Here is a 56,909-nt window from a genome sequence, read left to right on the forward strand (position 1 = left end):
CGGGACGACTCCGCCCAGGAGGCGGCGAGGTCGAATCCGGCGGGCCGCTCGAAGACCTCCGCCAGCACCTCGGCGTCGAGGATCCGCGACACCCGGTAGCTGCGCACGGAGTCCTCGACCCGCGCCACCAGGTACCAGATGCCGCCCTTGAGCACGAGGCCCAGCGGGCACAGCTCGCGTCGCACCTCGCCGCGCCAGCGGCGGTAGTGCACCCGCAGGATCCGCCGCTCCCATACCGCCGCGGCCGCCGCCGCCAGGTGAGGCACCGGCTCGGCGTCCCGGAACCAGCCCGGCGCGTCGAGGTGGAAGCGCTCCTGGATGCGGCGGGAGCGCTCGCCCAGCTCGGCCGGGAGCGCCGCCCGCAGCTTGAGCTGGGCCGTGGTGAGGTCGGCGCCCAGGCCCAGCTCGGCGGCCGGGCCCGGCATCCCGGCGAGGAAGAGCGAGTCGGCCTCGTCGCCGGTGAGCCCGGTCAGCCGGGTGCGATAGCCGTCGAGCAGCCGAAAGCCCCCGGTCGGGCCCCGGTCGGCGTAGACCGGCACCCCGGACGCGCTCAGCGCCTCCACGTCGCGGTAGACGGTGCGCACCGAGACCTCCAGCTCGGCGGCGAGTTCGGGCGCGGTCATCCGGCCCCGGTTCTGTAGCAGCAGGAGCAGTGAGAGAAGGCGGTCGGCGCGCATGCGGTCCATTGTGGCCGCCGTACCTGACAGAAGATGTCAGGTACGGCGGCCAGAGTGAGGTCCACAGCCGATCCCGGCCCCGGAAAGGACCCACCATGACCACGCACACCACCGGCCACTTCACCTACGCCGACTGGCAGGAGACGGCCCTCGAGGAGACCGAGGGCGGCGCCAAGCTGGCCCGGGCCGTGGTCACGAACGCCTTCTCGGGCGGTATCGAGGCACCGCGGACCAGCTGCCAGTACGCCATCACCTATCTGCCCGACAAGACCGGCGTCTGCTGCGGCTACGAGCTGCTGACCGGCACCCTCGACGGGCGCGCGGGCAGCTTCGTCGTGGTGCAGCACGCCCACTGGGGCGAGGACGCCACTGTCCACTGCGCCTTCGAGGTGGTGCCCGGATCCGGCACCGGTGAGCTGACCGGGCTCACCGGGTCGGGCACCTTCTCCGCCGTCCAGGGGGAGTCCGAGATCCCCTACAGCTTCGACTACACGCTCTAGCCCCGGTCAGGCGCCGAGATCCGGGATCCGCCAGTCGATCGGGGTGTGACCCTGGGCCTTGACCGCCTCGTCGATCTGGCTGAAGGGGCGCGACCCGAAGAACTTCTTCGCCGACAGCGGGGACGGGTGCGCCCCCTTCACCACCGCGTGCCGCGACGCGTCGATGAGCGGCAGCTTCTTCTGGGCGTAGTTCCCCCAGAGGACGAAGACGGCCGGATCGGGGCGCGAGGCCACCGCGCGGATCACCGCGTCGGTGAACTTCTCCCACCCCTTGCTCTTGTGGGAGTTGGCCTCGCCGCCCCGGACCGTCAGCACCGCGTTGAGCAGCAGCACGCCCTGCTCGGCCCAGGGCATCAGATAGCCGTTGTCGGGCACCGGGTGGCCGAGCTCCTCCTTCATCTCCTTGAAGATGTTCCGCAGCGAGGGCGGGGTCTTGACGCCCGGCCGCACCGAGAAGCACAGACCGTGGCCCTGGCCCTCGCCGTGGTACGGGTCCTGCCCGAGGACGAGCACCTTCACCTGGTCGAACGGCGTGGCCTCCAGGGCGGCGAACACCTCCTCGCGCGGCGGGTACACCGGCCCCTTGGCCCGCTCCTCCTCGACGAACTCGGTGAGCTCCTTGAAATAGGGCTTCTCCAGCTCCTCGCCGAGGACCCCGCGCCAGGACTCGGGCAGCACATCGGGCACGTCTTCAACCTCCGGTCGGTGTTTCCGTCCTACGGACACAGAACCTACCGGCGGCCACTGACAACGCCTCACACGCGCCCGGGCCACTTCGGCGGCGCGGGCCCGGACCAAGGTGGCACGGGCCCGGACCGGGGCGGGCACGGGCCCGGACCGGGGCGGGCGCGGGCCCGGACCGGGCGCCGGTCGGCCGAGCCCTGCGGTCAGCCGAGCCCGGCGCCCAGGAGGATGCCACCGTCCACCACGAGCGTCTGGCCGGTGATCCACGCCGACTGGTCGGAGGTGAGGAACGCGGCCGCGCCCCCGATGTCCTCCGGCACGCCGAGCCGCTTCAGCGGATAGGCCGCGGCGGCCTCGTCCTCCCGTCCCTCGTACAGGGCGGTGGCGAACTTGGTCTTCACCACCGCCGGGGAGATGGCGTTGACCCGGACCCGCGGGGCGAACTCCTGGGCGAGCTGCACCGTGAGGTTGATCATGGCGGCCTTGCTGACGCCGTACGCCGCGATGAACGGTGAGGACGACATCCCGGCGAGCGAGGCGATGTTGACGATCGTGCCGCCGTTCTCCCGCTGCCAGGCCTTCCAGGTCCGCTGCGCGAAGCCCAGCGCCGAGACGACATTGGTCTCGAAGACCTTACGGATGACATCGAGGTCGAGATCGGCGATGGGCGAGTAGACCGGGTTGGTGCCGGCGTTGTTCACCAGGTGGTCGACCCGGCCGAACGCCTCCATCGTCCGCTCGACGGCGGCCGCCTGGTGCGCCTGGTCATGGGCCTTTCCGGCGACGTAGATCGCCCGGTCGGCCCCGAGCCGCTCCACGGCCTCCTTCAGCGCGTCCTCGTTGCGCCCGGTGATGCACACCTTGTCACCGCGGGCCACCATGGCCTCGGCGATGGCGTAGCCGATCCCCCGGCTCGCCCCGGTGATGAGCGCGGCCCTGCCGCTGTCCTGTATCTGCTCGGTCATGTGGTGCGTGACTCCTGATCAGTTGAGCGGGCCGCCGGCCACGTACAGGACCTGGCCGGAGACGAAACCGGCCGCCTCACCGGTGAAGAAGGCGATCGCGTTGGCGATGTCGGCGGGCTCCCCGACGCGCTGCACCGGGATCTGGCTCGCGGCCGCCTTCTGGAAGTCCTCGAAGCCCATGCCGACGCGCTCGGCGGTCGCGGCGGTCATGTCGGTGGCGATGAAGCCGGGCGCCACGGCGTTGGCGGTGACGCCGAACTTGCCGAGCTCGATGGCGAGGGTCTTGGTGAAGCCCTGCATGCCTGCCTTGGCCGCCGAGTAGTTGACCTGGCCGCGGTTGCCCAGCGCCGAGCTGCTCGAGAGGTTGACGATCCGGCCGAAGCCCGCGTCCACCATGTGCTTCTGGCAGGCGCGCGACATCAGGAACGCGCCCCGCAGATGCACGTTCAGCACGGTGTCCCAGTCGGACTCGCTCATCTTGAACAGCAGATTGTCGCGGAGCACACCCGCGTTGTTGACCAGGATCGTCGGCGCGCCGAGCTCCTCGGCGACACGCGCGACGGCGGCTTCGACCTGCTCGGCGTCCGACACATCGCAGCCCACGGCGATGGCCTTGCCGCCCGCCTCGGTGATCTTCTCCACGGTGGCCGCACAGGCCCCCTCGTCGAGGTCGAGCACGGCGACGACGCGGCCCTCCTCGGCCAGGCGCACGGCGGTCTCCGCGCCGATACCGCGGGCCGCGCCCGTCACGATGGCAACGCGCTGCTCGGTGGTGGACATATGCGGGCTCTCCCTCGCATCGATGGCGGCTCACCGTCCCGGCCCCGGGAGTGAGCAACCGCTTAGTCTCTCCTGCGCACGAGACGCTATGAGGCCCGCCACCGCCTGTCAACGACCACCCGTATGTGGTCGCTCACCTCCACGCCCTTTGAGCCGATGCGTCACCGCACCAGCAGGTCGAGCAACCGCTCGACCTCCGCCTCCGCGTCCGCCGTCAGACCCGTGTGCACCGGCCCCGGCTGGACGACCGTGGAGCGCGGCGCCACAAGCCAGCGGAAGCGCCGTCCCGCGTCGTCCCCGGCCGCCTGACCGGCACGTTCTCCGCCGCCGCAGACACACTCCACCGCACGCAGCGCGGCCCGTACCGCGGGCACGTCCGCCGTGGGGTCCAGTGCGCGCAGCCGGTCCTCGTCCAGATGGACCCGGGCCGCCACGAAGGACGTGGCGCGGCAGTAGACGACCACACCCGCGTTGATCTGCTCACCCCGCTCGACCCGGGGGACGACCCGCAGCACGGCGTACTCGAAGACATCCCGGCCGTTGTGGAACCCGCTCACCGCGACGCCTTTCCGTCGACCCACACCCGCAGCCACTCGGGAGCCTTGGACGGCGCCTCACCGGCCCGCGCCCCGAGCGTGATCCGCTGTTCCACCGTGGCCGCCCGCTCCAGCAGCACCTCGACATAGGCGCGGCGCACCGCGTCCGGGCCGTCGAAGCCCGGCTCGTCGGTCAGCCATTCGTCGGGGACGTCCGCCACCACCTCGGTGAGCAGTTCCTCGGTGATCCGCGGCGCGAGCGCCCGGCCGGCCGCGGCGATGTCCGGCGCGAACGGCGCGAGGACGTGGTCGGAGGCGTCGTACGGCTTGGTGGCGGCCTTGTCCAGCCCGCGCCAGCCGTGGTGCCAGATCATCGTGGCGCCGTGGTCGATGAGCCACAGCCGCCCGTGCCAGACCAGCATGTTGGGGTTGCGCCAGGAGCGGTCCACATTGCCGATGAGCGCGTCGAACCACACGACCCGCCCGGCCTCCTCCGCGCCCACCTCGAAGGCGAGCGGATCGAAGCCGAGCGACCCCGGGAGGTAGTCCATGCCGAGGTTGAGCCCGCCACTGGCCTTGAGCAGCTCCTGCACCTCCTGGTCCGGTTCGCTCAGACCGATCACCGGATCCAGCTGGATCCGCACCAGATCCGGCACCCGCAGCCCCAGCCGGCTGCCCAGCTGACCGCAGACGACCTCGGCGACAAGGGTCTTGCGGCCCTGCCCGGCGCCGGTGAACTTCATGACATAGGTGCCCAGATCGTCGGCCTCGACGATGCCCGGCAGCGATCCGCCCTCACGCAAGGGCGTGACATACCGGATCGCGGTGACTTCGGTCAACATTTTCCCAGGCTATCCGACTTACTGACCTTGCAATCCACGATTGTCTCCGGACAGGCACAAGCGGGCTGCCCATCAGGGGCCGGCGCCGGGTGCCGGGGCTGCGAAGCGAAGAGGTCGCCGTTCTCGCCGGAGTCAGCACGGACTAGCCCCACCACCGCCGACCACGGCCGCGTCAACTTCGCCCGCTACCACTTCCTCGACCCCGGCGCCCAGCGCTTCTTCGTCGGCGAGCTGTCCACGCTCAGCCCCGAGCTCCGCACCCTGTGGGCCGCCCGCAACGTGCGCAGCCGCCACGACGGCGTCAAACGACCGCGCCACCCGAAGTCGGCCCCGCCTCGGAAGAGCACCTGCGGCTCCTCGCCAGCTGGGCAGCCCCTTCCCCGCCCGCGGAAGGGCCGGGAGCCAGCCGCGCTGACGTGCATCCCTGGACTCCGCACCGGTTCAACTGCTGGGGAATCCGCCTGGCACGGACAGACCAACGAGGCGCTGGCCGCAGCGAGCAGCGGAGCGTTGTCAGTGGCCGGTGGCAGTCTCGGGTGCATGACGGACACCATGGCATTCGACTGGCGGTCCTTCCTGCTCAGGTGGAGCGGGGAGTGGGCGGATTCCCTGCCGGACGGCGAGGCGCGGAGCGAGGACGACGAGGCGGCCCGGCAGTCGCGGTGGCTGGGGTTCCCGCCCGCGTCCGAGGAGCGGATCGCGGCCATGGAAGAGCGCCTGGGCCGGCGGATGCCCCCGTCGTACCGGGAGTTCCTCGAGGTCAGCGACGGGTGGCGGCATGCGGGCGAGTTCGTGTGGCTGCTGGCGGGGACCGAGGACGCGCACTGGCACGACAACGAGTCGGGCCTGGCTGACATGTTCGAGGAGTACCTGGACGAGGATGCCGGGGCCGAGGAGCGGAGGGAGTCGGACATCTGGCGGCGCGGGCTACAGCTCGATGTGGAGTCCGACGTCACCCACGTCCTCCTGGATCCCGAGGACGTGGACGAGGACGGTGAGTGGGCCGTGTACACATGGGCGAGTTGGCGGGCCGCGCCGCCCGAGCGGCACGCCGGCTTCCTCGCGTTCATGCGGGACATGTACCGGGAGTTCCACAGCCTGCGGGCCCAACCGGGCGACGAGGAGTCGGTGTTCGCCAACGATACGACGCGAGAGCTGGACGCCCAGGTGGACCAGGCCCGGCTGGAGGCGCTGCGCGGCGGATGGGAACGGGCCGGGGCGGCGCTGGAGGAGGCCAAGGAGTACGGCAGACCCCGGGCCGCCGGGCTGGGCGACCAGATACGCCGCCTGCTCGGCCAGACCTCCACGGTGTACTTCGAGGGACTGGTGACGGACCGGCGGTACGCTCCCGAGCTGCTGCCACCGCTGGTCGCCGAGCACGCGGCGCACTCCTACCGGGACGACTCCACGCTGACGTTCCATCTGCGAAGCGCCGATGACGACTTGGTGTCACTGGCTTACGCGACGCTGGATCAGGTGCGGAAGGGCACGTACCGGTACACGGCGGCCGGACCGTTCGGGAAGGCGGTCGAGCGGGCGCGGGAGCTGGCGCGGTGGGGAGACACCGACGGGGCGTGGCGGACACTGATACATGCTCTGCCCTTGTGGGAGCCGCTGGGACCGGACCACCTGGCGCCGCTGGGGTGGGTGGCGGACCCCGTGCTCGGGCCGCTGCTGACTCCGGAGCGGGGCCGCGAGCTGCTGTCCACTCCCAGGGGCGGGCAGGTCGGCGAGGCACCGGCCCCGGCGGCCGGGCTCGACACGAACGGCCTGGAGTGGCTCGCGGAGCCAGACCCGGGCAACAACCGCACCTCCTACCGGTTCGTCCTGGTGGAAGGCGTGGAGCCGAAGGAGTTGCCCGGCCGTCTCGCGGACGCGGACGGCACCGTGCTGACCGAACCCATGACGTTCTGGGAGGCGCGCGACAGGTCTCTGGACAACCAGAGGGAGTTCTCGTCCTACGGCGACAGGGCTCTCATGGCGGTCGGCCGGGCCGGCACCGGCTGGAGCTTCGCCTTCGACGGCGATCCCGCTCCGTTCGACCGGCGGCGGTTCGTCTCGCCGGCCGCGGCCGCCAGCGCGGGTACGCGCGCGGTGGTGGTGTGGAGCGGTCTGAGGTCTTGGCACGGGGAGCCGTTCTTCCACCTTTCGGTGGCGCGGGACGGCGTCGAGGAGTACGCGTTCACGTACGCCGACGGAGAGGTCCGCTCAAGCGGGGAGCTACCGCGAGCGCTGGACCCGAGCAGGTTCTTCGGTGACACGGAGGACAGCGCCGAGGCGGAACGGTCGCTGCTGGAGGCGCTGACCGGGGAGTTCGGCGCCCGTCTGCCGCGTCACGCCATCGTGAACGGCCGGCTGCACACGTTCGCCACCCGCTCCTGGACGCGGCCGCCGAGAGACGGCGAGACCTACGTGGTGATCCGCATGCACTAGGAAGCCGCACCGCGGTGGAATACGACCCCGAACGTCCTCGTAACCTACGCCCGGTCGCGTCCACTGTCACCCATGTCACCCATGACGACCGTGGTGACGTCCCCGCGGGCCACCGACCCGATGGCCTGGTCCGCTTGGGACTCCTGGAACTCCACCACGGCCCCGCCGTGCACATGGGCCCACTCGGTCAACACGGCGATCGGCTCCACCAGCGTCCGGCCCAAGTCGGTCAGCACGTACTCGACCCTTCCGCCCTCGGCGTGGCGGTCGACCAGGCCGTACCCCTGCAACCGCCGCAGCGTCTGGGTAAGGACCTTCCGCGAGATCCCGCCGATCAGATCCACCAGTTCGCCGTGCCGGCACGGTTCCCGGCTCAACGCGAACAGCACGACCACGGCCCACTTGTCGGCGATGATCTCGATCGCCAACCTGGCCGGACAGTCGGAGAGGAAGACGCTGCCGGAATACGCACGCACCCCCCGACGGTAACCCGCCGCCAGGAACCTGGAGGTACCCGGCGCCTCACTAGCGTCCCCGGAGGGAGCTACCGAGGGAGGGGACCGCATGGCGTCAGCGATCAAGCGGCCGGGCACGTCCTCGCCCACCAGGGAAGGAAGCCATGACCCACATCCTCGTCGTCGGCGGCACCGGGGCGATGGGCCGCCACGTCATCCAACGCCTGCTCACCACCACCGACGCCGCCATCACCGTCCCCACCCGCGCCCCGGAGTCCGCCCACGCCACCGAACTCGCCGCCACCGCGCCCGGCCGCATCGAACTGGTCGGCTCCGCCACGGTGGCCGTCGACGCCCTGGTCGAGGGGGTGGACCGGGTGTTCGCCAACACCGACTTCTTCGCCACGGGCAGCGCCGTGGGGGAATACCGCCAGGGACTGGACCTGCTGGCCGCCGCGGAGGCCGCCGGCGTGGAGCGTTTCATCTGGTCCTCGTTGGACAGCGCGGTGTCCCTGACCGGCCACCCCGTACCGCACTTCGACAGCAAGGCCGCCGTCGCCGCCCACATCGACCTGATGCGGTCGGAGGAAATGCTCCGCGAGGAGACCGACGGCTGGTACACCAACCACGTGTCGGTGCTGACCACGGCGCCGTACTTCGAGAACCTGCGGTACCGCCTCACCCCCCAACCGGATGGCCGGGGAGGCTTGACCTTCAGGCTTCCGCTCGGCGCTGCCCACTATCCGCTCATCGCCCTCGACGACATCGCCTGGTTCACCGGCCACATGTTCGACAACTGGCAGTCCTGGGGCGCCCGCGACCTCGCGGTGATCGGCGACAGCCTCACCGGCGACGAGATCGCCGCCGCCTTCGCGCGGGTCACGGGCATCCCCAGCGCCTACGCCCCGATGCCGCACGACGAACTGCGCGCCGCCCTCCCCGACTTCGGCCACGACTACGTGGCGATGTTCCAGTTCTTCGCCGACCGGGACCTCCGCACCCGCGACCGGGACATCACGCTCCTGCGCCGCCTGCACCCCGACTTGATGACCTTCGAGGACTGGCTGCGCCGCACGGGGTGGACGGGTGCCTGATCGCCGAGCTCAGCCCTGGAGGCCGTGCCCATGAACGCCGGTCCGGCCGGCCCAAGGTGACCGGATACAGTGCGCGAGAGGGAAGTCCTCAGGGAGGGGAAGCGTGACCGACACCAGCGACATCCGGCCCGCCGAGGGTGAAGCGCAGGCGCCGCGGCAGAGCCGACTGCGCCGCCTGATGGGCTACATCCCCCTGATCGCCCCCGTGCTGCTGTGGGCCGTGCCGTGCTGGGTGCTCCTGCACACCGGCCAGCACTGGCCGCTGCCCGTCACGCTGGTCGGCACCGCCCTGTTCGCCCTCGGTCTCATCGGTATGCCGCTCATGATGGTGCGCGGCCACGGGCGGCGCCAGCAGGATCGGGCGGCGATCGTCGGCGACACCCTGCTGGGCGCCAGCTGGATTCTGTTCACCTGGTCCGTTCTGCTCGGTGTCCTGTTGCGGCTCGCCCTGACCGTGGCCGGCGTCGGCGAGAGCCAGGACCGGGCCCGAATCGTCACCTGGGCCGTCCTCGGCACCACCGCCGTACTGCTCGGCTGGGGGTACGCCGAGGCCCGCCGTGTGCCACGCGTGCGCCGACTCGACGTGCGACTCCCCCGGCTGGGTCCCGGGTTGGACGGCATCCGCGTCGCCCTCATCACCGACACCCACTACGGCCCGCTCGATCGCACCCGCTGGTCGGCGCGGGTATGCGAGACGGTGAACACTCTGGAAGCCGACCTGGTCTGCCACACCGGCGACATCGCGGACGGCACGGCCGAACGCCGCCGCGCCCAGGCCGCACCACTCGGTACCGTGCGGGCCACCCGGGCCCGGGTGTACGTCACCGGCAACCACGAGTACTACAGCGAGGCCCAGGGCTGGGTCGACCTGATGGACCAGCTGGGCTGGGAGCCGCTGCGCAACCGCCATCTGCTGCTCGAACGCGGAGGTGACACCCTCGTGGTGGCCGGCGTGGACGACGTCACCGCCGAGTCCTCCGGCCTGGCGGGCCACCGCGCCCACCTCGCCGGGGCCTTGGACGGCGCCGACCCCGACCTACCCGTCCTGCTCCTGGCGCACCAGCCCAAGTTCATCGACCGGGCAGCGGCCGCCGGTATCGACCTCCAACTCTCCGGCCACACCCACGGCGGCCAGATCTGGCCCTTCCACCACCTCGTCCGCATCGACCAGCCCGCCCTCGCCGGACTCAGCCACCACGGCCCCCGCACCCTCCTCTACACCAGCCGCGGCACCGGCTTCTGGGGCCCGCCGTTCCGGGTCTTCGCCCCCAGCGAGATCACCCTGCTGGTGCTCCGCTCCCCGCACCCGCCCACCTCGATATAGCACTCGAGCGGGAAGCTCCCGACACGCAATGAGGAAATCAGGGCGCCTGATACTCCAGCCGGGATCAGTCGAAGAGGGAAAGGTCGATGGATTCCGCGAGGGCCGCGTAGCCCGCGTCGTTGCCGTGGAGGTAGTCGCCCATGTGCAGGTCGCCGCGGATGCGGGTGGGGTCGGCGGGGTCGCGCCAGACGGCGTCGAAGTCGAGTACCCCGTCGAAGGCACCGCTCGTGCGCATCCATGAGTTGACGTGTTCGCGCGCCTTGTCGCCCTCGGGTGAGTACATCTCCGTGCCGCCGTAGGGAGCGATGGTCGCGGCGTGAGCCTTGGCGCCGTGCGCGCGGGTTCGGGCCGCCAGTTGGAGGTGGGCCGCGATGATGTCGTCCACGGTGACGGGGGCGCCGGGGAACATCGCGAGGAACCCGGCGGTCTCCTCGGTGTGGGGGGCGAAGGAGAAGACGAGGTCGTTGCCCACGGCGATCACCACGTGGCCGAGGCCCGGCGTGGCGAGGATGTCGCGGTCGAAGCGGGCGAGGGCGGCGGGGCCGATGCCGTCGGCGAGTATGCGGTTGCCGCCGATGCCCTGGTTGACCACGCAGCGCGTCTGCCCGCCGCGGGCGGCGAGGCGCTCGGCGAGCAGGTCGGTCCAGCGCCGGTCCGCGCCGGGGGTGGAGCCGATCCCATCGACGCGGGAGTCACCGAGGACGGCGATGGCCTTGGTCGGTGCGTCCGGCCGCACCTCCACGGCCGCGATCAGGGCTTGCGCCGGCAGGGGGGTCGCGTCCGCGGGCAGAGACGCGAGTGCGGTCGCGTCGCCGGGGATGATCCAGCCGAGCGCGTGGACGGTCCCGTGGCAGGTGGCGGTGTCCACTCGGCCGGGCAGGTAGAGGCTGATCGTCAGCCGCGACAGCGCGGCGGTACGCAGATCGATGGGGTCGCTGAGGATCGGCGCGCCCGCCGGGACGGTGGTGGTCGGATTGCCGCCGAAGGTCACCGCACGGGTGGTTCCGTTCCGGATCCCGCCGTCGGGGTCCGCGATGGCGACACGGGCGGCGCCGATGGTCAGTGGTGCGGTTCCGTACTCGTTGCTGATGCGGACGCGGATGCGGGATCCGCCGCCGCTGACGCGGACGACCTGCCGCAGCGTCGCGTTCTCGAAGGGTTCGATGGAGGTGACGGAGTTGTCCGGTGCCTGCGGGGAGGCGCCCCAGGTGCGGACCCACGCGAAGGCGTTCGCGTCCGAACTCCCGGAGTTGGAGGTGGAGTTGATGGCGGTGGTCATGGTCGTTGTCCTTCGGTGGTGGGTATCGCGGCTGGTGTGGCGCGGCCGCTTCGGCGATGAGGAACGGGATGCCGGTCGCTCTAGTTGTCCGGGGTGCCGAACCACTGGGCGGCGGCCTGTTCGAACGCACGGCTGTCGGGGGTGGGTTCACCCGCCCAGGCCACGACGCCGTCAGGCCGGATCAGTACGGCCCTCAGCCCGAGGTCGTCGCGGACCGGACCGGCCGCGTACCGGATCCGGCCCTCCCACCTCTTGGCCGCGGTCCGGAGTGCGCGGTCGGTGCTGAAGTCGACCGCGACGCCCTGGCCCTGACGCAGCAGGTCGCCGAGGCGGGTGCCGTCCTCGAAGCGGAAGTCCGGGGCGGTGCGGCCGACGAGCGGCTGCTCGCTGCCCAGGTCGTAGCGGTTGAACAGGCCCGATGTCGCACGGTAGACGTGGGTGGTTCCGTCGGGGGTGCTGATCAGGTCGCGGACCAGCTGCCGCAGCGCGGCCGCGTTGGGACCCGGCTTCATGGTCGCCACCTGGGCGCGTGACCAGTCGAGCACCGAAGCGCCGATGGGGTGGCGCTCGCCGGTGTAGGTGTCGAGCAGGCCATCCGGCGCGGAGCCGTGCACGGTTGCCGCGAGCTTCCAGCCGAGGTTGACGGCGTCACCGAGGCCGAGGTTGAGCCCCTGGCCGCCGAGTGGGGAGTGGATGTGCGCGGCGTCACCGGCGAGCAGTACGCGGCCCTTGCGATAGGTCGTCACCTGCATCGCGCGGTCGGTGAAGCTGGACGCGAGATGGACCTCGTTCAGCGTCACGTCGGTGCCGGAGACGCGGCGCAGGACGGTCTGGAGGTGGTCGCGGGTCAGCGGCCGCGAGCGGTCGAAGGCGCCGCCGTCGAAGTCCATCATGCCCAGGTGTCCTTCGAACGGCGTACGCAGATACATGCCGTTCGGTGTCAGGTTGAACCCGAGGGGCAGCCGGTCCGGGTCGGCGAAGGTGACCTTTGCGACGTAGCCGGTGAACAGCGGCTCGGTGCCGACGAAGTCGAAGCCCGCGAGCTCACGTACCGCGCTGCGCCCGCCGTCACATCCCACCAGCCAGCGCGCCCGGTGCTCACGCCCGCCGGCGGTCACCACCACGGCCGCGTCGTCCTGCGCCACGGCCGTGACGGGAGCGCCACGGACGATCTCCGCACCGAGCGCCGCGCACCGCTCGGACAGCACCTCTCCGACCGCTTCCAGGCTCGTCATGAAGCCCTCCATCGCCGGGCTGGGCAGCCGGAACGGAAGGCTGGATGTCTCGATGCCGGCCGCGTCGAGCGCCATGCCCGCGAAATGGCTCAGATCACGGGGAGCGGGCGCCTCGATCGCTTCGGGGTCCGCGCCGACCTTCCCCGCGTCGACACCGGACGCCTTCGCCACGGCTTTCAGCAGCCCACGGCGGTAGAACAGCTCGACCGAACCAGCGGTCAGACCCCGCAGCCCGAGCGGGAGCGCCTTCAACGGCGAGCTCGGTTCCCGGTCCCGCTCGAGCACCAGGACCGAACAGCCGGACAGGGCGAGCTCACCGGCCAGTAACAGGCCGACCGGGCCGCCGCCCGCGATCACTACGTCATGCATAAGGGATTTCTCTTCCAGAGTGGTCAGTTGGCGAACGCGACCGGTGTCGGTGGGTCAGCGGAGACGGGTGAGGCCGTCGAGGACGATGGCGATGCCGGTGAGGAACTGCTCGCGGTCGTCGTGCTCGCTCATCTGGCCGACGATGGCGTGCATGAACGGGTAGTCGTCCGGATCGAGCTCCTGCCACGCCGCCGCTGCCGCGCCGAAGAACTCTTCGCGGTCCACGTCGGGTTCGACGCCTGAGGTGTCACCGTCGATGCGGGCGTTCTGGCTGACCGCGCCGAGGATGTAGTGCACGAGCGCCGAGGCCGCGTCGAACCAGGAGGCTCGCGGCACGCCCAGGGCGCCCACCTGCCGCCCGATCCGTTCGAAGATCCCGACCGTGACCGGGCCCACCGGGTTGCGGATGATCTGGAGGATCAGCCGTGTGGCGAGCCACGGGTGTGCGGCGATCGCATCGAACAGGGCCAGCGCTACGACGCGGATCTCGTCCTCGGGCGTCGCCGAAGCCCGGGTGGGCTTGGTCGCCAATGCGGCGGTGACGACGGTCTCCGTCACGGTGTCCAGCAGCTCGTCCCGGTTGCCGACGTGGTAGTAGATCGCCCCGGGCCCGGTGGCCAGGCGCTCGGTCAGCGCCCGGACGGTCAGCGCCCCCTCGCCGCCCGTATCGAGCAACTCGACGGCGGTATCGATGATCTGCTCCCGGGAGAGCACCTGGTTGCGCCGCTGAGTCCGGCGCCCTCGCGCTGCCATGCCTCGATGGTGGCACATTTGGAGCGCCGCACCAAATTGGTACGGCGCTCCAAAACGCTTCGGCTCGTGCCCGAGTGTGCGTCAACGGCCGCGAACACCGAGTGCCGCGCGCCGCCTCGTCCCCGCCCCGGTGCCGGCTGCTCCGCCCTGCCGCCGTTCCGCACCCGTTCGCGGCCGCCACCCGCCGGCGCCGTCCCTCCCGTCCGCCGGGGGTCACCAGCGGCCAGGCTCCGCGGCACCGCGCTGAATCGACCGCCGGCCCGGCCCGCGGCCCAGCGGGTCCGGGACGCTGAGGGCCAGGCGCGACGCCTTTCCGGGTCAGCCGGGCGGCGCGGCTCCCAGAAGCCGGGCCAGATCCGCCACCCCGGTCGCCTCCCGGTCGGCGGACCGCGCCGTGGACGGGTAGGGAACCGGTGTGCGCCGCAGCCAGACGGTCGAGAGACCGGCCCGGGCGGCGCCGTCGATGTCCCACGGATGCACCGCCACCATCGTCGCCGCCCCGGGCGGAACGTCCACCGCGCGCAGCGCGTACGCGTACGCGGCGGGAGCTGGCTTCCACTGGCCGCCGGCGCCCTGGACATCCAGATGGGCCTCGAAGCAGTCCGCGCACCCGGCCCGGTCCACTACCGCACGCGTGGTGTCCGCCGAGCCGTTGGTCAGGGTGATCAGGCGGTGTCCGGCCGCGTGCAGTGCCCGTACGCCCTCGGGGACATCCGGGTGGACGGGCAGCTCCGGCAGACCGGTGAGCACGTGGTCCACGGCCGCCGCCGGGTCCGCTCCCCCGGGCCCGCGCCGGGCCAGGAGGGTGCGCAGGACGTCCCCGCCGACCTCGGCGAACGTCGCCCGGCCGCCCGCGAGGGACAGGGCGAGGCCATCGCGCAGAACACCGGCGAACCACACCGGCAGCAGATGGCCGGGCAGACCGATGTCCTCCAGGCGCGCGGCGAGCGGAGTCATGTCGGTGAGCGTCTCGTTGACGTCGAAGACGAGGACGCCAGGGCGGCCGTCAGCGGCCATGCGGACCACCGTTCCCGATAGCCATCCGATCACTCCCGTCGTACTATCCAGACCGAGACCAAGTGGACATCAAGGGCAGCAGGCCGAACCGTCCGGTGAGCGGACACACCGCCGGTAGGGATGCCCGCGTACGGGAGAGGGAAACCGGGTACCCGGCGAGGCACACCGAGCGCCGCCACGAGGGCACGGAAGGGCAGACGGCATGGGCGTACGCACCTGGATCGCCTCCTGGCCGGTCTACCGCCAGCTCACGGGGACCGACCCGCTGGGCCGCGGGGCCGCCGCCACGGGCGCCGGTGCGCGGCCCACTGCCCGGACCGCCACCGCGGACCGGGTGGTGAAGTCCATCTGTCCGTACTGCGCGGTGGGCTGCGGCCAGAACGTGTACGTGGAGGGCGACCGCGTCACCCAGATCGAGGGCGACCCCGACTCCCCCGTCTCCCGCGGCCGGCTGTGCCCCAAGGGCTCGGCCAGCCTCCAGCTCACCACCGGCGGCGCCCGCGAGCACCACGTCCTCTACCGGCGCCCGCACGGCACCGCGTGGGAGCGCCTGGACCTCGACACGGCCATGGACATGATCGCCGACCGGGTGATCGAGGCACGCCGGGCGGGCTGGCAGTGGGAGGTCGACGAGACCCGCACCCGGCGCACGCTCGGCTTCGCCAGCCTGGGCGGGGCCACGCTGGACAATGAAGAGAACTACCTGATCAAGAAGCTGTTCACCGCCCTGGGAGCCGTGCAGATCGAGAACCAGGCGCGGGTTTGACACTCCTCCACCGTTCCCGGTCTGGGAACCTCGTTCGGCCGCGGCGGCGCGACCACCTTCCAGCAGGACCTCCAGAACTCCGACTGCATCGTCATCCAGGGCTCGAACATGGCCGAGTGCCATCCGGTCGGGTTCCAGTGGGTGATGGAGGCCAAGGCCCGTGGCGCGAAAGTGATCCATGTCGACCCGCGCTTCACCCGCACCAGCGCGCTGGCCGATCTGCATGTGCCGCTGCGCGCGGGCTCGGACATCGCCTTCCTCGGCGGGATCATCAACCACGTGCTGCGGAACGACGCGTACTTCCGCGACTACGTCGTGGCGTACACCAACGGCCCCGTGGTGCTGCGCGAGGACTTCCGGGACACCGAGGACCTCGACGGCGTCTTCTCCGGCCTCCACCCCGAAAGCCGCGCCTACGACAACGACAGCTGGCAGTACGAGGGCATGGAGGTGCAGGCGGCCTCCGGTGAGCGCGGCGAGGCGTACGACAAGCGCACCGGCGGCGGACGGTCGGTGACCCAGGCGGCGCGCGGTGAGGCGCACGGGGCCGGCGGCGCCGAGGTCGGCGAGGGCGAGCCCGAGCGGGACGAGACGCTCAGCCATCCGCGCTGCGTCTTCCAGGTGCTCAAGCGGCACTACGCCCGCTACACGCCCGAGATGGTGGAGAAGATCTGCGGCGTCCCGCGGGACCTCTTCCACCAGGTGTGCGAACTCGTCACGGAGAACTCCGGACGCGACCGGACCACCGCCTTCGCCTACGCGGTCGGCTGGACCCAGCACACGGTGGGTGTGCAGTACATCCGCGCGGCCTCCGTCCTGCAAAGCCTGCTCGGCAACATCGGCCGGCCCGGCGGCGGCATCCTCGCCCTGCGGGGGCACGCCTCCATCCAGGGCTCGACGGACATCCCCACCCTGTTCAACCTGCTGCCCGGCTACATCCCGATGCCGCACGCCCACCAGATGCAGGACCTCGACACCTTCGTGGAGGTCGAAGCGGCCCGCAAGGGCTACTGGGGGAACATGCGGGCGTACCTGGTCAGCCTGCTCAAGGCCTACTGGGGCGAGGCCGCGCGGCCCGGGAACGACTTCTGCTTCGACTACCTGCCGCGGCTGACCGGCTCCCACTCCACCTACGAGACGGTCATGGCCCAGCTGGACGGAGTCTGCAAGGGCTACTTCCTGATGGGCGAGAACCCCGCCGTGGGCTCGGCCAACACCAAGATGCAGCGGCTGGGCATGGCCAACCTGGACTGGCTCGTCGTCCGGGACTTCTCCCTCATCGAGTCCGCCACCTGGTGGCGGGACGGGCCCGAGATCGAGACCGGCGAGCTGCGCACCGAGGACATCGCCACCGAGGTGTTCTTCCTGCCGGCCGCCGCCCACACCGAGAAGGACGGCAGCTTCACCAACACCCAGCGGCTGTTGCAGTGGCACCACCAGGCCGTCGAGCCGCCCGGCGAGGCGCGCAGCGATCTGTGGTTCATGTACCACCTCGGCCGCAGGATCCGGGCGAAGCTGGCCGGGTCGGCCGATCCGATGGACCGGCCGGTGCTCGATCTGACCTGGGACTACCCCACCAGGGGCGAGCACGCCGAACCGGAGGCGGAGGCGGTCCTCGCCGAGATCAACGGCCACGACGCCGAGGGCCGCCCGCTCTCGTCCTATGAGCAGCTGGCCGGGGACGGCTCCACGTCCTGCGGCTGCTGGATCTACTGCGGGGTGTACGCCGACGGCGTCAACCAGGCCGCCCGCCGCAAGCCGGGGACCCGGCAGAACTGGGTGGCGGCCGAGTGGGGCTGGGCCTGGCCCGCCAACCGCCGCATCCTGTACAACCGGGCCTCGGCCGACCCGGACGGCAGGCCGTGGAGCGAACGCAAGGCCCTGGTGTGGTGGGACGAGGAGCGGGCCCGGTGGTCCGGCCACGACGTGCCCGACTTCGCGCCCGGCAAGGCGCCCTCCTACCGGCCCCCGCCGGACGCGAGGGCGGGCGCGGCGCTGTCGGGCACCGACCCGTTCATCATGCAGGCCGACGGCAAGGCGTGGCTGTACGTGCCGTCCGGCCTCACCGACGGCCCCCTGCCCACCCACTACGAACCGCAGGACTCGCCCTTCCCCAACCTGCTGTACGGCCAATGGCGCAACCCCGTACGGCACCTGATGCCGTCCCGCCCGGACAACCGCTACCAGCCCGGCGGCGGCGAGCCCGGCTCGGAGGTGTTCCCGTTCGTCGCCACCACCTACCGGCTCACCGAACACCACACCGCGGGCGGCATGTCCCGCTGGCAGCCCTACCTGGCGGAGCTCCAGCCGGAGTTCTTCTGCGAGGTCTCCCCCGGACTCGCCGCCGAACGCGGCCTCGAGCACACCGGCTGGGCGACGATCGTCAGCGCCCGCGGGGTGATCGAGGCGCGGGTCCTGGTCACCGGCCGGGTATCGCCGCTGACCGTGCACGGGCGCACCCTGCACCAGGTCGGTCTGCCCTACCACTGGGGGCCGAACGGCTACTGCACGGGGGACGCGGCGAACGAGCTGCTGCACCTGTCGCTCGACCCCAACACCCACATCCAGGAGACCAAGGCGTTCGCCGTCGACATCCGGCCGGGCCGACGCCCCAGGGGCCCGGCCGCCGTGGAGCTGGTGCGGGCCTACCGGACGTGCGCGGGCATCGACGAACACACCGGCACGGAACTCTGAGCCACCGCGGGGCTCACCTCAGGACCAGGGAGTGCTCGCCCCCCGGGACCAGCTCTCCCACCACCGGCGCGCCGGGCACCTCGCCCGCCACGAGCAGCCCGCCGGAGGTCTGGGCGTCGGCCAGGAGCAGCCTGGTGGCGGCGTCGGCGTCCCCGAAGTCGGTGAACGGCGCCACCCACTCCAGGTTCCGCCGGGTGCCACCGCTGACGTAGCCGTCCCGGACCGCCTCCCGTGCCCCGTCGAGGTACGGCACGGCGGCGGTGTCGACCACCGCGGTCACGCCCGAGGCCCGGGCCAGCTTGTGCAGATGGCCGAGGAGGCCGAAGCCGGTGATGTCGGTGGCGCAGGTGGCACCGGCCTCCAGGGCCGCGGCCGACGCTTCCCGGTTGAGCGCCACCATCGTGGCCACCGCCTGCTCGAACCGTTCGCCGGTGGCCTTGTGGCGGTTGTTCAGCACCCCCAGGCCGAGGGGCTTGGTCAGCGAGAGCGGCACGCCCGGCCGGCCCGCGTCATTGCGCAGCAGGCGCGCCGGATCGGCGAGGCCGGTGACGGCCATGCCGTACTTGGGCTCGGGATCGTCCACGCTGTGCCCACCGCCCACATGGCAGCCCGCCTCGGCGGCGATGTCGAGCCCGCCCCGCAGCACCTCGCGGGCCAGGTCGAACGGCAGCACATCGCGCGGCCAGGCCAAGAGGTTGACGGCGAGCACCGGGCGGCCGCCCATCGCGTACACGTCCGACAGGGCGTTGGCCGCGGCGATGCGCCCCCAGTCGTACGGATCGTCCACGACCGGTGTGAAGAAGTCCGCTGTGGACACCACCGCCTGGGCCGGGCCGCCCGGTGGGGCGGGCAGGGCGACCACGGCGGCGTCGTCGCCGGTGGCCAGCCCGACGAGCAGCGGGCTGTCGCTCGCGGCCGTCGTCGGCCCGGCCAGTCCGCTGAGCACGTCCTCCAGTTCACCGGGCGGAATCTTGCAGGCACAGCCGCCGCCGTGGGCGAACTGCGTAAGCCGTACGGGCGTTTCGCGGGTCGTGGTCATGCCGGTCCTCCCGGTCGATGGTGGTCGGGGGTGGGTAGCCTTGAGCGGGCGAGGGAGGCGTGTGGGTGCCTGGTGGCCCTCCCGGTCTTCAAAACCGAGGTGCCCGAGGATCTCGGGCAGGCGGGTTCGATTCCCGTCCGCCTCCGCTCTCCGTACCGGCCCGGCAGCGCCGGCGCTGGTCGTCCACGCGTTCGGTGAGCCCCTGGGCATCGAGGTACTCCAGCAGCGGTACGGCCACCCGGCGTGTCGTGTCGAGGGCCCGGCGCGCCTGGCTGAGCGTGAACGGCTGCGGAAGGCCGCGGAGCACGTCGGCGGCCCGGGCGTCCGCGCCCGGGAGCAGCAGGATGCCGTCGCCGACCCGCAGCAGCGCGCCCGCCGCGACGGCGGCGGCCACCGTCCGGCGCGTCAGCCCCAGTTCGGTCAGCCGGTCGGCCTCGGGGGCGCGGAACGGTGTCCGCAGCAGCTCCCGCCGCACGTCGTCCAGGGCCGCCTGGACGGGCGGCGGCAGGGTGGGCCGGGCGTCCGCGCCGCCGTACAGCCGCCCCTGACGGCCGTGCACCTTCTCCGAGGTCTCGGCGAGGGCGTCGACCAGGGACCGGTCGGGCAGGCCGAGCAGGCGGCGGGCCGCGTCCGGGGGCAGACCGGGCTCCAGCGGGTGGCGCGCCGCATGGCGTTCGACCTCGGCCTCCAGGCGGTCCCGCAGCGCCGCCCAGTGGGCCGCGTCGGCCAGCCAGTCCCCGGCCACCGGCGCGGTGGGGGCGGGCAGCCCCATGGCCGCCAGCTCCGAGTGGCGGACGAGCCCGCGCCGCCGCAGTTCCGCCGCGCCGTCGGGCGCGCCGGTCAGGTCCGCCAGCTCGGCCGCCCTCGCCCGGGCCGCCCCGCGCCGGGTCAGCCGGGGCGGCCGTACGTCCAGGACGGTCGCCCCGCACGGCGGGCGCCGCCCGCCCGGTTCCCGCAGGACCGCCCGGTCGCCCACCCGCAGCGGCAGTTCCCGGGGCAGGGTCAGCCTGGCCGTGTCCGCGCCCAGCGGGCGGACGGTCACGGGCACCGCGGCGGTGCCGATGTGCAGGGTGACCGTCCGGGGCAGGTCACGGGCCGGCGCTCCGCGGACCCGCACGTCGATCAGGCCGGTGAGCAGCCAGCGGTCCGGTGTCAGCAGCACCCGGCCCCGGCCCAGTACGCCGTCGGGCGCGCCGTGCACATTGACCGCCACCCGCGACACGCCGCTGACCGCGGACCGGTCCTCCCGCAGACATTGGAGCCCGCGCACCCGCAGCGCGGTCCTGCCGTCCCCCGCCACCAGCCGGTCACCGGCGCGCAGGGTGCCCGCCCCCAGGGTGCCGGTGACGACCGTGCCCTGACCGCGCACGGTGAAGGCGCGGTCCAGCCACAGCCGTACGTCCGCACCGGCGGGCGGAACGGGCAGCGAGCGGCCCAACCGGGCCAGCTCCCGGCGGAGTTGGTCCAGTCCGGCGCCGGTCACCGCGCTCACCGCGACGGACGGCACGGTGCCGAGGGAGGTGGCCGCCATGCGCTCGACGGCGTCCGCCCGCACGGGCTCGGGGTCGGCCAGGTCACCGCGGCTCACCGCGAGCACGGCGTGTCGCACCCCGAGCGCGTCCAGGATCTCCAGGTGCTCCTGCGACTGCGGCTGCCAGCCCTGGTCCGCGGCGACCACGAACAGAACGGCGGGCACGGGACCGACACCGGCCAGCATGGTGGCGACGAAGCGCTCATGTCCGGGCACGTCCACGAAGGCGATGTGCTCGCCGCCGGGGCGGCCGTCTCCATCTGGGCTCCCGTCCGCCGGATCTCCGTCCGGGTCCCCGTCCGCCGGGTCTCCGTCCGGGTTCCCGTCCGGCCTCAGGCGGGTCCAGACGAACCCGAGGTCGAGGGTCAGGCCACGGCGCCGCTCCTCCTCCAAGCGGTCGGGCTCCATCCCGGTCAGCGCCCGCACCAGCGCCGACTTGCCGTGGTCGACATGCCCGGCGGTGGCCAGTACCCGCATGGCCCTACCCTCCCGCCGCCGGATCCATGGCGGCCGGACCGCTGACCGACCGCACGGCCTCGGCCAGCCGCTCGTCGTCCTCCCGCTCCACCGCCCGCAGGTCGAGCAGGCACCGGCCCGCCTCCAGCCGCCCCACCACGGGGACCGGGCCGGTCCGCAGGGCCTCGGCGTACCGCTCGGGCAGCGACAGCGCGGCGCTGGGCAGCGTCACCCCCGGGGCGCCGCCACCGCCCACCGACGCGGCGCTCTCGACGGGCCGCACATCGATGCCGTCGGCGGCCAGGGCGGCGGCGAGCCGCTCGGCGCGGTGGCGCAGCCCCGCCCGGTCGGCGGCCAGTGCCACCGCGGTCGGGGTCTCGGGCCCGGTCAGCGTCGCCTCCAGCGCGGCCAGCGTCAGCTTGTCCACGCGCAGCGCACGGGCCAGCGGATGCCGGGACACGGTCCGCACCAGCTCCTCCCGCCCGAGCAGCAGTCCGCACTGCGGTCCGCCGAGCAGCTTGTCGCCGCTCGCGGTGACCAGCGACGCACCGGCCCGGAGCCGGGTCTCGGCGTCGGGCTCGTCCGGCAGCAGCGGGTGGGGCGCGAGCAGCCCGGAGCCGATGTCGACGACCACCGGAACGCCGAGAGCCGCGAGTTCCCTGGTCCCGGCGGCGCGGGTGAACCCCGTGACACGGAAGTTGGAGGGGTGCACCTTCAGCACGAAGGCCGTCCCGGGGCCGATCGCGGCGGCGTAGTCGGCGACGGACGTGCGGTTGGTCGTGCCCACCTCGCGCAGCCGGGCTCCGGTGGACACCAGCAGGTCCGGCAGGCGGAAGCCGTCGCCGATCTCCACCATCTCACCGCGGCTGATGACGATCTCCTTCGTGGCGGCGAGCGCGGTCGCCACCAGGACCAGCGCCGCCGCGCCGTTGTTGACGACGTGCGCGGCGGCGGCCGACGGCACCCGCTCGCGCAGCGCGGCCAGCACGGTCCGTCCGCGGCGGGCCCGGACCCCGGTGCGCAGGTCCAGCTCGACGTCCGTGGGCCCCGCGGCCTCCCGCACCGCCCGCCGGGCCGCCGCCGACAGCGACGCCCGGCCGAGGTTGGTGTGCAGCACCACGCCCGTGGCGTTGATGACCGGCCGCAGTCCGCCGGCCGTGCGGGGCAGCAGCGCGACCGCGGTGTCCGCCACCTCGTCCGGCGCGATGGCACCGGCCCGCGCCCGCTCCTGGGCCTGTCGCACCGCCGCCTTCACCGCCCCGGATCCCAGCCGGTGAGCCGCCTCGATCAGGCGTGGGTCACCCAGGACGGCATCCGTGCGGGGAATCCGCCGTCGTACGTCCGTGGTGGTGACCCGCCGATCCATGCGGCCCCTCCCTTCCGCCCTCTCTCCTGGCTGCCCGGGGAACGCCCATCGTCTCGCAGTGCCCCGCACCGGCGTCACGACACGCCCGGGGGACCGAGCGCGGTCCGTGTCGCACGGCCCGTTTCCCCGGGCGAGGGGCGGGGACCCGCCGTGCGTGGTGGCGCGGGGACCGGGGACGAGACGGTGAGCCGACGGCGCGGCGGGGCCACCCGCCCCGTACGGCTGCGGTTCGACGGGTGGATCGCCGGCCTGGGCACGTCCTCCGGGACGCGCATCGTGCTGGGCCACTGGGAGCGGTCGCCGTTCGGGCCGTTCAGCGATGTGATGCTCGACCGGGTGAACGGTGAACGGCTGCTGCTGGCTCCCACGCCGGAGACGGCGGACTTCATCGGCCGCACCTACCGCTTCGACGCGGTGCGCGTCGTGCCGGTCCGGGTGAGCGTCGCGGCGGGCACCTGGACCATCACGGCCGGGGCGCTGGAGCTGCGCTTCACCGTGGGCCGGCGCGGGCCGCTGGGGCTGGTGCTGCGTGCTGTGCCCGGCGTGCTCGCCCGCCGCCCGGCGTGGAGCGCGCTGATGGACCTGCCCGCCCGTCTGCTGCTGCCCGGCGTGCGGACCCGCGGCAGTGCGGGCGCCGGTCGTCGCGAGTGGTACGGCGCGCGGGATCTGCGGCCGATCGGCGCGGTGTCGGCGGTCTTCGAGGGCGAGGACCTCGGGGTGATGGCGCCCGTCGAACCCGCCGTGCGCTTCGGGTTCGGTTCGGTGCCCCGGAGACCCGGCGTCACCCGGGTGACCACGACGGTGGAGCTGGGGACGGCTCCGCCGCCGCGACGCTGACCGGGAACAGGCCGGCCCACCCGGCCGGTGGCACCGGCCGGGTGGGGTCCGTCAGTGTCTCTCCACCGGGGGCGGCAGCATGTCCAGCTCGGCGGCGAGCAGCCCGGCCTCGAAGCGCGATCGCGCGTCGAGCCGTTCCATGATGTCCGCGACATGTCTGCGGTAGGTCCGCACGGAGATGGACAGCGCCCGGGCGGCGACCTCGTCGGTGGCTCCGACGCGCAGCATCCCGAGGATCTCGGCGACCAGCCGGGTGCGGCGGCGGTCGTCGAAGTCGGGCCGCGCCAAGATGGGGGCCGACCTCTTCCAGATGGAGTTGAACAGCGTGTGCAACGCCTGGGCGGGCAGCCCGTCCTGGGCGGTGAAGATCTGCGAGTCGGCCTCCGCCCGCAGATTGGTCAGGGCCGTACGGCCGTCCGCCATCACCGCCTCGATCGGATCGAGACGGGCCAGTCTCACCTCCGGCCCGCCGCCGTCGCCGCCGATGGAGTGCAGCAGACGGCGGTCATAGGTGTGGCGGGTACACAGGATCCGCACCCGGACATCCGGTTTCGCCTGGGCCAGGAGCACCGGGAGGAGCGACCGCAGCACCTCACGCCGCGTCCCCTCGGGCAATGCGAGGATGATGGACACATGCTGCCCGGCCTCGCGCACGATCGCCCGGGCCTCCTCGGCCGGGCCGGGACCCCGGCCCACCGGTGCGGCGGGCGCCCGTGGAGCGGGGCCGATCGGAATCGGGGCGGCCGTGTGCAGGGGAAGCGCCGTCATTGGGCGTCCTCCAGCGGCGACAGCAGCCCGAGTTCACTGGCCCGTACCCCGGCCTGGAAGCGGGACTCCGCGCCCAGCCCCTCCAGGATCTCCGCGACCCGGCGGCGATAGGTGCGGTAGGAGATGCCCATCTTCTGCGCCGCGACCCGGTCCGTGTGCCCGTCCCGCAGATGCCCCAGGACCTGCCGCTGGTCCTCGTGCCGGACCAGCTCCCGCCGCTTCAGGAATTCGGCCAGCGGTATGGCACTTCCCCACGCACCGAGGAAGAGCGAGCCCAGCGCGCCGATCTCCGCGGATTTGTCGAAAAGCGCCACACTTCCGCCCTTGAGGGCGATCGGCGACCACAGCAACGCACCACGGAAGTCGGCCATAGCCACGCCCTGGAGCGGACTCTCGGCAATTCGGACAGCGACGTTCGCCCGCTCGGTGGTCAACCGGTGCAGGACCTCGACGTCAATAGCGCGAGAGGAGAAGAGGACCCGGAATTCGACGTCCGGGCGCACCGTCTTCGCCATGGCGTGGAGCGCCGGACCGAATTCCGACAAACCTCGTCGATCACTGGGAATCGTGACGTTCACACTACTTGTGGCCTGGTCGGCCAGGGCCGTGGCGGTGGCCACCAGAAGTTCGGTGTCCAGCCGCTGGATCGCGGCGGCCCGCCGCGTCCCCGTTTCCAGCGGATCGGTCGTCACCGTGCCCGCCAAGGGCGGAACTCCGCCTGTATCTCTTGTCAATGTGGAACCCCCGTGCCACTTCTTACACCCGGACTCAGTCAACTCCGGGATCGTGCCGAGGAGTCTACGTCCCGGCACTTTTCACGTGCTTTCACTTTGCTTACATGCACGCCACACGGGCCGTTTCGGCTTCGTGGGCCGGGGTGTTTTCCGCGCATACGGGCACGGTGGGGTTCCGGCGGCGCTTCAGGGGGCCGTCACGCCCTCTGTTCGCCGAGCACCTGTGCGCGCAAGGCGGCTTTGTCCACCTTTCCGCTGCCATTCCGGGGCAGCGCGTCGACATGGTGAACGGCCGTGGGGAGCTTGTAGCGGGCCAGCCGTTGCCCGGTGAAAGCCCGGACCTCCGCCAGGGTGGCCCGGCCCTCCCCGTCCTGGCACAGCACCGCCACCGGGCTCTCGCCCCACCGCGGATGCTCCACCCCGACCACGGCCGCCTCGCGCACACCCGGGTACTCGGCCAGATGCCGCTCCAGTTCGGCGGGGTAGATGTTCTCCCCACCGCTGATGATGACGTCCTTCAGCCGGTCCACGATGTACAGCAGACCGTTCTTGTCGACGCGGCCGATATCCCCGGACCGGAACCATCCGGCGTCGTCCAGCACCCGCCGGGTCGCCTCCGGGTTGTTCCAGTAGCCCGCGAAGACATTGGGCCCCCGGACACAGACCTCCGCGGCCACGTCCGGTGCGGTGACCACATCGCCGGTGGCCGGATCGACCAGCCGTATCTCGGTGTGGGGCAGCGGGAATCCGGCCGCGTCGGGGTGGGTGGCCACCAGCTCCGTCGGCAGATGGCTGGCCAGTGGCGCGGTCTCGGTCATCCCCCACGCCTGGTGCAGGGGGATGCCATGGGCGAGGTAGTCGCGGACCAGGGCGGGGGGCACCGGGGCGCCGCCGACGATCGCGGCGCGCAGCGCGGAGAGATCGGCGTGCGGGAAACCAGGCGTCGCGGCGATGGCCGCGAACATCGTCGGCACCGCGATGAGATTGGCCACCCGGTGCTCGACCAGGTCCGCCAGGCACTGTTCGGGAGAGAAGGAGCGCCGGATCACCAGGGTGCCGCCGTAGCAGAGGGAACCCAGGGTGAAGCCGCTGAGCCCGGCGATGTGGAACATGGGCGCGAGCACCAGGGTGGTGTCGCCCAGCCGGGTGCGGATCACGGCGGCGGTGTTGAGGTGGTTCCACCACAGGTTGCCGTGGGTGAGTACCGCGCCCTTGGGCCGTCCGGTGGTGCCCGAGGTGTACATGATGACCGCGGGGTCGGTGGGCCGGACCGCGACGGGCGGCGCGGCGTCCGCCGGTTCCGCCACTTCCCCCATCGGCAGCGGTTCCCAGCGAGGGTGCGCCCCGGAGGCGGCGGGGCCGCCGTCGGCGAGCAGGAACCGCTGGACGGGCACGGTGTCCGCGATGCCGTCGATCAGGGGCCGGTTGGCGTCCTCGGCGATGAGGGTGTGGGGGCGGCAGTCGCCGAGGAGGTACGCCACCTCGCTCCCGGCCAGCCGGACGTTGAGCGGCACGAAGACCGCTCCGAGGTGGGCCGCAGCCAGCGCCGCCGCAAGCAGCACCGGGCCGTTGCGCCCCAGGAAGGCGATCCGGTCGCCCGCGCGCACCCCGCCGTCGGACAGGGCCGCGGCCAGGAATCGCACCCGGGCGGACAGCGTCCCGTAGCTGATCCGGTCGGACTCGTACACGATGGCGGTGGTGTCCCTGGTGGTACGGGCCCAGTAGTGGACCGCCGCCGCCGAGCCGAGGTTCTGTTCCTTCATCGGTTCCTCTTCGCCGATCGTCGGGCGCGGTCAGCCGCAGCCGCCCGCGTGCCCCTGGTCCCCGCCCCGGCCCGGCGCCGCGGCGGACGGTGCGATGTCCGACGGCCCAGTGGCCGACGGTCCGGCGTCCGACGGCCCGGTGGCCGTCCGTCCCGGCGCGGCGCCCGTCACGGACGCGATGAACGGGGCCAGCCGGTCCACACCCCAGAACTTGTGGAACCCGTGGATGAAGAACGGCACGCCGAACACGCCGTCCGCGTCGACCCGCAGCAGCGCCTCGACCCCGCGTTCCCGCAGTTCGTCGTCGTCCGCGGCGCCCGCCAGACGGTCCTCGGGCAGCCCCAGTTCGGCGGCCACCTCCGCGATGGTGGCGGGCGCGCAGATGTCCCTGCCCTCCTCCCAGCGGGCGCGGTAGACGCGTTCGATGAACTCCGCGCCCCTCCCCTCGTCCACGGCGGCGAGATGGGCCAGATGCGGGACCTCCCACACCGGGTCCCGGTCGACCGGCCACGCGGGTTCCAGCCCGCGCTCGGAGCACAGCCGGCGCACGTCCTGGAGGAGGTAGAGGTGCTTGGCGCGGGACATCCCGACGTACGGGAAGCCGCCGCCCGCCTTTTCCAGCATCAGCAGGCTGCGGGCGTCCGGTTCCCAGAAGGGCCGCCAGGTGATGGCCTCGGCCACCTCCGGGTGGTCGTCGCGCAGTTGGCGGTAGGCGAGCCAGGAGTACGGGCTGCGCAGGGAGAAGTAGAAGCGGGGTGTACGGTCCCTCCGGGGCATGGCCGGCCTTTCCTCAGATGACGATGCCGCCGTCGATCTGAAGCACGCTCCCGGTCACGTACTCGGCCGAGGCCAGGTAAGCGACCATGTCCGCGACCTCTTCGGGGCGTCCGAAGCGTTGCAACGGGATCTTCTTCGCGGCGTCCGCGCGGGCGCTGTCGGCCAGCGCGGCGGTCATGTCGGTCTCGATGAATCCGGGTGCCACCACGTTGGCGCGGATGCCGTACCTGCCGACCTCCTTGGCCAGCGCCTTGGTGAACCCGATGATCCCGGCCTTGGAGGCCGAGTAGTTGGTCTGGGTGGGATGTCCGTGGACTCCGGCGACCGAGGAGATGTTCACGATGCAGCCCCGTCGGCGCTTCATCATCTCGAAGACGGCCGCGCGGCACACGTGGTAGGTGCCGTCGAGGTTGGTGTCCAGCACCTGGTGCCACTCCTCGTCCCTCATGAGCAGCAGCGGGTTGTCGCGGACGATGCCCGCGGAGGTGACCGTGACGTCGACGGGGCCGAGTTCCTCCTGGACGGTGGCCATGAAGCGGCGCACCGCGTCCGCGTCCGAGACATCGGTCCGCAGGGCCATCGCCCGCCGGTCCAGCTCCTCGACCTCCTTCGCCAGCAGTGCGCCGGGCTCCGGATCGGGTGAGGCGTGACAGAACGCCACGTCGTACCCCTCGCGCGCCAGGCGCAGCACCGTGGCCCGTCCGATGCCGCGCGTACCACCGGTGACCACGGCCACCCGATTGTCGGTGCCGGTCATGTCGTCCGCCTCCCTCAAGCCCGGTCCGCCGCGACCGGGGCGGCCGTGGCCAGCCCGGATCCCGGCCGGAACGCGATGACCAGCTGTTCGATCTCCATGACGGTCTCGTCCCCGACCGTGCTCCGCCCCTCGAAGATCACGGTGTCCGCGAAGCTCCGGACCAGCCGCACCTGGTGTTCCACCACATCGCCCGGGCGCACCCGCCCGGTGAACCGGACCCCGGAGATGCCGCCGAACAGCATCACGCGATCGCCCCGCGCGTCGGGCACCGGGGCGTCCCAGGTGGCGAGCAGGCCGGCGGCCTGGCAGCAGGACTCGACGAGCAGCAGCGCCGGGTAGTCGTGGTCCCGTTCGGCCGCGTCGTCGGCGAGCCGCTCGTACCAGGGCTCGTTGCAGGTGACGGCCTTCCGGGCGATGAGCCGCGCGCCCGGCTCCACCTGGACGACCCGGTCGAGCAGCAGCATCGGGTGGCGGTGCGGAAGCCGTCGCTTGAGTTCGGCGACACCGGCGGACATCTCGTTCACCGCGCCCCCTCGTCCTCGGAGTGCTCGGAGCCCCCGAAGTGCTCGAAGTCCCCGAAGCCCTCGAAGCGGAGGGCGATCCGGGCGACGGTGCCGCGCGGGCCGGTGACCGAGGCGGAGCAGCGCCCGCTCGCGCCGTCGTGGCGCCAGGTCAGATCGGCGGTGAGCGCGTCGCCCGGGAAGACGGGGTTCATGAACCGCGCGCTCTCGATGCCGGACAGCACCCAGGTACGGTCCGGTTCGGGGGCGGCGGCCAGCGCTCCGCGGTGCAGGAACTCGATGACGCAGACGCCGGGGAAGATCGGGAATCCGGGGTAGTGGCCGGGGAACACCGGCTCGTCGGACCCGACGGTCATCGATACGCGCGTGGTCCCGTCCGGGGCCGTGCCGCGCTCGACCCGGCCCGCCACCGGAGTGCACAGCGGGCTCATCCCTGGGCTCCGAGCTTGTCCGCGAGCACGTCGTAGGTCCGCGGCAGCGTGGTCAGCCCGCGCACATCCGACTCCGCGAACCGCACGGCGTACTTCTTCTCCAGGGCGACGATCACCTCGAGCGCCAGCAGCGAATCGCCGCCCAGGTCCTCCACGAAGCGGGTCTCGTCGGTCACCTCACCCGGGTCCACACAGAACACCTCGGCGATGGTGCGCCGCAGATCCTCCAGGTCGAGGGGGTTCGGTTGGGTGTCGGGCATCGTGCCTCGCCTCTCCATCGGTTGCGGGTCGCCATCGGTTGCGGGTCGCCATCGGACATGGCGCACGGGGTCATGAACCTGCGAGCCTCAGCAGGGCGGCGCCGACCATGCCGTTCGCCTCGGCGGATGTGATCAGGACGGTCCGGGCCCCGGCGTCGGCCGCCCCGGAGCCGGCGCGGGCGAGCACCGCGGCGATCTGGAAGGCGGCGGAGGCCGCGAATGTGTCGCCGATGGAATCGGCGCAGGCCACCCGGGGCGGAAGGCGGGGGCCGAGCACCTCGGCGACGGCAGCGCGCTCCGCGTCCCCGTCGGGCCCGGCCAACTGGGTGTCGGCGAGGGCGTCGACGCCGTCCGCGGCGAGGTCCGACCGGTCCAGCAGCCGGCGCAGACAGTCCGCCAGCACCGGCCGGATCGCCGAGTGGTCCTCGGCGAAGCCGAACTCCAGCCCCAGGACCTCCGCGATCCCGCTTCGGCCGTGGGCCCGGGCGTCCTCGGCGCCCTCGAGCAGCCACACCGCGGCGCCCTCGCCGAGGACCGCCTCGCGGCGCTCGTCGTCACCGGCGACTCCCCGCGCGTGCCAGGCGAGCCAGGCGCGGGCGGTGGAGAACTCCTCGACCGCGCCGCACAGCAGGGTGCGGGCGCGGCCCGCCCGGTGCAGCCGCAGCGCGTACCGCAGCGCCAGCAGTCCGGTGGCCCTGCCCCCGGCAACCGTGGTGTTGGGGCCCTTGAGGCGGTGCCAGATGGCCGACTGCCCGGCGGCGCAGTTCATCACGGTGTTGGGGAAGCGCGCCGGGTCGACCAGGTAGGGGCGGCTCCCCACCAGGGAGTCCCGGGTGAAGTTCATCATGCTCTGGGCGCTTCCGGTGCTGGTGCCGAGCACCAGGCCGGTGTCCTCGTCGATCCCCGGCAGCCGCCCGGCGTCGCCGTTGGCGAGCAGCCGGCCGAGCGCGACCACGGCCAGGCCGGTGATCCGGTCCATCGAGCGGGTGCCCTTGCGGCCCAGCAGCCCCCGGATGTCGAAGCCGGGGACCAGGCACGCCTCCCGATAAGGCACCTGCCACTCCTCGCGGTCCAGCCGGACCGCGGCCCGGCGGCCGGAGCCCAGCCCCCGGGAGAACTCGGCGCTGTCCAGCCCGAGCGGCGAGATCGCGGACCAGGCGGAGATGACCGGGGTGCCGGCCGTGTCGGTGGAGACCATGGACGGTTCTTTCCTTCGGGCGCGGGCGCGGGCGGGGGGCGGATGGGGGTGGGCGCGGGCGGGGGTCAGAAGAACCACACCCGTGCGTAGTCGGACCAGCGGCTCACCAGCTCGGCCCCGGTCACGCGGCGCACTCCGGGGAGCAGTCGCTCCCGCGCGCGGGCGCCCAGCGCGGACAGATCCGCCTCCTCGACGAAGACGGTGGCGCCGTCGTCGAGGAGTTGCCGGAGCAGCCGGCGCGGGTCGGGGAGCGTGTCGAGCGTCCGCCCGGCGATGCGCAGGGCCGCCTCGTACGGGGTGTCGTACGGGGTGTCCACCGCGTACGAGGCCGCGAGCCCGCGCAGCGCCACATGGAGCCCTCCGCTCTGCCGGTGCAGCTCACGGACGAAGAAGAGGGTGTCGGCGAACTGGGTCTCGACCGCGCCCCGATGGGCGCGCTCGATGATCAGCAGGGTGTTGTCGGTCGTGGCCACGGTTCAGCAGACCCCCATCGCCACGACCTTGTCCGTGGCCCGTACGTGCTGCCAGAACTGGCTCGGCGGGCGCTTGAGCACCTCGGTGATCTGCTCGGACCTGCCGCGCTCCGCACAGCAGAAGCGGCAGACGTACCAGTCGAGGCGCTCCGGGTAGGCGGTGAGCAGCTCCCGGATCAGCGTCGCGGTGGAGGGGTGGTCCACCGTGCGCTCGGCCACGTTGACGGGTTTGCTGTCGCCGAAGGCGGCGCAGGTGAGCGCGGTGGCGTCGCCGCAGGCCCAGACCTGTACGGCGGCGCCCTCGTCCAGCAGGGCCTGCGCCAGCCGGAGCGCGCTGGTCACCAGATCGGTCTGGTGGGGCGTGCCCAGCAGCTTCAGCAGCACATCGGTGTGTCGGACGGCGAAGACCATGTCAGTGCCACACCACTCGCACCGCGGGACTCAGCAGCTTCCGCGCCACGTCCCGCATCTCCACCAGCCGGGCGCCGGGCACCAGATCCTCGGCGTCCACGGCCCGCTGGCGCAGGGAGAACGCGTCCACCCACAGCTCGCCGCCGTTTCCCAGCAGGACGTCGAGTTCGGGCATGGCCCCCCGCACCGCCCCGGCCACGCCGTTCTCGACCAGGAACAGCGCCACGTCCTCGCCCTCCCGCACCAGTTGGGCGGCGTCGCCGGCGAACCGGTGACTTCCCGGGCCGGCCGGCGGGCCGCCGCTCTCGATCAGCAGGTATTCGTTCATGGCCTCAGATGTCTCCGGGTCCTTCGGCGTACGGTCCGTCAGCGTCCGTCCGTGCCCTGGCCGTCAGCCGGCGGCCGGCTCGCCGCCGAGGGCGCGTACGACGCGGTCGTCGAAGGTGACCAGGGACCAGTCGTGGCGGCTCTCGATCTCCGCGTAACCGTGGGTGATGGTCCCGGTGGCGGTCCGCACGAGCCGGCCCTCGCGCACCACGTAGCAGTCCATGCGGGAGGTGTAGGTGAAGTCCTTGAACACGTCCTCGACCGTGTAGACGGTGTAGAGGTCCTCCTCCATCAGCGCCTCGTCGAGGACGTGGATGGCGGAGTGCGGGACGACGGGTATCCACTTGCGGTCCTCGAGCAGCTGCTTGATGGAGATGCCCCGGTCGGCCAGGAAGAGGTCGACCACCTCCTCCATCTGGCGCAGATAGCCGGACATCTGGATGCGCTCGCTGAAGTGGCAGTACGGGTACGGGATGCGCCACTTCCAGCCGAAGGCGTTCTCGCCGGAGGTCAGCTGGTCCAGCACCGGGTCGTCCCCGGTCGTGCCCCGGCCGAGGGAGAGCGCGCGGTCGTCGGCGGGCACGGCGGCGGGGGGTGACTGCGCCTGCCCGGTGCCCAGCCTGGACACCACGAACCGGGCCAGCTCGGCCGGTGGCTCCCCCTCGGCGGGCAGGAAGTCGCTGCGCCGCAGGGAGACCGCGACCTTGGAGGTGGCCGCCTTGAGCCGCTGCCCGGTCCGTTCCAGGGTCAGCGTGACCCGGAAGCGCAGAACGTCGTCGGTGTCCTTGGTCGCCGGTTCGACCCGGGTCTCCACGAGGTCGTCCATGTGCACGGCGTGCAGGATGCGGGTGTCCAGACCGACGAGGTCCAGCCCGAGTCCGTAGTCCTCGAACAGGGCCCGGGCGGGCATTCCCGCGCTGCGGAAGTGCTCCAGAACGGCCTCCTCGATCAGGTAGTTGACATGCTTGAACCCGATCCAGGTGCAGATGTTCGAGCCTTCGTACCGGGGCCGCAGGGCCACCTGCGTGCTCTTGGCGAGCAGCGGTTCCAGCGCGGGCTCGGTGTCGGTGGTCATCGGTTGTGCTCCATGGTGAGGTGAGGGGATCCGGACGGCGGACCCGGCAGCCGGGTCCGCAGGAACGTGTTGGTGAGGTCGGCGAACTCTTCGACCGCCGTGACCATCGGGAAGTGTCCGTGGCGCGGCAGGACGTGCACGGAGGCGTCGGGGAGCGACTTGGCGAGCGCCTCCGCGTCGGAGGGGGCGGCCACCATGTCCTCGCCGCCGCTGACCAGGAGGAACGGCATCGTCATCCGTTCGGTGCGCATCTGCGGCATCCGCAGATACGTGCCGAAGAACTGGAACCACCCGTAGGGGCTGACCAGATCGCGGATCTTCATGGCGATGGTGTGCCGGCGCTCCTCGGGGAGACGCCTGCTGGGCCCCATGTGCATGCCCTCGATGAGGATCCGGTCGAAGTTGTTGACGTAGTAGGCGAGCGAGTTCCAGTCGAACTCCTCGGCCGTGGCCCGGTACAGCGGGGAGACGAGCACCACGGCGCTCGGCCCCCGGGCGTCCGCGCCGCCGGTGCTCCACCGGTCCAGCCAGGTCAGCGCGGCGCTGGTGCCGAAGGAGTGCGCGATGACGACGTCGGGCCCGCCCGGTACGGCGGCCACCGCCTGATCGGCCCATGTCTCGACGGGAAGGCCGGTCCAGCCGTGCACCCCGGTGCCCCGCCACGGCAGATCGGCGGTCCACAGCTCGCACCGCGGGTCGGCCAGCGGCAGGAAGGGGTCCCAGACACCGCCGTTGCTGCACAGCCCGTGCAGCAGCAGTACTCGCAGCGGGTCGGGGGCCAGGGCCCGCCGGGCGCACCGCACGATCACCGGCTGCTGCTCCGCCTCGCCGCCGGACCGGCGTACCGGGGCGGCGTACCGGCCGGGGTCCACGCTCACCGGCGCTCCTCCCGGGCGGAGTGCAGCAGCAGGCCCGCGACCGCGTCATCGGTGTCATCACCCGTGGTGATCAGCGCCGTTCCGGTGGGGTAGGAGCCGAACCGGCCGACCGCGGCGGCGCATTGGAGCACGCCCAGGGCGCCGTCGGCCCGTCCGAACGCGCCGGTCGGGTCATGGCGTGGCGCGTCGGGAAAGCCGGGCGTGCCGAGGGCCGGGGGCTTCTCCTGGGAGGTGAACCAGACGCCGGGGGCGGGGCGTCCCTCGGGGAGCACCCGCCCGACCGCGTCCCGGACACTTCCCTGCCGGGTGTACGGCCCGAGGGCGGCCATCGGCCGCGCGCCACGGGCGCGGGCGGCCGGCCCGCTCTCGACGACCAGGGCGACGGCGCCGTCCAGCAGTCGCTCCGCCGGCTCGCCGAGCAGCCCTTCCACCACGGGGTTGGCGGTCTCCACACCAATGACGACCGCCCGGTCGCACCGGCCGGCGGCGACCAGGGCCGCGGCCCAGTACACCGCGTCCAGCCCCGAGGTCGGCCCGTTGCAGAACATCAGGTTGGGGCCGCGCAGCCCGTGCTGCATCGCCACCGAGGAGGCGATCACATTGCTCGACGCGTTGGGCAGCGCCATGGGGCTGATGCGCGAGGTCGTCTCCGCCGCGATGGCCGAGGCCACTTCGCAGACGGTGTCCAGGTTGCCGAGGTTGGAGCTGACGGCGACGCCGACCGAGTCCCCGGGAACGGTCAGTCCGCCCTCGCCGTCGGCCGGCAGCAGCCCGGATGAACGCAGGACGTCCTGAGCGGCGCACAGGGCGAGCTGGGTGGCCCGGTCCTTGTAGCGCAGGCCCCGGCGGCCGATGAGGGTGCCGGGGTCCACCGGCTCGGCCGGCTCCCGGGTGGTGCGCAGCAGGTCCGCGGCGTGGCGGGCGCCGGGCAGCGCCAGGCCGACGCCGGTCACGACGGCGTCGGGTGCGGTCACGACGGCGCCGGGTGCGGATGTCACGCGGCCACTCCTTCCACGATGGCGACCGCGTTGACCCCGCCGAAGCCGAACGCGTCGACCTGCGCGATCCGCAGCCGCTCCGACTCCTCCGGCGGGGTGGGCCCGGTCGCGAAGCGGAACTGCCCGGCGAGCCCGGCCGGGGTGTCCAGGGCGATGGTCGGCGGGACCCTGCCCGCGGCCAGGGCCCGGGCCGCGACGATCAGGCCGAGCAGTCCCGATCCGCCCGAGGTGTGCCCGGTCATGGACTTCACCGCCGTCATCAGCGGCCGGCCGATCCCGCTGCCGAAGACATCGCACAGGGCCGTGGCCTCCGCCTCGTCGTTGAGGGTGGTCCCGGTGCCGTGCAGCAGGATCAGATCGACGTCGTCGGCCTTGATGCCGGCCTGCTCATGCGCCAGCCGGATGGCCTGGGCGATACCGGCCGGGTCGGGCGCGGTCGGATGGGAGGCGTCGCAGTTCATGCTCGCGGCCCGGAGCCGGCCCCTGGCCGGACGGGCCGCGGGGTGGTCCGCCCGGGTGAGCACCACGGCCGCGGCGCCGTCGCCCATGAGGGTGCCCCGGCGGTTCTGGTCGAAGGGCCGCACCCGGTCCGGGGGATCCAGCTGCACCCGGTCCAGCAGCCCGAACATGCTCGCGGTGATGGCGTCCACGCCGGCCACCACCACCGCCTCGGCGGTGCCGGCGGTGAGCAGGTCGCTCCCCATGGCCAGGGCGTGCAGGGACGCCGAACACGCGTTGGAGATCGTGTACGTCCAGGTGGCCCCGAAGCGCTCGCGCAGCGCGGTCCCGAAGTGGAGTCCGCCGAGGTCGAAGTCGGCGTCCTCGCACCACTTGAGCTCGACGGACCGCAGCTCGCGCAGTCCGGTGCCGACGATCACCGGGGTGCCGGAGAGGTCCTCGTCAAGACCGGCGTCGCGCAGTGCCTCGGCCACCGCCCGCAGCAGCCAGGCGGTCGCGCGGGACGGCACATCGGTGCCGTCCGCGGGGCGGTCGTCGATCTCGTAGGCGTGTGCGGCCCGGAAGGCGCGGCCGTCGAAACCGCGCAGCGGGGCGCGTCCACTGCGACCCGCGCAGAGGGCGTCGAAGACCTCGTCGGCGTTCTGTCCGATGCTGGCCACCGCACCGGTACCGGTTATCGCCCAGTTCATCGGGACCGTCGCGTGCGGTCGTTCACCCGTGCCACGTCTGTTCCTCCTCGTAAGTGCCCAGGATCAGCACAGCGTTGTTTCCTCCGAAGGCGAGGCCGTTGTTCTGCACGACTCTCGGTTTGGCGGCGACGGCCTCATTGGGCACGCAGTCCAGGCCGCATTCGGGGTCGGTCTCGACATGGTTGATCGTGGGCGGGATGAACCCTTCGACGATGGCGAGCACACAGCCAATCGAGGCCAGCGCGCTCGCTGCACCCATGCTGTGACCGAGCATCGATTTCATGGAAATCGTGCGCGGGGCCGTATCCGCCCCGAACACCCGGCGCACGGCGGCGGCCTCGGTCACATCGTTGGCCCGGGTCCCGGTGCCATGGGCGGAGATGAAATCGACATCTCCGGGTCCCACTCCGGCATTCTCCAGCGCGAGCCGCATGCAGTCGGCCACGCTGTCCTCATCGGGTGCGACCGGATGGTGCGCATCGCAGTTCAAGGCGAACCCGAGCACTTCGGCGTGGATGCGGGCGCCCCGCGCCCGTGCGGACTCCAGATTCTCCAGGACCAGCACCCCCGCGCCCTCGCCGGTGAGAATTCCCTGACGGTCCTTGTCGAAGGGCCGGCACTTCTCGGGCGCGATGGTGCCGATCCGGTAGAAGCCGGTGAACGTCTTGCGGCAGAGCGCGTCGGCGCCGCCGCACAGCGCGTAGTCCACGTCCCCGGAGCGGATGGCGTCGTACCCGTAGCCGATGGCGTAGTTCCCGGCGGCGCAGGCGGTGGGCAGCGTGACCGCCTCCACCGAGCGCAGGCCCAGCTCGCGGGCCACCGCCGACGACAGCCGGCCCGCGGTGACCCGCTCGGCCACCACCGGGTCCATCGCCTCGGGCCCCTTCAGCACCTCGGTCTCGACCAGCCGGTCCATGTCCCGGGCCTCGCCGTCGGTGGTGCCGATCGCGGTCAGGCCCCGGCGGGCCCGCAGGTCCGCCTCCTCGAGCCCGGCGTCCTCGACGGCCATCCGGGCGGCCGACACCGAGAACTGGCCCGCCCGGCCCAGCGTGCGCAGGGGGACGTTGCGGATGTGGTCCTCGGGGGCGAAGCCCGTCACCTCGCACCCCATGGCGTGGGCGAATCCCTCGGTGTCGAACGCCGTGATGGGCCGCACCGCGCTGCGCCCGGAGCGCAGCCCGGTGAGGAATTCAGCCGTTCCGATACCGATACTGGATATCGCTCCCATACCGGTGACGACGACTCGGTGAGGGGCCTCACTCCGCATGATCCCGCTCTCTCCTCAACTCCCGGCCGGCCGATCGAAGTCCTGTTTCGCTCTTACTTTTCGCTCGCCTCGGCGACCACCGCGTAAATTCCGTCGAGATTCACCATGCGCGACATCTCCGCCTGGTCGATGGAGATTTCGAACGTCTTCTCCAGGGCGGCCAGGATCTCGATGGCCCGCAGGGAGTCGGCGTCGTGGTCCTCCTTCAGGAGGCTGCTGTCCGTCAATTCCTCCGGATCGATCTCGAGGATGTCGCAGACGATTTCCTTGATGTCATCGCGGCGCTCCTGCACAAGTGCGCTCATATGCTCTTCCTCTGCCTTCTTCGCATTTGTTGGGGCCGACGCTCCAGGACATTACGTTCGGCCGAGACGGGGATTCAAGAGTTTCGGACACATGTTGCCAACAACGCCCCACTGGTAATGGCGAGTTGTCCATGTTCCGGCTTATGCCATGCGCAGCGGCAGGCTTTCCAGCCCGCGCATCAGGGTGCTGCTGCGCCATTCCAGCTGTGCCACCGGAGTGGTGAGTTCGATCGTCTCGAAGCGGTCGAGCAGCTTGCTGAAGACGACTTCGGCCTCCAGCCGGGCCAGCGGCGCGCCGAGGCAGAAGTGGATGCCGTGCCCGAAGGAGACATGGCCCCGGGCGTCCCGCTTCAGATCCAGCCGGCCGGGCTGGGGGAACCGCTCCGGGTCATGGTTGGCCGAGTCGACGTTGACCATCACGAACTCGTCCCGCGGGATGAGTACGCCGCCGATCTCGACCGGCTCCTTGGTGAAGCGCATGGTCGCCTGGTTGACCGGGCTCTCGTAGCGCAGGAACTCCTCGATGGCCCCGGGCAGCAGGGAGCGGTCGGCGCGCAGGGCGGCGAACTGGTCGGGATGGGTCACCAGGGCCAGTGCGCCGTTGCCGATGAGGTTCACGGTGGTCTCATGGCCGGCCGCCAGCAACAGCACGGCCATCGCCGCTATTTCCTCGTCGTCCAGGGCCGACTCGCTGTCCTCGGTGGCGAGGGCGGAGATCATGTCGTCCCCGGGCGCCGCGCGTTTTGCGGCCACCAGCTCACGGATGTACGCGCCCATGGAGACGCTCGCGTCGCGGAAGACCTCGGGCTCGACCGCCAGGACGAACGCGTTGGTCCAGGACCTGAAGGTCCGCCGGTCCTCCTCCGGCACGCCGAGCAGTTCGCAGATCACGGTGATGGGCAGCGGGAAGGCCAGGGTCTCGATGAGGTCGACCGAATCCCGTCCCTGGACGGCGTCCAGCAATTGGTCGGTGATCTGCTCGATACGGGGCCGCAGCCGCTGCACCCGGCGCAGGGTGAAGCCCTTGTTCACCATGTGCCGCAGCCGCTGGTGCTCGGGCGGATCGGTGTTGAGCATGTGGTGGCTGAGCGCCTGGCTGAAGATCTCCTGATGGGCCTGGATCCCGCGGTCCCGCAGGATCCGCATGATCTGCCAGGAGTCCTTGGCGAACCGGGGGTCCGACAGCGCCTGGCGCACCGGCCCGTATCCGGTGACGAGCCACAGTCTGGTGCCGTTCGCCATCTCGAGCGGATGGACGGTGCGGGGGGCGGGCGCCGCCCCCGGCTCCGGTGCCGGCCGCTCGGCGGCATGAGGGGGTTGGTGCACGGTGTTCTCCTGGACGTATGGGTGGCCCGATCAGGCAGGCAGGGTGTTCATGCCGCGCTCGGGGGCGTTGACGAGGACGGACATATTGCCGCCCGGGTGGGTGTTGTCGTGCATCAGCTGGTGCAGCCGGCCGACTCCCTCGAAGTCGTCGCAGCGGGTGAGGCAGGGGTCGAGGACGCCCTCGCTCACCAGCTTGGTCACCTCGCGGAACTCCCGGGTGTTGGCGCCGTGCGAGCCCTGGAGCCGCTTGGACCGCATCCAGAGGTGGCGCAGGTCGATGTCCCCGTTGTAGCCGGAGGTGCCGCCGCAGATCACCACCATGCCGCCGGTGGCGCACAGATAGACGGAGGTGGGCAGGGTCGCCTGGCCACTGTGCTCGAAGACGATCCTCGGTGCGGCGCGCTCGCCGAGGATCTCCCAGATCCTCTTGCCGAACGCCCGCGCGCCGCGCAGGAAGCGGGCCATGCCCTCCTCGTCGTCCGCGTCGGGCAGCCGGCCCCAGTGGTCGAAGTCATTGCGGTTGATGACCCCCCGGGCGCCGAGTTCGAGGCAGAACTCGGCACGCCGGTCGTCGGACACCACGGCGATGGGGATGCCGCCGACCATCCGGGTCAGCTGGATGGCACTGGAGCCGAGGCCGCCCGCGCCGCCCCAGATGAGCACCGGGTCGCCGGGGCGCACCGTATTGCCCTGCCAGCCGAAGAGCTGGCGGTAGGCGGTGGGCGCCGAGAGCATGAAGCAGGCCGCCGCCTCCCAGGAGAGGTTCTCCGGCTTGGGGTGGCACTGGACCTCGTTGACCAGGCAGAACTGGGCGAAGGAGCCGTAGTTGGTCTCATACCCCCAGGCCAGGGCGGAGCTGGAGAACGGGGGCTCGCCACTGAGGCGGATGTCCTCGGCCGTCTCGTCCCACTGCCCTCCGGAGAGGACCACTTGGTCTCCGGGCCGGACGTGGCGGACGCCGGGGCCGACCGCCCACACCACCCCGGAGCCCTCCGAACCGCCGATGTGGAAGTCCTCCGGGAGCCCGAACTTCTGCCGTGCGGCGATGACGTCGACGGGCTGGCCGCTGGCGGCCCAGACGTTGTTGTAGTTGATGCCCGCGGCCATCACATAGACCAGCACCTGGCCGGGTCCGACGGCGGGGACGTCGACCACCTCGGTGCGGAACGCCTTGACCGGCTCTCCGAAGCGGTCCTGACGGATGAGGGAGGCGTACATCTGCTGGGGGACCTCGCCCAGCGGGGGCAGTTCACCGAGCTCGTAGAGGGATTTGACCATGAAAGGGGCTCCTCGTTCACATGCTGGGTTCAGGTGCTGGGTTCAGGCGCCGCGGACGACGGGGCGCGGACCGCGGGAGACAGGGCGCGGACCCGGTGCGGGCTCATCGGGGGGCGAGGGTGTCCGCCAGCCACGTCCGGACGGCCTCGGCGGTGCGCGGGGCGTGTTCCTGCATCATCGAGTAGTGGTTGCCGGGGGTCGGGACCGTGATGTCCACGTGCTCCGGCGGCGGTGTGACGGCCCCGGTCCCGGGGTTGAGCACGGCCTGCTCCTCGGCCCGTACCAGCAGGGTGGGCACGGAGAGGGCTGGGATGTCGTCCCACTGGTGGAACATCGGCAGGTAGCGGCCCATGGCCGTGAGCTCCTCGGGCGGGACCTCCAAGTCCCCCTCCCGCTCGTGGTGCTGGTTCATCATCGTGGAGAAGACCCGGTTGTCCTCGCGGTGGCGCAGGCTGAAGCTGTCCAGCATCACCACCGCGGCGGGCGGGCGGCCGAGTTCCTCGAGCCGCGCCGCGGTGCCGTGGGCGACCCAGCCACCGGAGGAGTAGCCGAGCAGGACGAACGGCGTGTCGCCCGCGGTGTCGAGCACCGTCCGCGCCTGGGTGGCGAAGAGCGTGTCGAGGTCGGCGGGGAGCGGCTCGCCCTTGGCGAAACCGGGGTGGGAGAGCGCCCACAGGTCCCGGACGCCCCGGAAGGGCGCGGCGAAGCGCGCGTACTGGTGGGCGCCCGCGGGTGCGACATAGGGGGTGAGGCAGATGAGCGAGGGCCGGTCCGGGCCCTCCGCCAGACGCACCGGTACCGGCCGGGTGGCCGGTTCGTCCGGGGCGGTGTAGGCGGGGCGCAGCCGTCCCGCGACATGCAGCATCTTCACCGCCTCGTCCACGTGGCCGTGGGCGCAGGCGTAGTTGTAGAGCTGGACCAGGGTGTCGTCGGACGCCGTGGTGGGGGCGGCGGGGGCTTCGGCGGGGGTGCCCGCCGCGTCGGCGGCGTCGGCCTCGGCGGCCGGCGGCGCCACGTTGGACCATACGTATCCGGCGAGTTCGCGCGGGGTCGGGTGGTTGAAGGCGATGGTCGCGGGCAGTCGCAGCCCCACCGCGGTGCCGAGGCGGTTGCGCAGCTGGACCGCCGAGACGGAGTCGAGTCCCATCTCGAGGAACGGGCGGTCGGGGTCGACGTCCTCGGGCGAGCCGTGCCCCAGGACCTCGGCGAGCCGGTCGCGGACCAGCTCCAGGACCCGGGCCCGCTGCTCATCCGGGGTGGCGGAGGCCAGGTCGCGCTGCCAGTCCTCGGGCGTCCGCGGCGCGCCGGAGCCGTCGCCCTCGCCGGTCGGCTCGGTGGCCGGTCCGTCGAGGCGCTCCATCAGCGCCAGCGCCTCCGGGATCCCGGCCAGCAGCGGTCGGCGGCGCGCGGACGCGTATCCGGTGGTGAACCGTTCCCAGTCCACGTCGGCCACCATGGTGACCGCGTCGCCGCGGTCCAGAGCCGTGCGCAGGACCTCCAGCTGGGTCCGCGGGTCGATGCCGCGCAGCCCCCAGAGCTCTCCGGTCTCGGCGGCGGCCTCCTCCTTGGTCATGCCGAGGCGGTCGAAGGCGCCGTCGGGCAGGCCGTGCCGCCGCAGGGTCTCCTGCGAGGCGTCCTCCACGGCCATACCGCCCCCGGTCCAGCCGGTCCAGGCGAGCGCGGTGGCGGGGAGGCCCCGGCTCCGGCGGTGCTCGGCGAGCGCGAGCAGGTAGGCGTTGGCCGCCCCGTAGTGGCCCTGGCGGCCGACGCCCCACACCGCGGAGACGGCCGAGAAGAGGATGAAGGCGTCCAGCCGGATGCCCATCTCCTCGGTGAGTTCGTGCAGATGGCGCGCGCCCTCGGCCTTCGCGGCGAAGACGTCGGAGAAGTCCTGTGGTGTGGTGTCGGCCAGGGCCTGGAGGCGGCCGATCCCCGCGCAGTGCACGACGGCGGTGAGCGGGTGGCGCCCGGGGACGTCGGCGAGCAGGTCGCGTACCGCGTCCCGGTCGCGCAGGTCGCAGGCGACCACGGTGACCTCGGTGCCGCGCGCCCTGAGCTCGGCCACGCGTTCCGCCACGCCCGGGGCCTCGGGGCCGCGCCGGCTGGCGAGCATCAGGTGCCCGGCGCCCTGGTCGGCCAGCCAGGTGGCGACATGACCGGCCAGCGCGCCGGTGCCACCGGTGATGAGGACCGTGCCGTCGGGGTCCGGCCGCCATCCGGCGGGGCCCGGTGCGGCGTCCGCCGCGCGCGTCAGGCGGCGGGTGAACACACCGGCGTCCCGGACGGCGAGCTGATCGTCGTCGCCGCCGGTGAGCAGGGCGGTGAGGGTGCGCACCGCGGCCGGGCCCGGCTCGGCGGGCAGGTCGATCACACCGCCCCACCGGTCGGGGTGCTCCAGGGCGAGCACCCGGCCCAGGGCCCAGGTCTGCGCCTGGACGGGGTGGGTCACCGGATCGCCGTCGCCGGTGGCGACGGCTCCCCGCGTGATCAGCCACAGGGGCACATCCGTCCCCGCGTCCCCGAGCGCCTGCATCAGCGCGGCGGTGTGCGCGGTGCCCGCCGGTACGCCGGGGGCGGCCTCGGACGGCGTGTCGTCGTCCAGCGCGAGGAGGGACACCACGCCGGAGAGCGGCCGGCCGGGGAGGAGGTCATGGATCCGGTCCGTGAGGGACGCCCGGTCGTCCTTGGCCTCGACCGACAGGGTCAGCACCGTCTCGGCGTGCCCGCGCACCGCGTCCATCACGGCCCGGGTGACGGCGTGTTCGGCGTGTTCCGCCGGTACGGCCACGAGCCAGGGGCCGCGGTCGCCCGCGGGGGCCGGGGGCGTCGGCCCGAGGGGTTCCCAGGCGATCCGGTAGCGCCAGTCCTCGGTACGGTGGCGCCGGTGCCAGGTGGCCATGGCCGGGAGGACGTCCGCGAGGGCGACGGCCCGGCCGTCGCCGGCCATGCCGAGGACACCGGTGAGCGCGGTGACGTCCTCGTCCTCCACGGCGCGCCAGAAGGAATCCCGTGCCGGGTCCGCGGCGGCGGACGACCGACCGGCCGCCGGTGCCGGGCCGGGAGCCGCGGCCTTGAGCCAGAAGCGCCGCCGCTGGAAGGGGTAGGTGGGCAAGTCCACCCGGGTGCGGGGCGGGTCGGGAAAGGCCGTGGTCCAGTCGACGTCGACCCCGGCCGCGTAGAGCTCGGCCACGGCGCGCCGGAAGCACATGGGCCCGTCCTCGTTCCGGCGCAGCGAGCCACCGGCCACCGCCGGGACCGCCGCGTCGAACGCCAGGTCCTGCACGGCCGCGGTGAGGAGCGGATGCGGACCGGCCTCCAGGAACGCCGTGTGCCCCTCGGCCAGCGCGGCCCGTACGGCCAGGTCGAAGCGCACGGTGCGGCGGGCGTTGTCGTACCAGTACCCGGCGTCCAGCCGCGCGGTGTCCACCGGCTCCCCGGTCACCGAGGAGTAGAACGGGATGTGCGTCGAACGCGGTGTCACGGCGGCCAGTCCCGAGACCAGTTCCTCGCGCAACGCCTCGACCTGCGCGGAGTGGCCCGCGGCGGCGGCGCCGCGGATCTTCCGCACCCGGACGCCTTCCGCCCGCACCTCTTCCAGCAGGGCGTCGACGGCCCCGGGGGTTCCGGAGACGGTGATCTGGGTGGGCCCGTTGACGGCCGCGACGGAGATCCCGCCGTCGTAGCCGCCGAGCCGGCGCTCCACCTCGTCCAGGGGCAGGTCCACCGCCGCCATGGCCCCGTTGCCGAGCAGCCGCATCAGGGCCCGGGTGCGGACGACCATGATCAGGGCGGCGTCCTCCAGGCCGAGGGCTCCGGCGACCACGGCGGCGGCCACCTCGCCCTGGGAGTGGCCGACGACGGCGGCCGGTTCCACACCGTGGGCCCGCCACAGCTCGGCCAGGGCGACCGACACCGCGAACGACACCGGCTGGAGCACTTCGGGCTCGTCCAGTGACGGGGCGCCGGGGCGCTGCCGCAGGATGTCCTCCACCGACCAGGTCACCAGGGGCGCGAAGGCGGCGTCGACCGCGCGGAGGGCACGGGCGAAGGTGGGCGACCAGTCGAGGAGGTCGGCGCCCATCCCGGGCCACTGGGCGCCCTGTCCGGGGAAGACGAACACGGGGCGGCCGAGGCCGGGGCGGGCGGCGCCGGTCACCGCGTGCTCGGCCGTCTCGCCCCGCTCGACGGCCGCGAGGAGGTCCAGATGAGCCTCCCGGTCCGATCCGATGAGCACCGCCCGGTGGGTGAAGGGCGAGCGGGTGGTGGCCAGGGCCGCTCCGATGTCGGTGACGGAGGCCGCGGTGTTCCGCGCCACCGTGGTCCGCAGCCGCCCGGCCTGCTCCCGCAGGGCGTCGGCGGAACGGGCGGACAGCACCCACGGCACCGCGGTGGCGGACGCGGGGGCGGCGTCGGTGGGCTCCGCGGCGGTCACCGGCGGTGGCTGCTCGACGACGAGGTGGGCGTTGGTCCCGGAGACGCCGAAGGACGACACGCCGGCCCGCCTGGGCTCCTCGCCTTCGGGCCAGGCGCGGCCGCTGTCCAGCACCCGCACCGCGCCCGTGTCCCACGGGACACGCCGGGAGGGGGTGTCGACGTGCAGGGTCTTCGGCAGCCACCGGTGCTCCATGGCCTTGACCATCTTGATGAGGCCGGCGACGCCGGAGGCCGCCTGGGTGTGCCCGATGTTGGACTTGACCGACCCCAGCCACAGCGGCCGGTCCGCGTCCCGGCCCTGGCCGTAGGTGGCCAGCAGCGCCTGCGCCTCGATGGTGTCGCCGAGGGGCGTGCCGGTGCCGTGGCCGTCGACCGCGTCCACCTGGCGTGGCTTCAGCCCGGCGTCGGCGAGCGCCTGCCGGATGACCCGTTCCTGGGAGGGCCCGTTGGGCGCGGAGAGCCCGTTGGAGGCGCCGTCCTGGTTCACCGCGGTGCCGCGGATCAGGGCGAGGACGCGGTGACCGGCGCGGCGGGCGTCGGCCAGCCGCTCCAGTACGAGGACCCCCGCTCCCTCGCCCCAGCCGGTGCCGTCCGCGGTGTCCGCGTACGCCTTGCACCTGCCGTCGGCCGCGTGCACCCGTTTGCGGGCGAAGTCGATGAAGGCGCCGGGGGAGGACATCAGCGCCACTCCCCCGCCGAGCGCCAGGTCGCACTCGCCGTCGCGCAGCGACCGGCACGCCTGGTGCAGGGCCACGAGCGAGGAGGAGCACGCGGTGTCCACGCTCACCGACGGGCCCTGGAGGCCCAGCACATAGGAGACCCGGCCGGACAGGACGCTCGCCGCGTTGCCGGAGATGAGGAATCCCTCGCTCTCCGCGGGGGGCTGGAAGAAGCGCGACAGATAGTCCTGCTCATTGGTGCCGATGAAGACCCCGGTGGAACTGCCGCGCAGGGTGTGCGGTGCTATGCCGGTCCGCTCCACCGCCTCCCAGGCCACTTCCAGCAGCAGCCGCTGCTGCGGGTCCATCGCCACGGCCTCGCGGGGTGAAATGCCGAAGAAATCCGCGTCGAAGTCGGCGACATCAGCGATGAAGGCTCCGGAACGGGTGTAGGAGGTGCCCATGTGCTCCGGGTCGGGGTGATAGAGACCCGCCACGTCCCATTCACGGTCCACCGGGAAGCCGGTGACGGCGTCGCCACCCTGCTCGAGGAACTCCCACAGCTCTTCGGGGGAGGTGATCCCGGCGGGGAAGCGGCAGGCCATTCCCACGATGGCGATGGGGTCCTCGGCCCGCTTCTCGTCCGCCAGTTGCCCTTCCGCCGGTTGCTCTTCCTCCAGTGCCTCTTCCGGGCCGGTGAGCCGGGTGAGCAGATGAGCGGCGAGCGCGGCGGGATCGGGGTGGTCGAAGACGGCGACGGAGGAGAGCGGAACACCGGTGGTCGCGGTGAGACTCCGCAGCAGGGCCGCCGCCTTGTCACGGACGAGCCCGAGCGCGCGGAAGGGGGTGTGGGCGTCGATGGACCGCGCGTCGCCGGTTTCCCGTTCTTCGGCGACCTTGCTGCACACGAGCCCGAGGAGAATCTCCAGCCGCTCGTGCCGCGGCAGCGGAGCCAGACGTTCCCGCAGTTCGTCCGGGGTCATTCCAGAACGGCTCACAGTAGCACTCCGAAAGAAGACAGCAAGACGGTTCCTCGCGATATGAGCCCGCGCTCTCCGCTTCCGGGAACCCTGGGAGACAACGGCGCGCGGCCATAGGAATTGCAGCGGCACCGGCGACCGGCGAACACCGGACCGCGAGCGGCGACAAGAGCGAACAAGCCGGTTGGCTTTACCCGGAGATCGCCCCTTGTCCGGCGGGCACGTGTTCCTCCGGAGTCGCGGATGTCATACGGCCGAAATTAGCACCGGCGGTGCGGGGATCACGAGCACGGCGATCAACGTGACCGGTAGTGTCCACGGGGCTTGCTGGGCAATTGGGCGTGGCGTAGCGTCGGCCGCCGCGCGCGCCGGGTGCGAACCATTTCCCGGGTCGACTTCCCGGGCGACTTCGCTGCTCGACTTCCCGATCAAGTTCCCGGGCAACTCCCCCATCAGCAAGGATGGTTTTCGGGCGAGTGCCGTGCAACGATCGCGCCGTGAAGTTCTACGTTCTGGGAGCCTTGCGAGTCTCCGACGGGGAAGGCCCGCCGATAACCCTGGTCGGGAGGCGGGACAGGGCGTTCTTGGCCGAACTCTTAGCCCATGCGGGACAATCGGTGTCGACCGATCACATTGTCGAGGCGACAACGCCGGATCCGCCTCCCACCAAACGGCTCAACGCGGTGCATGTCAGGGTGTCCCGGCTCAGGTCGCTTTTCCGGTCCCTGGCCGGACCGGACACCGTCACGTCCGTGATATCGACCCAGCCGGGTGGTTATCGGCTGGTGCCCGCCGAAGTCGACTCCGAGCAGTTCGAGAAGCTGCTCGCGGCCGCCATGCGGGAACGGGACAAGGGCTATCTCGACGGGGCGGCGGTCAGGCTCGAGCGAGCGCTGTCCCTCTGGGAAGGGGACGCGTTCAGCGACGCCGACGCGGGCGACTGCGTCGCGGCGGAGGCCGACCGGCTGGCCGAACTGCGGCTGGTCGCCCTTGAGGAGCAGACCGATGTGATGCTGGCCATGGGAGCCCACGCCCAGGTGGTGGGCAGGCTCAAGCCGCTCATCGAGCGGTATCCGCTGCGCGAGACCCTGTACCGCCATCTGATGTCGGCCCTCCACCAGTCGGGCCGGCCGGCCGAGGCGCTGGCCGTCTACGCCGATCTGCGGGCCAAGCTCGCCGAGGAGCTCGGCACCGAGCCCACCCCCGATGTGCAGCGCCTGTACCGGGCCCTGCTGTCCCCGCAGCCGAAGCACCACGGATCGACCGCCGGGTGGCCGCCGTTCGCGACGCCGGCCGGACGCCGGGCGCCCTCCCAACTCCCCGGCGACATAGCCGACTTCGTGCCCTGTGAGACCACGGACGTGCTGGCGCCCGCCTTGACGGCGAGCGACCGCACCGCCACGGCCGTCACCGCCATCACCGGCCAGGGCGGAGCGGGAAAGACGGCGACCGCCGTCCATCTGGCGCACCGGCTGCGCCCCTGGTTCCCGGACGGCCAGCTCTACGTCGACCTCGGGGGCAGCACCAGGCACCCCATCGATCCCGCGGCGGCGCTCGCCCAGATGCTTCTCGCCCTGGACCACCCGATGTCGGCGCTGCCCGAGGGGATCGGGGCCCAGGCCGCCTGCTTCCGTGACAGCCTCCGCGGCCGGCGCGTCCTCACGGTGCTCGACGACGCGGCCGACGAGGCGCAGGTCCGGCATCTGCTGCCGGGCAATGTGGAGAGCGCGGTCATCATCACCAGCCGGGCGCGGCTCACCAGCCTCCCCTTCACCTCCCGGGTCGAGCACGACGAGATGAGCCTGCACCAGGCCCTGATGCTCTTCCGGCGGGTCCTGGGCATCTCGAGGGTGGACCGCGACCTCGCGGCGGCCCGCGAGGTGGCGCGGCTGTGCGGCTGTCTGCCGCTCGCCCTGCGCATCGCCGCGGCCAGGCTCGCGGCCCGGTCCCATTGGAGTTTCGGCGACCTCGTCCACCGGCTGACACACCGGCCCAGGCCGCTGGACGAGCTCACCCATGGCCCGCTGAGCGTGCGTTCCTGCTTCGCCCCGGCCTACCACCGCCTGGCCGAGGACGATCGCCGTCTGTTCCGGATGCTCGGGCTGTCCGGTGTCCGGATGCTGTCCGCGCCCCCGGGGACCGAGCTGCCGAGCCTCGCCGTGCCCGACGTGGCGGAGGCGCTGGAACGGCTGGCGGACACCCGGCTGCTGAAGGTCGTCCACACGGGCGGTCCCGGCGCCGTGCCGCGGTTCTGGCTGCACGGCCTGGTCTCCGCCTACGCCCGGGAGCGGGCGGAGACGGAGGCGTCGGAGATCGAACGCGCGGCGGCCCAGGAGCTGCGGCGCCTGGAGGACCGGGAAGCCGCCGTCCCGGTGCTTCCGGCGGCGATCGGCCGGGTCCTCGCCGGCCGGCACGGATCATGGGGCCCGGTGGGGAGGGAGCCCCTGTAGCGGGGAGGGTGCACAGTGGAAGACGTGGGAGTTCGCCGACGGCTGACCGATCTGACGAGGCCATGGCAGCCTGGGTACGCCTTGGTGGCGATCCCCGTCGGGCTGATCGTGGCGATCACCGTCGTCGATCTGCTGACCCCGTCCGGTATCCATCTCGGCCCGCTGCTGGTGGTCGCCCCGGCCATCACCCCGTCGTTCGCCGGCCCCCGGACCACCGGGCTGATCGGCGCGCTGGCGGTGGCCGCCCAGATACTCATCGCGGCGCTGCGCGGCGGCTTCGACGTCAACCACCAGGTGCAGATCGCGGCCCTCGCCGTGCTCTCGCTGCTCATCACGGCCTACGCCCGGGAGCAGCGACGGCGCCACCGTGAGCTGGCCCGGGTGCGGTCCGTGTCCGAGGCCACTCAGCGGGTCGTACTGCGGCCGCTGCCGCACCGGCTGGGCCCGCTGCGGGTCGCCTCGCTGTATATGGCGGCCGAGGACGAGGCGCAGATCGGCGGGGACCTGTACGCCGCGACCCGGGTGAAGGAGTGCACCCGGCTGATCATCGGGGATGTCCGGGGCAAGGGGCTGACCTCCATCAGCGACGCGTCGGTGCTGATGGGCGCCTTCCGGGAGGCCGCCCATCTGACCCCCGACCTGCTGGAGCTCACCGACGTCCTGGAGCGCAGCGTCTGCCGGCACCTGGCCGAGCACATCGCCACCGCGAATGTCGAGCACGGCGGTGCCGAGCAGCCGCGGCCGGAAGCGGACGAGGAGCTGCGCGAGCACTTCATCACCGCCCTGCTGGTGGACATCCCGGACGAGGGCGCGGTGATGTTCATGGCCAACTGCGGGCATCCGCCGCCCCTGCTGCTGCGGGAGGGTGGCCGGGTGACCACCCTGCACCCGGCCAATCCCGGACCGCCGCTGGGCATGTGCGAACTCCCCAGGAGCTCGGGCGACCCCGGCACGCCCGAGACCATGCCCTTCGAGGACGGCGACACACTGCTGCTCTACACGGACGGGGTGATCGAGGCCCGCGCCCCCGACGGGTCCTTCTATCCGCTGGTCCAGCGGGTCGCGCAGTGGTGCGGCTCCGGTCCCGAGGGGCTGCTGCACCACATCCGCCGCGATCTGCTGGCCCATGTCGGCGGGCGGCTCGGCGATGACGCCGCCATGGTGGTCATCCAGCGCTCGCCCGCGCTCCACCCGGTCCAGCAGCTGAAGAAGATGGTGCCGGCCAACAGCGCCCACCGCTGATGAACGACCGCCCCTCGCGCCACTGCCCGCGGAGCGCTCAGCGGACCCGGTCGACGCGGCGCTCGTCCCAGACCGGCTCCGCCGTCTCGCGGACGACGCCGTCCGACCCGAAGACCAGGAAGCGGTCGAAGGACCGCGCGAACCAGCGGTCGTGGGTGACCGCGAGCACCGTGCCCTCGTAGGCTCCGAGCCCGTCCTGGAGCGCCTCGGCCGACTCCAGGTCCAGGTTGTCCGTGGGCTCGTCCAGCAGCAGCGCCGTCGTCCCGGCCAGTTCGAGCAGCAGGATCTGGAACCGGGCCTGCTGACCGCCCGAGAGCCGGTCGAAGGTCTGGTCGCCCTGGCGGTCGAGCTCATAGCGCCGTAGCGCGCTCATCGCGCGTCCCCGGTCCCGGGCGTGTTCGGTCCACAGGATGTCGACCAGCGTGCGCCCGAAGAGCTCCGGATGGGCGTGGGTCTGGGCGAAGTGGCCGGGCACGACACGCGCGCCCAGCTTCCACTCGCCCCGGTGGGCGACGTCCTGGCCCGCCAGGAGCCGCAGGAAGTGGGACTTGCCCGAGCCGTTGGAGCCCAGTACGGCCACCCGCTCGCCGTAGAAGACCTCCAGGTCGAAGGGGCGCATCAGCCCCTCGAGCTCCAGCCCCCGGCAGGTCAGCGCCCGCACCCCGGTGCGCCCGCCCGCGAGCCGCATGGTGATGTCCTGCTTGCGCGGCGGCTCCGGTGGCGGCCCGGCCTCCTCGAACTTGCGCAGCCGGGTCTTGGCGGCCTGGTAGCGGGAGGCCATCTCGTCGCTGCGGGCCGCGTACCGCTGCATGTCCAGCACCAGCCGTTTGAGCTGGGCGTGCTTCTCGTCCCAGCGCCGCCGGAGCTCCTCGAAGCGCTCGAACCGCTCCTCGCGGGCGTCGTGGTAGGTGGCGAAGCCGCCGCCGTGCACCCACACATCGCTGCCCGCCGGGCTCGGCTCGACGCTGACGATCCGGGCGGCCGCGCGTGCCAGCAGCTCGCGGTCGTGGCTGATGAACAGCACGGTCTTACGGGTCTCGCGCAGCCGCTCCTCCAGCCACTGCTTGCCCGGCACATCCAGATAGTTGTCCGGCTCGTCCAGCAGCAGCACATCGTCGGGCCCGCGCAGCAGCGCCTCCAGCACCAGCCGCTTCTGCTCGCCGCCGCTGAGCGTGCGCACCTCGCGCCACTGGGCCCGTTCGTACGGCACTCCGAGCGCCGCGGTGGTGCACATGTCCCACACCGTCTCGGCCTCGTAGCCGCGCGCCTCGGCCCAGTCGCTCAGGCTCTGGGCGTAGGCCAGCTGGGCGGCCTCGTCGTCCCGCTCCATGATCGCCAGCTCGGCCTCGTCCACCGCGCGGGCGGCCTCGCGGATCCGGGGCTGGGCCACCGAGACCAGCAGGTCGCGCACCGTCCGCTCATCGCGCACCGAGCCGATGAACTGCGGCATCACCCCGAGGGAGCCGCTGACCGTGACCGTGCCGCCGTGCGGCTCCACCTCGCCGGAGACCAGCCGCAGCAGTGTGGTCTTGCCCGCCCCGTTGGGCCCGACCAGAGCGGCCACCGTGCCCTCGGCTACGCGGAACGACACATCGCCGAGCAGCAGCCGTCCGTCGGGCAGGAAGTAGGCGAGGTGCGCGGCCTCCAGATGTCCCATGGACCGACATTCTCATGGCTCGGCCGGGCGGTCGGCAAAGCGATTTCCGAGCCTGCGGCGCGATGATGCGCGGGGCGGCTGAACGCGGCGGCCCCGCCGTCCGTATGGAACGGTGAATCGTCCCCCGAGCAGGAGGCACCACCATGACGCAGTCGGCAATCCCCGGGCAGGGCACCACCCGCCGTGCCGTCGTCACCGCGGCCGGAGCGGCCGGGCTGGCCGCCACGCTTGCCGCATGCGGCAAGGACGACGACGGCGGTTCGGGCGGCGGCAGCGCGGACAGCGCCCAGGACGCCGGGGGCGCGCAGCCGTCGCAGAGCGGGTCGCAGAGCGCGGAGGGCGGCCAGTCGGGCGGCGGGGACGGCATGGAACTCGCCAAGACCTCCCAGATCCCCGAGGGCGGCGGCATGGTCTTCAAGGACCACAAGGTCGTGGTGACCCAGCCCAAGGCGGGTGACTTCAAGGCGTTCTCGTCGATCTGTACGCACCAGGGGTGCTCGGTCGGCGATGTGAGCGGCGGCACCATCAACTGTCCCTGCCACCAGAGCAAGTTCGACATCAACGACGGCAGTGTGAAGGGCGGTCCGGCGCAGAAGCCGCTGCCGGGCGCGCAGATCAAGGTGCAGGGAAGTTCGATCTGGATGGCGTGACGGCCGTCCGCCGCCAGCCGGCATCCACCTCGTCGGCCGTGGTGACGGCGGCCACGAGGGCGAGGGTGTGGCGGACCATCGCCGGGGTGTACGAGGCGGGCACCCCGGCGATCGCGTCCTCGGGCACCACGGCCGTATAGCCGAGGTTGACCGCGTCGAAGACGGCGGCCGGGATCGCCACATTGGCCGACACGCCGGTGATGACCAGCGTGCGGCAGCCCAGGTTGCGCAGCAGCGCGTCCACCTCGGTCCCGGCGATCGGCGAGAGACCGTGCAGCCGCCGTACGACCAGGTCCTCGGGGGCCACCGGGACCGGTTCGGCGATCTCCACCGCCGCGCTTCCGGTGAGCTGCCGGACCGGCAACCGCTCGACGGCCCGGAACAGCGGTGCGTTGCGGCTCGCGCCGCGTCCGTCGGCGCGTCGCTCGGCCACCGCGTGCAGCACCTGGACGCCCGTGTCGTGGGCGGCCGCCACCAACTGGGCGACACGCCCGAGCGCGCCGGACTCCTGGGCCACGGCGGCCAGTTCGGGCAGCGCGCTGTCCGGCCCCACCACGCCCTGCTGGCATTCGACGGTGAGCAGGGCGCAGCCTTCCGGCCGGAGCAGTTCCACGAGGTCTTCGCGGGGGCGCGGAGGCGCGGCGCCTTCGCGCGGGGGCACGGCGTCTTCGCGGGGGCTCGGGGTCACGGCGCGGGAGAGTAGCGTCCCTTGCGTCATCAAGGAAGAGCCATCATCCTGTGCCGCACAACGGGTTACCGGGAGGTACAGGTCGGATGACCGTCACTCAGCGGCGGGGACGCCGCATCATGATGAGCCAGGACGAGCTGGACGCCTTCCTCGCCGAACAGCGCACCTGCCGGGTGGCGACCGTGTCCGCGGACGGACGGCCGCATATCAGCCCGCTGTGGTTCTGCTGGGACGGCACCGCCCTGTGGCTGTACTCCCTGACCCGCAGCCGCCGCTGGGCCGAGCTGCGCCGCGATCCGCGGCTCGCGGTGGTGGTCGACGACGGGCACGAGTACGGCGAACTGCGCGGGGTGGAACTCTCCGGCGAGGCGGTCCCCGTGGGCGAGGAGCCGCGCACCGGCGTGTCGTGCCCCGAACTCGACGCGCCGGAGCGGATGTTCGCGGCGAAGTACTTCGGCCTGGACGCCATGCCGCACGACGGTCGCCACGCCTGGCTGCGGCTGGTCCCCGAGGCGGTCCGCTCCTGGGACTTCCGCAAGATGCCGCGGGGCTGAGCGGCCCGGATCAGGAGAGGGTCAGTCGATGATCTTCTCGCCGACCGACCGCAGCACCTCGACCGCCGCCCGGATCGACGGCCTGCGGTCGGCGTCGGCGCGCCAGATCGCGTAGATGTGCCGCCGCATCGTGGGCTGGCTGACGGGCACCATCCGCACCCCCTCGGGCACCGGACCGCGGCCCAGCCGGGGCACCACGGCGATGCCCAGCCCGGCGGCGATCAGCGAGAGCTGGGTGTGGTGCTCATGCGCGGTGTGCCGGATCCTCGGCTCGATGCCCTTGCCGCGCAGGGTCACCATCAGCCAGTCGTAGCAGAACCCGCCCTTGGGCCAGGAGATCCACTCGTCGTCCACGAAGTCCTCCGGCTCGACCGCGTGCCGGTCGGCGAGGGGGTGGTCGGCGGGCATCGCGACATCCACCGGATCGTCCAGCAGGGCGGCCTTCACCAGCCCGCCGGGCATCGGCAGCGGTTTGTTGTACCAGTCCAGGACCACGGCCAGATCGATGTCGCCGCGCACCACCGAGGGCACCGACTCATCGGGCTCCATCTCCTGGAGCCGCACGTTCAGCTGCGGATGCTCGGTGCGCAGCCGGCTCAGCGCGTCCGGGAAGAGACCGCGGACGGCGGTCGGGAACGCGCCCAGCAGCAGCTCGCCGACGGCGTGGCCGCGCTGTGCCTCCAGATCCGCCTGGGCCAGCTCCACCTGGGAGAGGATGCGCGCCGCGTGGTCGGCGAGCAGCCGCCCGGCGTCGGTGAGCCGGATCCCGCGCCCGTTCTTGGCGAGCAGTTGCTGTCCGGTCTCCCGCTCCAGCTTGGCGAGTTGCTGCGAGACGGCGGAGGTGGTGACATGCAGCCCCTCGGCCGCCCCGCTCACGGATCCGTGGCGGGCCACGGCGTACAGCGTGCGGAGGCGATCCAGGTTCATGTAAGAAATACTACGCGATACCGCGAACGAATTCTCGCTTGTCCTAAGAGGTTGCAGCCCACATCGTAATGGCATGACCTCAGTCGCCGCCTCGGCGCCCCCTGCCGCCGCCTCCACCGCGGGGCCGTCCCCCGAACCCGTCCGCCGACCGCTCCTCGACTGGCGCATCCGCTTCGGCGCGCTCTCCCTGGTCTGGGGTTTCAGCTTTCTCTTCATCAAGGTGGGCAATGAGGCGTTCGCCCCCTTGTACGTCACGCTCGGGCGGATGCTGTTCGGCACCGCCGTGCTGCTGGTGACGCTGGTGGTGAAGCGGGAGCGACTGCCGCGCGGGGCGCGGGTCTGGGGCCATCTGGCGGTGGCGGCGTTCTTCCTGAACGCGCTGCCGTTCTCGCTGTTCGCCTACGCCGAGCTGACCATCCCCTCCACCCTGGCCGGGATCTGCAACGCCGCCTCGCCGCTGTGGGGGATGCTGCTCGCGGTGGTCGTGGTCTCCGACGACCGGCCGACCCGTCAGCGTGTCGCGGGTCTCGGGCTCGGCTTCATCGGCGTGTTGATCGTGCTGGGCGCCTGGCAGGGCTTCTCCGGCCAGGATCCGCTGGGCACGGCGCTGGCGCTGATCGCCTCGGCCAGCTATGCGGTCGGCTGGCAGTACGTCCGGCGCACGCTGAGCGACACGGGCCACTCCCATCTGTCGATGTCCGGTGGGCAGCTGCTGCTCGGCACGGTGCAACTCGCCCTGGTGGCACCGGTGTTCGCGCCGACGCCCACCTCCTTCCCGGTCCTGCCCCTGCTCTCGGTGCTCGCCCTGGGCGCGCTGGGCACCGGGGTGGCGTTCCTGGTCCAGTACGGGCTCGTCGACGAGGTCGGCCCGACGACGGCGATGATGGTCACGTACTTCGTCCCGGTGATCGCCACCACCGCGGGCGTGGCGATCCTCGGGGAACACCTCACCTGGAACACGCCGGTGGGCGCCGTGATCGTCCTCATCGGCGCGGCCCTGACCCAGCGGCGCCCCGGCGCGTCCCGGACCCCGTCCGGCGGCCGTTCGCGGACCGTACGGATCCATCGCACAAGTTCCTAGCCCAGCCGTCCCGACGGCGTCGCTCCCACCGCCGCGGCCACCGCGTCGGCGACCGCCCCGATCTCGTCGGCGGCCAGCGGCGAGACCGTCAGCCGCACCCCCGGTGGCGAGGCCACGCGGAAGCGCGCCCCGGGGGCGACGGCCCAGCCCGCCGCCAGCAGCCGGGCGACCGCGCCGGTCTCGTCCGGGACCGGCACCCATACGTTCATCCCGCCGCGCCCGTGCGCGGCGATCCCCCGCTCGCGCAGCGCCCGCACCAGCGCGGCGCGCCGCGTGTCGTACGACGCCGCCACCGCCGCCGGGTCGACCGCGCCCGTCCGCCACAGCCAGGCGACCGCGTCCTGCAACAGATGGCTGACCCAGCCAGGGCCCAGCCGCTGGCGGCCGCGCACCCGGTCCAGGGTGACGGCGTCGCCGGTGAGCACGGCGAGCCGCAGATCCGGGCCGTACGCCTTGGCGGTGGAGCGGACCAGCGCCCAGTGGTCGGTGCCCCCGGCCAGGGGGCGCAGGGGGACGTCCACGATGCCGTGCCCGTGGTCGTCCTCGATCAGCAGCACATCGGGGTGGCCGGCGAGTACGCCCCGCAGCTCATGTGCGCGTGTCGCGCTCACCGCCGCGCCCGTCGGGTTCTGCGCCCGGTCGGTGACCACCAGCGCCCGCGCGCCCTGGGCCAGCGCGTGCTCCACCCGCTCGGGCAGCGGTCCGTCGTCGTCGACCCCTACGGGCACGGCGCGCAGTCCGAGCGCCGGGATCAGATCGAGCAGACTGCCCCACCCGGGGTCCTCGACGGCGACCGCGTCACCGGGCCGCAGATGCGCGGCCAGCACCCGCTCGATCGCGTCGAGCGAGCCGGAGGTGACGGCGACCGGCCCGGGCGGCACCCCGTCCGCGTCGAGGGCGGCCCTGGCGAGCTCGGCCACCTCGGGGACGACGTCCGGCGCGCCGTACAGCGTGGGGCGCTCCGCCGCGCGCGCCGCGGCCGCCGCGAGCGGCGCGCCGAGCGCGGGCAGCAGCGCGGGGTCGGGGTTGCCGCTCGACAGATCGCGCGCACCGGCGGCGTCGACGCCGATCCACTCGCGGGGCGTGCTGGACGGGCGGGAGCGCACCCGGCTGCCCCGGCGCCCCGCCGTCTCGATCACGCCCCGTTCGCGCAGCACGCGATACGCGGCCGCGACCGTATGGGGATTCACGCCCAGCCGCTCGGCCAACTCCCGCAAGGGTGGCAGCAGTTGGCCCGGCGGCAGCCCGCCGACGCCGACC

General features: G+C 72.5%; 50 protein-coding genes, 1 tRNA gene and 2 pseudogenes (2 of these 53 running past the window's edge). 13 read left to right on the top strand and 40 right to left on the bottom strand.

Annotated features, from left to right (window positions below; all coding sequences use genetic code 11):
- Positions 1-677 carry the 5' portion of a helix-turn-helix transcriptional regulator gene (locus tag ABD329_RS20565; protein ID WP_486388700.1) on the bottom strand. Its footprint begins 355 nt before the window's first position, so only the first 677 of its 1,032 coding nucleotides appear in the window; it begins with the start codon at positions 675-677; the stop codon falls past the left edge of the window.
- Positions 678-772: 95 nt separating this feature from the next.
- Here ABD329_RS20565 and ABD329_RS20570 point away from each other — a divergent pair, with 95 nt between their 5' ends.
- Positions 773-1,177 carry a DUF3224 domain-containing protein gene (locus tag ABD329_RS20570; protein WP_198275679.1) on the top strand — a complete coding sequence of 135 codons (405 nt, stop codon included), beginning with the start codon at positions 773-775 and terminating at the stop codon, positions 1,175-1,177.
- A gap of 6 nt (positions 1,178-1,183) precedes the next feature.
- On the opposite strand, the gene ABD329_RS20575 is transcribed toward ABD329_RS20570, so the two are convergent.
- From ABD329_RS20575 to ABD329_RS20595, 5 genes are all read right to left on the bottom strand, one after another.
- Positions 1,184-1,864 (bottom strand): uracil-DNA glycosylase, encoded by a 681-nt coding sequence (locus tag ABD329_RS20575; RefSeq protein WP_198275680.1) that lies wholly within the window; start codon positions 1,862-1,864, stop codon positions 1,184-1,186.
- Positions 1,865-2,064: 200 nt separating this feature from the next.
- Positions 2,065-2,826, bottom strand: coding sequence for an SDR family oxidoreductase (locus ABD329_RS20580; RefSeq protein ID WP_198275681.1), 762 nt, complete (start codon positions 2,824-2,826; stop codon positions 2,065-2,067).
- Between the two features lie 18 nt (positions 2,827-2,844).
- Positions 2,845-3,606: a 3-oxoacyl-ACP reductase FabG gene (gene fabG, locus ABD329_RS20585; RefSeq protein WP_198275682.1), complete on the bottom strand. Its 762-nt coding sequence runs from the start codon at positions 3,604-3,606 to the stop codon at positions 2,845-2,847.
- 161 nt (positions 3,607-3,767) lie between these two features.
- Complete coding sequence (locus ABD329_RS20590; protein ID WP_198275683.1) at positions 3,768-4,163, bottom strand: DUF3037 domain-containing protein; 396 nt, start codon at positions 4,161-4,163, stop codon at positions 3,768-3,770.
- Positions 4,160-4,984: a HipA family kinase gene (locus tag ABD329_RS20595; protein ID WP_198275684.1), complete on the bottom strand. Its 825-nt coding sequence runs from the start codon at positions 4,982-4,984 to the stop codon at positions 4,160-4,162. Before ABD329_RS20595 ends, ABD329_RS20590 begins: the two co-directional genes overlap by 4 nt.
- 540 nt (positions 4,985-5,524) lie before the next feature.
- Here ABD329_RS20595 and ABD329_RS20600 point away from each other — a divergent pair.
- Entirely contained in the window at positions 5,525-7,417 is a 1,893-nt protein-coding gene (locus tag ABD329_RS20600) for an SMI1/KNR4 family protein (protein ID WP_198275685.1), read from the top strand.
- A gap of 44 nt (positions 7,418-7,461) precedes the next feature.
- Here ABD329_RS20600 and ABD329_RS20605 read toward each other — a convergent pair whose 3' ends face one another.
- Complete coding sequence (locus ABD329_RS20605; RefSeq protein ID WP_309142636.1) at positions 7,462-7,893, bottom strand: winged helix-turn-helix transcriptional regulator; 432 nt, start codon at positions 7,891-7,893, stop codon at positions 7,462-7,464.
- A gap of 143 nt (positions 7,894-8,036) precedes the next feature.
- On the opposite strand from ABD329_RS20605, the gene ABD329_RS20610 reads away from it, so the two are divergent.
- Positions 8,037-8,966, top strand: coding sequence for an NmrA family NAD(P)-binding protein (locus ABD329_RS20610; RefSeq protein WP_198275686.1), 930 nt, complete (start codon positions 8,037-8,039; stop codon positions 8,964-8,966).
- 103 nt (positions 8,967-9,069) lie between these two features.
- Entirely contained in the window at positions 9,070-10,290 is a 1,221-nt protein-coding gene (locus tag ABD329_RS20615; RefSeq protein WP_198275687.1) for a metallophosphoesterase, read from the top strand.
- A gap of 64 nt (positions 10,291-10,354) precedes the next feature.
- Here the strand turns inward: ABD329_RS20615 and ABD329_RS20620 are convergent, their stop codons facing one another.
- The 4 genes from ABD329_RS20620 to ABD329_RS20635 all read right to left on the bottom strand — a co-directional run bounded on the left by ABD329_RS20620 (position 10,355) and on the right by ABD329_RS20635 (position 14,943).
- Positions 10,355-11,569, bottom strand: a complete 1,215-nt coding sequence (locus ABD329_RS20620; protein WP_198275688.1) for an SGNH/GDSL hydrolase family protein — start codon at positions 11,567-11,569, stop codon at positions 10,355-10,357.
- Between the two features lie 80 nt (positions 11,570-11,649).
- Positions 11,650-13,173, bottom strand: a complete 1,524-nt coding sequence (locus ABD329_RS20625; protein ID WP_198275689.1) for an FAD-dependent oxidoreductase — start codon at positions 13,171-13,173, stop codon at positions 11,650-11,652.
- A gap of 54 nt (positions 13,174-13,227) precedes the next feature.
- A complete protein-coding gene (locus ABD329_RS20630) occupies positions 13,228-13,926 on the bottom strand; it encodes a TetR/AcrR family transcriptional regulator (protein WP_198275690.1) in 699 nt (232 codons plus the stop codon).
- Positions 13,927-14,244: 318 nt separating this feature from the next.
- A complete protein-coding gene (locus tag ABD329_RS20635) occupies positions 14,245-14,943 on the bottom strand; it encodes a haloacid dehalogenase type II (protein ID WP_198275691.1) in 699 nt (232 codons plus the stop codon).
- A gap of 202 nt (positions 14,944-15,145) precedes the next feature.
- Here ABD329_RS20635 and fdh point away from each other — a divergent pair, with 202 nt between their 5' ends.
- The gene (gene fdh, locus ABD329_RS20640) at positions 15,146-18,403 is read left to right on the top strand and encodes a formate dehydrogenase (protein ID WP_246618234.1); all 3,258 of its coding nucleotides are present in this window, start codon (positions 15,146-15,148) and stop codon (positions 18,401-18,403) included.
- Between the two features lie 13 nt (positions 18,404-18,416).
- Here fdh and selD read toward each other — a convergent pair whose 3' ends face one another.
- Positions 18,417-19,442, bottom strand: a complete 1,026-nt coding sequence (selD, locus tag ABD329_RS20645) for a selenide, water dikinase SelD (RefSeq protein ID WP_198275693.1) — start codon at positions 19,440-19,442, stop codon at positions 18,417-18,419.
- Between the two features lie 53 nt (positions 19,443-19,495).
- On the opposite strand from selD, the gene ABD329_RS20650 reads away from it, so the two are divergent.
- Positions 19,496-19,588, top strand: a tRNA-Sec gene (locus ABD329_RS20650).
- 35 nt (positions 19,589-19,623) lie between these two features.
- Here the strand turns inward: ABD329_RS20650 and ABD329_RS20655 are convergent.
- Positions 19,624-19,836, bottom strand: a pseudogene (locus ABD329_RS20655) (SelB domain-containing protein); the annotation flags it as partial.
- On the opposite strand from ABD329_RS20655, the gene ABD329_RS20660 reads away from it, so the two are divergent.
- A complete protein-coding gene (locus tag ABD329_RS20660; protein WP_344316730.1) occupies positions 19,787-19,990 on the top strand; it encodes a hypothetical protein in 204 nt (67 codons plus the stop codon). The pseudogene ABD329_RS20655 and the gene ABD329_RS20660 overlap by 50 nt on opposite strands.
- 953 nt (positions 19,991-20,943) lie before the next feature.
- On the opposite strand, the pseudogene ABD329_RS20665 reads toward ABD329_RS20660, so the two are convergent.
- Positions 20,944-21,450, bottom strand: a pseudogene (locus tag ABD329_RS20665) (GTP-binding protein); the annotation flags it as partial.
- 4 nt (positions 21,451-21,454) lie between these two features.
- The gene (gene selA / locus ABD329_RS20670) at positions 21,455-22,795 is read right to left on the bottom strand and encodes an L-seryl-tRNA(Sec) selenium transferase (RefSeq protein WP_344316731.1); all 1,341 of its coding nucleotides are present in this window, start codon (positions 22,793-22,795) and stop codon (positions 21,455-21,457) included.
- Between the two features lie 183 nt (positions 22,796-22,978).
- On the opposite strand from selA, the gene ABD329_RS20675 reads away from it, so the two are divergent.
- The gene (locus ABD329_RS20675) at positions 22,979-23,632 is read left to right on the top strand and encodes a hypothetical protein (RefSeq protein ID WP_198275695.1); all 654 of its coding nucleotides are present in this window, start codon (positions 22,979-22,981) and stop codon (positions 23,630-23,632) included.
- Between the two features lie 51 nt (positions 23,633-23,683).
- On the opposite strand, the gene ABD329_RS20680 is transcribed toward ABD329_RS20675, so the two are convergent.
- The 21 genes from ABD329_RS20680 to ABD329_RS20780 all read right to left on the bottom strand — a co-directional run bounded on the left by ABD329_RS20680 (position 23,684) and on the right by ABD329_RS20780 (position 46,403).
- Positions 23,684-24,400, bottom strand: coding sequence for a helix-turn-helix transcriptional regulator (locus ABD329_RS20680; protein WP_198275696.1), 717 nt, complete (start codon positions 24,398-24,400; stop codon positions 23,684-23,686).
- The gene (locus ABD329_RS20685; protein ID WP_198275697.1) at positions 24,397-25,104 is read right to left on the bottom strand and encodes a helix-turn-helix transcriptional regulator; all 708 of its coding nucleotides are present in this window, start codon (positions 25,102-25,104) and stop codon (positions 24,397-24,399) included. The genes ABD329_RS20680 and ABD329_RS20685 overlap by 4 nt, the downstream gene beginning before the upstream one ends.
- Positions 25,105-25,331: 227 nt before the next feature.
- A complete protein-coding gene (locus tag ABD329_RS20690) occupies positions 25,332-26,897 on the bottom strand; it encodes a class I adenylate-forming enzyme family protein (RefSeq protein WP_198275698.1) in 1,566 nt (521 codons plus the stop codon).
- Positions 26,898-26,927: 30 nt separating this feature from the next.
- Positions 26,928-27,674, bottom strand: a complete 747-nt coding sequence (locus tag ABD329_RS20695) for a 2-hydroxychromene-2-carboxylate isomerase (RefSeq protein WP_198275699.1) — start codon at positions 27,672-27,674, stop codon at positions 26,928-26,930.
- A 13-nt stretch (positions 27,675-27,687) separates the two neighbouring features.
- Positions 27,688-28,431 (bottom strand): 3-oxoacyl-[acyl-carrier-protein] reductase, encoded by a 744-nt coding sequence (gene fabG / locus ABD329_RS20700; protein WP_198275700.1) that lies wholly within the window; start codon positions 28,429-28,431, stop codon positions 27,688-27,690.
- A gap of 14 nt (positions 28,432-28,445) precedes the next feature.
- Positions 28,446-28,946, bottom strand: coding sequence for a 3-hydroxyacyl-ACP dehydratase FabZ family protein (locus ABD329_RS20705; protein ID WP_198275705.1), 501 nt, complete (start codon positions 28,944-28,946; stop codon positions 28,446-28,448).
- Positions 28,947-28,951: 5 nt separating this feature from the next.
- On the bottom strand, positions 28,952-29,383 hold the full coding sequence (locus tag ABD329_RS20710; protein ID WP_198275701.1) for a 3-hydroxyacyl-ACP dehydratase FabZ family protein: 432 nt from the start codon (positions 29,381-29,383) through the stop codon (positions 28,952-28,954).
- Positions 29,380-29,643 carry an acyl carrier protein gene (locus ABD329_RS20715; protein WP_198275702.1) on the bottom strand — a complete coding sequence of 88 codons (264 nt, stop codon included), beginning with the start codon at positions 29,641-29,643 and terminating at the stop codon, positions 29,380-29,382. The genes ABD329_RS20710 and ABD329_RS20715 overlap by 4 nt, the downstream gene beginning before the upstream one ends.
- Positions 29,644-29,713: 70 nt before the next feature.
- Positions 29,714-30,841: a beta-ketoacyl synthase N-terminal-like domain-containing protein gene (locus ABD329_RS20720; protein ID WP_344316732.1), complete on the bottom strand. Its 1,128-nt coding sequence runs from the start codon at positions 30,839-30,841 to the stop codon at positions 29,714-29,716.
- Positions 30,842-30,906: 65 nt separating this feature from the next.
- Positions 30,907-31,314 (bottom strand): hypothetical protein, encoded by a 408-nt coding sequence (locus tag ABD329_RS20725; RefSeq protein ID WP_198279492.1) that lies wholly within the window; start codon positions 31,312-31,314, stop codon positions 30,907-30,909.
- Positions 31,315-31,317: 3 nt separating this feature from the next.
- Entirely contained in the window at positions 31,318-31,725 is a 408-nt protein-coding gene (locus ABD329_RS20730; RefSeq protein WP_198279493.1) for a hypothetical protein, read from the bottom strand.
- A 1-nt stretch (position 31,726) separates the two neighbouring features.
- Positions 31,727-32,053, bottom strand: coding sequence for a DsrE family protein (locus tag ABD329_RS20735; protein ID WP_198279494.1), 327 nt, complete (start codon positions 32,051-32,053; stop codon positions 31,727-31,729).
- 63 nt (positions 32,054-32,116) lie between these two features.
- A complete protein-coding gene (locus ABD329_RS20740; RefSeq protein WP_198279495.1) occupies positions 32,117-33,127 on the bottom strand; it encodes a hotdog family protein in 1,011 nt (336 codons plus the stop codon).
- Positions 33,124-34,005: an alpha/beta fold hydrolase gene (locus ABD329_RS20745; protein ID WP_198279496.1), complete on the bottom strand. Its 882-nt coding sequence runs from the start codon at positions 34,003-34,005 to the stop codon at positions 33,124-33,126. The genes ABD329_RS20740 and ABD329_RS20745 overlap by 4 nt, the downstream gene beginning before the upstream one ends.
- A complete protein-coding gene (locus ABD329_RS20750; RefSeq protein WP_309142834.1) occupies positions 34,002-35,003 on the bottom strand; it encodes a beta-ketoacyl synthase N-terminal-like domain-containing protein in 1,002 nt (333 codons plus the stop codon). Before ABD329_RS20750 ends, ABD329_RS20745 begins: the two co-directional genes overlap by 4 nt.
- Positions 35,000-36,151, bottom strand: a complete 1,152-nt coding sequence (locus ABD329_RS20755) for a beta-ketoacyl synthase N-terminal-like domain-containing protein (RefSeq protein WP_198279497.1) — start codon at positions 36,149-36,151, stop codon at positions 35,000-35,002. Before ABD329_RS20755 ends, ABD329_RS20750 begins: the two co-directional genes overlap by 4 nt.
- A 22-nt stretch (positions 36,152-36,173) precedes the next feature.
- Positions 36,174-37,418, bottom strand: coding sequence for a beta-ketoacyl-[acyl-carrier-protein] synthase family protein (locus tag ABD329_RS20760; RefSeq protein ID WP_198279498.1), 1,245 nt, complete (start codon positions 37,416-37,418; stop codon positions 36,174-36,176).
- 53 nt (positions 37,419-37,471) lie between these two features.
- On the bottom strand, positions 37,472-37,723 hold the full coding sequence (locus ABD329_RS20765; RefSeq protein ID WP_198279499.1) for an acyl carrier protein: 252 nt from the start codon (positions 37,721-37,723) through the stop codon (positions 37,472-37,474).
- 141 nt (positions 37,724-37,864) lie between these two features.
- Positions 37,865-39,049 (bottom strand): cytochrome P450 family protein, encoded by a 1,185-nt coding sequence (locus ABD329_RS20770; protein WP_198279500.1) that lies wholly within the window; start codon positions 39,047-39,049, stop codon positions 37,865-37,867.
- A gap of 30 nt (positions 39,050-39,079) precedes the next feature.
- On the bottom strand, positions 39,080-40,327 hold the full coding sequence (ccrA, locus tag ABD329_RS20775; protein ID WP_198279501.1) for a crotonyl-CoA carboxylase/reductase: 1,248 nt from the start codon (positions 40,325-40,327) through the stop codon (positions 39,080-39,082).
- Positions 40,328-40,430: 103 nt separating this feature from the next.
- The gene (locus ABD329_RS20780) at positions 40,431-46,403 is read right to left on the bottom strand and encodes a type I polyketide synthase (protein ID WP_344316733.1); all 5,973 of its coding nucleotides are present in this window, start codon (positions 46,401-46,403) and stop codon (positions 40,431-40,433) included.
- Positions 46,404-47,152: 749 nt separating this feature from the next.
- On the opposite strand from ABD329_RS20780, the gene ABD329_RS20785 reads away from it, so the two are divergent.
- Both ABD329_RS20785 and ABD329_RS20790 read left to right on the top strand, forming a co-directional pair.
- Positions 47,153-48,850, top strand: a complete 1,698-nt coding sequence (locus ABD329_RS20785) for an AfsR/SARP family transcriptional regulator (RefSeq protein WP_198277506.1) — start codon at positions 47,153-47,155, stop codon at positions 48,848-48,850.
- A 24-nt stretch (positions 48,851-48,874) separates the two neighbouring features.
- Positions 48,875-50,092 carry a PP2C family protein-serine/threonine phosphatase gene (locus ABD329_RS20790; protein WP_309142735.1) on the top strand — a complete coding sequence of 406 codons (1,218 nt, stop codon included), beginning with the start codon at positions 48,875-48,877 and terminating at the stop codon, positions 50,090-50,092.
- Between the two features lie 37 nt (positions 50,093-50,129).
- Here ABD329_RS20790 and ABD329_RS20795 read toward each other — a convergent pair whose 3' ends face one another.
- Positions 50,130-51,749 carry an ATP-binding cassette domain-containing protein gene (locus ABD329_RS20795; protein WP_198277507.1) on the bottom strand — a complete coding sequence of 540 codons (1,620 nt, stop codon included), beginning with the start codon at positions 51,747-51,749 and terminating at the stop codon, positions 50,130-50,132.
- 143 nt (positions 51,750-51,892) lie between these two features.
- On the opposite strand from ABD329_RS20795, the gene ABD329_RS20800 reads away from it, so the two are divergent.
- Entirely contained in the window at positions 51,893-52,399 is a 507-nt protein-coding gene (locus tag ABD329_RS20800; protein ID WP_198277508.1) for a Rieske (2Fe-2S) protein, read from the top strand.
- Here the strand turns inward: ABD329_RS20800 and ABD329_RS20805 are convergent.
- Positions 52,365-53,117, bottom strand: a complete 753-nt coding sequence (locus ABD329_RS20805) for a cysteine hydrolase family protein (RefSeq protein WP_246618500.1) — start codon at positions 53,115-53,117, stop codon at positions 52,365-52,367. The two genes, ABD329_RS20800 and ABD329_RS20805, sit on opposite strands and share 35 nt — an antisense overlap.
- 56 nt (positions 53,118-53,173) lie before the next feature.
- Here ABD329_RS20805 and ABD329_RS20810 point away from each other — a divergent pair, with 56 nt between their 5' ends.
- On the top strand, positions 53,174-53,641 hold the full coding sequence (locus ABD329_RS20810; protein WP_198277509.1) for a pyridoxamine 5'-phosphate oxidase family protein: 468 nt from the start codon (positions 53,174-53,176) through the stop codon (positions 53,639-53,641).
- 21 nt (positions 53,642-53,662) lie between these two features.
- Here ABD329_RS20810 and ABD329_RS20815 read toward each other — a convergent pair whose 3' ends face one another.
- Complete coding sequence (locus ABD329_RS20815; protein ID WP_138912483.1) at positions 53,663-54,568, bottom strand: LysR family transcriptional regulator; 906 nt, start codon at positions 54,566-54,568, stop codon at positions 53,663-53,665.
- A gap of 73 nt (positions 54,569-54,641) precedes the next feature.
- On the opposite strand from ABD329_RS20815, the gene ABD329_RS20820 reads away from it, so the two are divergent.
- Positions 54,642-55,649, top strand: coding sequence for a DMT family transporter (locus ABD329_RS20820; protein ID WP_198277510.1), 1,008 nt, complete (start codon positions 54,642-54,644; stop codon positions 55,647-55,649).
- On the opposite strand, the gene ABD329_RS20825 is transcribed toward ABD329_RS20820, so the two are convergent.
- On the bottom strand, positions 55,646-56,909 hold the 3' portion of the coding sequence (locus ABD329_RS20825; RefSeq protein WP_344316734.1) for an aminotransferase class I/II-fold pyridoxal phosphate-dependent enzyme. It continues 65 nt past the right edge of the window; 1,264 of the gene's 1,329 nt are visible here — the last part of the coding sequence; the start codon falls outside the window, past its right edge — the gene reads right to left on this strand; it ends in the stop codon at positions 55,646-55,648. The genes ABD329_RS20820 and ABD329_RS20825 overlap by 4 nt on opposite strands.

The sequence above is a fragment of the Streptomyces javensis genome, from assembly GCF_039525925.1.
In the GTDB taxonomy this organism is placed as follows: Bacteria; Actinomycetota; Actinomycetes; order Streptomycetales; family Streptomycetaceae; genus Streptomyces; species Streptomyces asiaticus.

Coding starts and splice junctions, on each gene's coding strand:
- ABD329_RS20815 (WP_138912483.1), bottom strand. CDS start 54,568: ATGAACCTGGATCGCCTCCGCACGCTGTACGCCGTGGCCCGCCACGGA.
- ABD329_RS20795 (WP_198277507.1), bottom strand. CDS start 51,749: ATGGGACATCTGGAGGCCGCGCACCTCGCCTACTTCCTGCCCGACGGA.
- ABD329_RS20715 (WP_198275702.1), bottom strand. CDS start 29,643: ATGCCCGACACCCAACCGAACCCCCTCGACCTGGAGGATCTGCGGCGC.
- ABD329_RS20730 (WP_198279493.1), bottom strand. CDS start 31,725: ATGGTCTTCGCCGTCCGACACACCGATGTGCTGCTGAAGCTGCTGGGC.
- ABD329_RS20620 (WP_198275688.1), bottom strand. CDS start 11,569: ATGACCACCGCCATCAACTCCACCTCCAACTCCGGGAGTTCGGACGCG.
- ABD329_RS20735 (WP_198279494.1), bottom strand. CDS start 32,053: ATGAACGAATACCTGCTGATCGAGAGCGGCGGCCCGCCGGCCGGCCCG.
- selA (WP_344316731.1), bottom strand. CDS start 22,795: ATGGATCGGCGGGTCACCACCACGGACGTACGACGGCGGATTCCCCGC.
- ABD329_RS20710 (WP_198275701.1), bottom strand. CDS start 29,383: ATGAGCCCGCTGTGCACTCCGGTGGCGGGCCGGGTCGAGCGCGGCACG.
- ccrA (WP_198279501.1), bottom strand. CDS start 40,327: ATGGTCAAATCCCTCTACGAGCTCGGTGAACTGCCCCCGCTGGGCGAG.
- ABD329_RS20610 (WP_198275686.1), top strand. CDS start 8,037: ATGACCCACATCCTCGTCGTCGGCGGCACCGGGGCGATGGGCCGCCAC.
- fabG (WP_198275682.1), bottom strand. CDS start 3,606: ATGTCCACCACCGAGCAGCGCGTTGCCATCGTGACGGGCGCGGCCCGC.
- ABD329_RS20755 (WP_198279497.1), bottom strand. CDS start 36,151: ATGAACTGGGCGATAACCGGTACCGGTGCGGTGGCCAGCATCGGACAG.
- ABD329_RS20805 (WP_246618500.1), bottom strand. CDS start 53,117: ATGACGCAAGGGACGCTACTCTCCCGCGCCGTGACCCCGAGCCCCCGC.
- ABD329_RS20820 (WP_198277510.1), top strand. CDS start 54,642: ATGACCTCAGTCGCCGCCTCGGCGCCCCCTGCCGCCGCCTCCACCGCG.
- ABD329_RS20800 (WP_198277508.1), top strand. CDS start 51,893: ATGACGCAGTCGGCAATCCCCGGGCAGGGCACCACCCGCCGTGCCGTC.
- ABD329_RS20635 (WP_198275691.1), bottom strand. CDS start 14,943: ATGGCCGCTGACGGCCGCCCTGGCGTCCTCGTCTTCGACGTCAACGAG.
- ABD329_RS20630 (WP_198275690.1), bottom strand. CDS start 13,926: ATGGCAGCGCGAGGGCGCCGGACTCAGCGGCGCAACCAGGTGCTCTCC.
- ABD329_RS20765 (WP_198279499.1), bottom strand. CDS start 37,723: ATGAGCGCACTTGTGCAGGAGCGCCGCGATGACATCAAGGAAATCGTC.
- ABD329_RS20810 (WP_198277509.1), top strand. CDS start 53,174: ATGACCGTCACTCAGCGGCGGGGACGCCGCATCATGATGAGCCAGGAC.
- ABD329_RS20625 (WP_198275689.1), bottom strand. CDS start 13,173: ATGCATGACGTAGTGATCGCGGGCGGCGGCCCGGTCGGCCTGTTACTG.
- ABD329_RS20580 (WP_198275681.1), bottom strand. CDS start 2,826: ATGACCGAGCAGATACAGGACAGCGGCAGGGCCGCGCTCATCACCGGG.
- ABD329_RS20740 (WP_198279495.1), bottom strand. CDS start 33,127: ATGACCACCGACACCGAGCCCGCGCTGGAACCGCTGCTCGCCAAGAGC.
- ABD329_RS20570 (WP_198275679.1), top strand. CDS start 773: ATGACCACGCACACCACCGGCCACTTCACCTACGCCGACTGGCAGGAG.
- ABD329_RS20705 (WP_198275705.1), bottom strand. CDS start 28,946: ATGTCCGCCGGTGTCGCCGAACTCAAGCGACGGCTTCCGCACCGCCAC.
- fabG (WP_198275700.1), bottom strand. CDS start 28,431: ATGACCGGCACCGACAATCGGGTGGCCGTGGTCACCGGTGGTACGCGC.
- selD (WP_198275693.1), bottom strand. CDS start 19,442: ATGACCACGACCCGCGAAACGCCCGTACGGCTTACGCAGTTCGCCCAC.
- ABD329_RS20660 (WP_344316730.1), top strand. CDS start 19,787: ATGCCGTCGCCGACCCGCAGCAGCGCGCCCGCCGCGACGGCGGCGGCC.
- ABD329_RS20595 (WP_198275684.1), bottom strand. CDS start 4,984: ATGTTGACCGAAGTCACCGCGATCCGGTATGTCACGCCCTTGCGTGAG.
- ABD329_RS20760 (WP_198279498.1), bottom strand. CDS start 37,418: ATGCGGAGTGAGGCCCCTCACCGAGTCGTCGTCACCGGTATGGGAGCG.
- ABD329_RS20680 (WP_198275696.1), bottom strand. CDS start 24,400: ATGACGGCGCTTCCCCTGCACACGGCCGCCCCGATTCCGATCGGCCCC.
- ABD329_RS20695 (WP_198275699.1), bottom strand. CDS start 27,674: ATGCCCCGGAGGGACCGTACACCCCGCTTCTACTTCTCCCTGCGCAGC.
- ABD329_RS20720 (WP_344316732.1), bottom strand. CDS start 30,841: ATGGTCTCCACCGACACGGCCGGCACCCCGGTCATCTCCGCCTGGTCC.
- ABD329_RS20690 (WP_198275698.1), bottom strand. CDS start 26,897: ATGAAGGAACAGAACCTCGGCTCGGCGGCGGCGGTCCACTACTGGGCC.
- ABD329_RS20600 (WP_198275685.1), top strand. CDS start 5,525: ATGACGGACACCATGGCATTCGACTGGCGGTCCTTCCTGCTCAGGTGG.
- ABD329_RS20780 (WP_344316733.1), bottom strand. CDS start 46,403: ATGACCCCGGACGAACTGCGGGAACGTCTGGCTCCGCTGCCGCGGCAC.